The organism is Streptomyces sp. NPDC054757 (assembly GCF_053612185.1).
In genome coordinates, this window is record NZ_JBSHBW010000002.1 from 455,619 (window position 1) to 511,739 (window position 56,121).

The following is a 56,121-nucleotide window of genomic DNA, read 5'->3' on the forward strand; positions in this document are numbered from 1 at the left end:
CAAGTAACAACACCTGTTCATCGACAGCACCCCCCTGAAAGGCAGGTGAAGGCGCCGGGACGGACGGGCCTACCCCGTCCGTCCGTCCCGGCGCCGCACGGCTGTGGCTGCGTACATCATCCGACGCGTATTCGCCGCGGTGTTGCTGCTGCTGGTGGTCAGCGCAGTCACCTTCGCGATCTTCTTCCTCGTTCCCCGCCTCGGCGGGCAGACGACCGACTCCATGGCCGCCCAGTACGTGGGCAAGAGCCCCGACCCGGCGACGATCGCCGCGGTCAAGAAGAACCTGGGGCTGGACCAGCCCCTCTACGAGCAGTACTGGCACTTCATCAAGGGCATCGTCGTCGGCGCGAACTACCACTTCGGGCCCGACCCCGCGGTGTGCCACGCGCCGTGCTTCGGCTACTCCTTCAAGACCCACTCGGCGGTCTGGCCCGAGATCCAGCAGCGTGTCCCCGTGACGCTGTCGCTCGCGGTCGGCGCGGCGGTCATCTGGGTCGTCAGCGGTGTCGCGACCGGTGTGGTCTCCGCCCTCAAGCGGGGCTCGCTCATCGACCGACTCGCGATGGGCGTGGCCCTGGCCGGCGTCTCGCTGCCGATGTTCTTCACCGGTCTGGTCTCGCTCGCCCTGTTCAGCTTCCACTGGACGATCTGGAATGTGCACTTCGTGCCCTTCACGGACAATCCGGCGGAGTGGGCCTGGAACCTGATCCTCCCCTGGTGCACCCTCGCCTTCCTGTACTCGGCGCTCTACGCCCGGCTCACCCGGGCCGGGATGCTGGAGACCATGGGCGAGGACTACATCAGAACCGCGCGGGCCAAGGGCCTGCGCGAGCGGAACGTGGTCGTCAAGCACGGCCTGCGCGCCGCGCTCACCCCGCTCATCACCATCTTCGGCATGGACTTCGCGCTGCTCATCGGCGGCGCGGTCATCACCGAGACGGTCTTCGACTTCCAGGGGATGGGGGCCTACGCCATCCAGGGAGTGACCCGCAGCGACCTCCCGGTCGTCATGGGTGTGACGCTGGTGGCCGCTTTCTTCATCGTTGTCTGCAACCTGCTGGTGGACCTTGTGTACGCCGCGATCGACCCCCGGGTGAGGCTCTCATGAGCGACGTGCACAAGAAGGGTTCCGGCGAGCCCGCCAAGAGCGGCAAGGACGACGCCCCGTCCCAGGACGCGAAGAGCTTCCTCTCGGTCCGGGACCTGCGGATCCACTTCGACACCGACGACGGCCTGGTGAAGTCCGTGGACGGTGTCAGCTTCGACCTGAAGGCCGGTCAGACGCTCGGTATCGTCGGTGAGTCAGGCTCCGGCAAGTCCGTGACCTCGCTGGGGATCATGGGGCTGCACAGCTCGGAGCGGGCCCGGATCTCCGGTGAGATCTGGCTCGACGGCGAGGAGCTGATCGGCGCGGGGCCCGAGCGGGTCCGCGAACTCCGCGGTCAGAAGATGTCCATGATCTTCCAGGACCCGCTGTCGGCGCTGCACCCGTACTACAGCATCGGCGCGCAGATCGTGGAGGCGTACCGCGTCCACCACAAGGTCGACAAGAAGACCGCGCGTACCCGTGCGGTCGAGATGCTCGACCGGGTCGGCATCCCCGAGCCGCAGCGCCGTTTCGAGGACTACCCGCACCAGTTCTCCGGCGGTATGCGCCAGCGCGCGATGATCGCGATGTCCCTGGTCAACAACCCCGAACTGCTCATCGCCGACGAGCCGACGACCGCCCTCGACGTCACCGTCCAGGCGCAGATCCTCGATCTCATCCGGGATCTGCAGAAGGAGTTCGGCTCGGCGGTCGTCATCATCACCCACGACCTCGGCGTCGTCGCCGAGATCGCGGACGAGCTCCTGGTGATGTACGCGGGCCGTTGCATCGAGCGCGGCACGGCCGAGAAGGTCTTCTACGAGCCCCAGCACCCCTACACCTGGGGGCTGCTGGGCTCCATGCCGCGCATCGACCGTGAGCAGACCGAACGTCTGGTGCCCGTCAAGGGCTCCCCGCCCAGCCTGATCAACGTGCCGTCCGGCTGCGCCTTCCACCCGCGCTGCCCCTACGCCGACGTGCCCAAGGACAACATCACCCGCATCGAGCGCCCTGAGCTGCGGGAGAGCACGGACGGGCACTTCTCCGCGTGCCATATGACGAAGGCCCAGCGGGAAAAGATCTGGACCGAAGAGATTGCGCCGAAGCTGTGACTGATCAGAAGAAGAAGGCTCCGCAGGCTCCCGAGGCTCCGAAGGTTCCGCAGCAGACGTCCAAGGACTCCGCCGCCGCGCCCGCCAAGGACGCCGGGGCGGAGCCGCTGCTCAAGGTCACCGACCTGGTCAAGCACTTCCCGATCACCAAGGGCGTGCTCAAGCGCAAGGTGGGCGCGGTCCAGGCCGTGGACGGGCTGTCGTTCGACGTGTTCCCGGGGGAGACCCTGGGTGTCGTCGGCGAGTCGGGCTGCGGCAAGTCGACCATGGGCCGGCTGATCACCCGGCTGCTCGAACCGACCGGCGGAAAGGTCGAGTTCGAGGGCAAGGACATCACGCATCTGTCCGCGGGGCAGATGCGGCCGATGCGCCGCGACGTCCAGATGATCTTCCAGGACCCGTACGGCTCACTGAACCCCCGGCACACCATCGGCGGGATCGTCGGAACCCCCTTCAGGCTCCAGGGCGTCGAGCCCGAGGGCGGCGTGAAGAAGGAGGTCCAGGGGCTGCTGGAGCTGGTGGGACTCAGCCCCGAGCACTACAACCGGTACCCGCACGAGTTCTCCGGCGGCCAGCGCCAGCGCATCGGCATCGCCCGCGCGCTCGCACTGCGGCCCAAGCTCGTCGTCGCCGACGAGCCGGTCTCGGCGCTCGACGTGTCGATCCAGGCGCAGGTGGTGAACCTGCTGGACGACCTCCAGAGCGAGCTCGGTCTGACCTACGTGATCATCGCGCACGACCTGTCGGTCATCCGCCATGTCTCGGACCGGATCGCGGTGATGTACCTCGGGAAGATCGTCGAACTGGCGGACCGCAAGTCGCTGTACGAGTCGCCGATGCACCCGTACACCAAGGCGCTGCTCTCGGCGGTGCCGGTGCCCGACCCGCGGCGCAAGGGGACCAGGAGCGACCGGATCCGGCTGGAGGGCGACGTCCCCTCGCCGATCTCGCCGCCGGCCGGCTGCCGGTTCCACACCCGGTGCTGGAAGGCGACGGAGATCTGCGGAACACAGGAACCGCCGCTGCTGACGCTGGGGACCGGACACCAGGTGGCCTGCCACCACCCGGAGAACGCGCCCGACCAGGCGCCGGGCGAGGAACGGCTGCCGCAGGCGAGGGAGGCCGCCGAACTGGTCTCGGTCGCGAAGCCGGAGCCGGCCGCTGACGCGGTCGCGAAGCCCGAGCCGGCCGGTGACGCGGTCGCGAAGGACACGGAGACGGAGCCCGGGGCCAAGGCCGAGCCCAAGGCCGGGACCGAGGCCGCCACCGGCACCGAGTCCGGGACCGACGCAGGGGCGGAGCCGGAGGCCAAGACCGGCACCGGCACCGGCGCAGAGGCCGGGCCGGACGCCGCCGCGGAGTCCGGCGAGAAGTAGGCGCCGCGCGGTTGTCGCGCCGGGCACGCCCATGACAAGTTGGTAAAGTCATGTACATGCCTAAACGGGAGAGTGCAGAGTCAGCGTGTCCGTAACAACGGCGCACGCACGAAGGGCAGACTCTTGGCGCTCTCCCGTTCGGCACGTCTGGCCGCCCTCGCCACCGCGACGGCCGCCCTCTGTGTCATCGCTGCCGCTCCGGCACCCTCACCCGGTTCGGCCGGCATCGGTGACCCCTACTTCCCGCAGCTGGGCAACGGCGGCTTCGACGCCCTGCACTACGGCCTCGACATCGCGTACAACCCGGACTCCGGCCGGCTCGACGGCCGTACGACGGTCACCGCGCGGGCTACGCAGAACCTTTCCTCCTTCGACCTGGACCTCCAGAAACTGACGGTCGCATCGGTCGAGGTGAACGGCGCGCACGCACGCTTCACCCGCTCCGGGGACGAGATACGCATCACCCCGGCAGGCCCGCTGCGCAAGGGCCGCACCTTCACCGTACGGGTCGTCTACGGCGGTGTTCCGCAGGCGCTCAGCGGCCCGATCGTCTTCGGCTCCGACTACGGCTGGATGAAGACCAAGGACGGCGTCTTCGTCGCCTGCGAGCCCAACGCGGCCTCCACCTGGTTCCCTTCGAGCGACCACCCCTCCGACAAGGCCGCCTTCGACATCACCATCAAGGCGCCCAAGGGGCTGACCGGGGTCTCCAACGGGCGGCTGCTCTCCACCCGTACCCAGGGCGCGTCCACCGTCTCGCACTGGCGCGAGTCCCGGCAGATGGCCACCTATCTCGCCACCGCCTCGATCGGCAGGTTCGACGTCAGGACCGGCCGTACACCCGCCGGAACACCGATCTACGTGGCCATCGACCCGGTGCTCGCCCACAGCAACGCCGTTGATGTGTACGCCGTGACGGCCGAGGCCACCGACTACTGGTCGAAGGTCTTCGGGCCGTATCCGTTCGAGGAGACCGGCGCGGTCGTCGACGACATGCCGCAGGCGGGCTTCTCGCTGGAGACCCAGTCCAAGCCGAGCTACTCCGCCGTACGCAACGAGTCGACGATCGTGCACGAGCTGGCCCACCAGTGGTTCGGCGACTCCGTCTCGGTGAAGCAGTGGAAGGACATCTGGCTCAACGAGGGCTTCGCCACGTACGCCCAGTGGCTCTGGGACGAACACCAGGGCAAGCGCTCGGCGCACGACGCCTTCCTCGCCGAGTACGACGCGACCCCCGCGAACTCCGGCTTCTGGCACTCGGAGGTCGCCGATCCACAGCGCGACACGATGTTCGGATCGGCCGTCTACGACCGGGGGGCCATGACGCTCCAGGCGCTGCGCGAACGGATCGGGGACAGGGCGTTCTTCCGGCTGCTGCCCGCCTGGACGAAGGCGCACCGGTACGGCAACGCCGACACCGGGCAGTTCACCGCGCTCGCCGAGAAGATCTCCGGGCAGCGGCTCGGCGCCTTCTTCGACGCGTGGCTGCGCACTCCTGCCAAACCGGAGCTGTAGGGCGGAGCGTTGCACGGCGGCGGTGCGGCGGGGGTAGAACTGTCGGGTGCTCCATGACCTGTTCAACACCTCCGTCCAGCACGTGCTGGACCTCATCGGGATCTTCGTCTTCGCGATCTCCGGTGCGCTGCTCGCTGTCCGGAAGAACTTCGACGTCTTCGGGATCGCGGTGTTCGCCGAGGTCACGGCGTTGGGTGGCGGGCTGTTCCGGGACATCGTGATCGGGGCGGTGCCGCCCGCCGCCTTCACCGATCTCGGCTACTTCGTGACCCCGCTGATCGCCGCCGGCCTGGTCTTCTTCCTTCACCCCGAGGTCGAACGGATCCAGGCCGGAGTGAACGTCTTCGACGCGGCCGGGCTCGGTCTCTTCTGTGTGACCGGCACCACCAAGGCGTACGACTACGGGCTCGGTCTCACTGCCTCCGCCGTGATGGGTCTCGCCACCGCGGTGGGCGGCGGTGTGCTCCGCGATGTCCTGGCCAACGAGACGCCCTCGCTGGTGCGCTGGGACCGCGATCTGTACGCCGTACCGGCCGTGGTGGGGGCGACGATGGTGGCGCTCTTCATCCAGTTCGACGTGCTGACCACCACCACGGGCTGTATCGCGGCGCTCACCTGCTTCACGGTGCGGCTGCTCGCGCTGCGCTTCCACTGGCGGGCCTCACGGGCCTGGAACAGACGTTCGGCGGCCGTCTCTACCGACGAGTAACCTTGCGGTGTACGGTGCTGCTCATGGCACAGGTATCCATCGGGAACAGTGAGTTCGACCGCGACACCGCAGTCACCCGTCGTGAAGAAGGCGTCTACGAGGCGGAGCTCTCCGCGGGCTGGACCATCATCCAGGCGGTCAACGGCGGCTATCTGCTGGCCCTGATCGGCCGCGCGCTGGGCGACGCGCTCCCGCACCCCGACCCGTTCTCGGTCTCCGCGCACTATGTGACCGCCTCCCGTCCGGGCCCCGCGGTGATCAGGGTCAAGACCGTCCGCAGCGGCCGCACGCTCTCCACGGGGCAGGCGTCGCTCTTCCAGTACGCGGAGGACGGCACCGAGGTCGAACGGATCCGGGTGCTCGCCTCGTACGGCGACCTGGACGCGCTCTCCGACGAGGTACGCACCACGGCGAAGCCGCCGTCCATCCCGCCCATCGAGCAGTGCCTGGGCTCCGAAGACGGTCCGGCGCCCATTCCCGGCTCATCCGCGATCACGGACCGCCTGAGGGTGAAGCTGGACCCGGCCACCTGCGGCTGGGCGGTGGGCGCGCCGTCCGGCAAGGGGGAGATGCGTGCGTGGTTCGGCCTCGCCGACGGGCGCGACGCGGATCCGCTCTCGCTGCTGCTGACGGTGGACGCGCTGCCGCCGACCGCCTTCGAGCTCGGCCTCAAGGGCTGGGTGCCCACGGTCGAACTGACGACCCACATCCGGTGCCGCCCCGCGCCGGGCCCGCTCCGGGTGTCGATCGTCACGCGCAACCTCGCCGGGGGCTTCCTGGAGGAGGACGCCGAGGTCTGGGACAGCGCGGACCGGCTGGTCGCCCAGTCCCGGCAGCTGGCGCTGGCGCCGCGGGGGTAGCGGGACGGCGGGGACGGGGGCGGGATGGTGGCCGCGGCTCGGCCGGTCCGGTTCCTCGGCTCCCGCCCCTCCCGGCTCCCGGTTCCTCGGCTCCTGCCCCACTCGGCCCCGTCCCCGCGGTCGGGGCAGTGCCTCGGTCGGGCCAGTGCCTCAGTCGAGCCAGTGCTGCCGCCCCAGGCTGACCAGCCGCATCTGACGCCGGGCCATGTCCCGGGCCCGCTCCGACGCCTCGGGCCCCTCCTCCGCCGCCTCCAGCAGGACCGAAGCGGTCATCACCATGTGATCCACATAGACGGCCGCCAGCATCAGCAGGTCGTCGTCGCTCCACAGCGCGGACCGCGGTTCGTCCGCGAACGCCGCCGCCACCTCCCGTGTGAACAGCCGCAGTTGCGCCGCTATCGCCGCGCGCACCGGCTGGACGCCGCCATGCCGTTCGCGGGCGATGAACCGGACGTGCGCCGGATGCGTGCGGACCAGCGCGGCGATCAGGCCGACCGTAGTGTCGATACGCGCCTCGCTGTCGCCGGTCTCCGCGAGTGTCGCGGCGATCAGCCCGTGCAGTGAGCCCAGGGCCTCCTCGACGAGCGCGACCCCGAGGTCGGCGGTGTCCCGGAAGTGCCGGTAGAAGGCGGTCGGCGCGACACCCACCGCGCGGGTCACCTCACGCAGCCCGAGGCTGGACAGGCTCTGCTCCTCCAGCAGGCCCAGCGCCGCGTCCAGGAGGGCCTGGCGGGTCTTCTGCTTCTGGACCTGGCGGAGGCCCACGGTGTGACTCATGCCATTCAGTAAACAACCGTTCTCCGCCGAAGGGAAGCGTAGACTCAGTAGTCAGTGAACAGTCGTACTCACAATTGTTCACTCAACCGAGCCGTGCGTGCGCCGGACAGGGCGCACCGAAAGGACAGTGATGATTGCCCTCGTCGCGCTTCTCCTCGTCTTCGGAGTCGTGCTGGGTGCCGTGGCCCACTTCCCGCTCTCCGTGTCCCTGGTCGCCGCGGCCGTCATCGGCGCCTGGCTGGCCGTGTTCGCCGTGCGCGAGCGTCTCGGCCGCCGGCGCTTCACCGGGCGCCTCGGCAAGTAAGCGCCCGGCAAGCAACCCGGCCCACACCACGTAAAGGGAGCTGCATCATGGAACTCACCGCTTCGGCCCGGACCCGGACCGGCACCCGCGACGCCGACGGCATGGCCGTCGCCGCGTTCGTGCTCGGCCTGCTGGGTCTGCTTGTGCTGAACATCGTTCTCGGCCCCACGGCCATCGTGCTGGCCGGCCTCGCGCTGTGGCGCGGCACGGCCCGCCGCGGCCGTGCCCTGCTCGGCCTCGCGCTCGGCGTGGCCGACCTGGTGGTGCTGGCCACCGTCTTCACCTCCAGCGGCGCCGTCATCTGGAACTTCGGCGGCTGACGTCCGGAACTCCGGTGGCTGACGTCCGGAACTCCGGCGGCCGACGGCCAACGACCGGAACCCGGCGGCCGGGCTGCCGTGCGCCGCTCACCGGGGGAGTGCGGCGGGGAGACCTCTCCGGTGCTCGTAGAATCGTGCGCACCATGGCATACCTCGACCACGCTGCGACCACTCCCATGCTTCCGGAGGCGGTCGAGGCGATGACCGCCCAGCTCACCGTCGTCGGCAACGCCTCGTCGCTGCACGCCGCCGGGCGGCGGGCCCGGCGTACCGTCGAGGAAGCCCGGGAGGCCCTCGCGGAATCACTCGGCGCGCGCCCCAGCGAGGTGGTCTTCACCGCGGGCGGCACCGAGGCCGACAACCTCGCAGTCAAGGGCCTCTTCTGGGCCCGCCGCGACGCCGAACCGCGCAGGAACCGGGTGCTGGTCAGCCCGGTCGAGCACCACGCCGTCCTGGACGCCGTCGACTGGCTGGGCGAGCACGAGGGCGCGACGGTCGAATACCTCCCGGTCGACGGCTACGGCCGGGTCCACCCCGAGTCCCTGCGCGCGGCGATCGAACGGGACCCGTCCGATGTCGCGCTCGCCACCGTGATGTGGGCCAACAACGAGATCGGCACCGTCATGCCGGTCCGTGAACTGGCCGACGTCGCAGCCGAGTTCGGTATCCCGCTGCACGCCGACGCGGTACAGGCGTACGGCCAGCTCCCGCTGGATTTCGCGGCGTCGGGCCTGGCCGCGATGACCGTGTCGGGCCACAAGGTCGGCGGCCCCTACGGCGTCGGAGCCCTGCTGCTCGGCCGTGAGTACACCCCCGTGCCCGTTCTGCACGGCGGGGGACAGGAGCGCCATGTGCGCTCCGGGACGCTCGACGTGCCGGCCATAGCCTCTTTCGCCGTGGCGGGAACACTGGCCGCGGAGCGCCGCGAGACCTTCGCCCGGGAGGTCGGCGCACTGCGCGACGGACTGATCGACGCGGTACGGTCCACGGTCCCCACGGCCATCCTGGGCGGCGACCCGGTGAACCGCCTCCCCGCCAACGCCCACTTCACCTTCCCGGGCTGCGAGGGCGACTCCCTGCTGCTCCTGCTGGACGCCCAGGACATCGCCTGCTCCACCGGATCCGCCTGCACGGCGGGGGTGGCACAGCCCAGCCATGTCCTTCTGGCCACGGGCACAGACCCGGACCTGGCCCGCGGCACACTCCGGTTCTCACTGGGACACACCTCTACCGCGGCGGACGTCGCCGCGGTGGCGGAGGCGATCGGCCCGGCGGTGGAACGGGCCAGGTCGGCCGGGCTGAGCTGAGGCGGGCTCCTCCGAGATGCGCAGGGCGGGCCGCTCCGGCCAGGGGCGCGCCGGGGTCAGCTGAGGCGGGCTCCTGCGGCCAGGGGTGCCGGGGTGGCCCGGGGTGCTGGTCCAGTGCAGGGGCGCGGTTACGGTTTGTGCTGCTCCCGAGCCTCGCGCACCAGCCGTACGTACCAGGCCCAGTCCCAGTAGGGCCCCGGGTCCGTGTGGTCGGCGCCCGGCACCTCCACATGCCCGATGATGTGCCTCCGGTCCACGGGTATCCCGTACCGCGAGCAGATGTCCGCGGTCAGCCGGGCGGACGACCGGTACATGGCGTCCGTGAACGACGAGGCCCGGTCCACGAACCCCTCGTGCTCTATCCCGATGCTGCGTTCGTTGTAGGCGCGGTTTCCCGCATGGAACGCCACATCCAGCTCCCGGACCGTCTGCGCCACCTTCCCGTCCCTGCGGAGCACGTAGTGAGCGGCGGCCGCGTGGGCCGGATCCGCGAAGACCCGGAGTGCCATCGCATAACTGCCCTGGACGGTATGGATGACAACCCGGTCGACTGCATAGTCATGAGGCCGGTCGGCGACCCGGTAATTCGCCGGGGAGGCCGCCGCCCACTGCGCTCCCGCGAAATCGACCGCAGGGCTCTCGCCGGGCCTTCCGCCGCCGGAGAGCCGGTCCCAGACGTGCGACAGCTCGCCCCTGCCCAGCGCCGTGGCACCCGCCGCTGCGCCCAGCCCGCCGACCAGCAGGGCCCGGCGGCCCATGCGCCGGTCCCTGTCGCCACCCGTACGTTCCATGTGTGCCTCAACGCATCCGTGCGAGCGCGGGATTCCCCCGTGCCCGTACCCTGGTACGGCTATGACTCAGACACCCCAGAGCCCCCGCCCCCGACCCCTCCGGGTACTGGCCGCGATGTCCGGCGGTGTGGACTCCGCCGTTGCCGCCGCCCGCGCCGCCGAGGCCGGGCACGACGTGACCGGTGTGCACCTGGCGCTCTCCGCCAATCCACAGTCGTTCCGTACCGGCGCGCGTGGCTGCTGCACCATCGAGGACTCCCGCGACGCCCGTCGCGCGGCCGACGTCATCGGTATCCCCTTCTATATCTGGGACCTGGCCGAGCGATTCCGTGAGGACGTCGTGGACGACTTCGTCGCGGAGTACGAGGCGGGCCGCACCCCCAACCCGTGTCTGCGCTGCAACGAGAAGATCAAGTTCGCCGCGCTGCTCGACAAGGCCCTCGCGCTCGGCTTCGACGCGGTCTGCACCGGCCACTACGCCACGGTCGTCCGCAACGAGGACGGCTCACGCGAGATGCACCGGGCATCCGACATGGCCAAGGACCAGTCGTACGTCCTCGGGGTGCTGGACGAGCGCCAGCTCGCGCACGCCATGTTCCCGCTCGGTGACACGCTGACCACCAAGGACGAGATCAGGGCCGAGGCAGAGCGCCGTGGGCTGGCCGTCGCCAAGAAGCCGGACAGCCACGACATCTGCTTCATCGCGGACGGCGACACCCAGGGCTTCCTCGCCGCACGGCTCGGCACCGCCGAGGGCGACATCGTGGACGAGGCGGGCACGAAGGTCGGCAGCCACGAAGGTGCCTTCGGCTTCACCATCGGCCAGCGCAAGGGCCTGCGCATCGGCCACCCCGCCCCGGACGGCAAGCCGCGCTACGTTCTCGACATCTCCCCGGTCGACAACACGGTCACGGTGGGCCCGGCCGAGGCCCTGGACGTCACCGCGCTCACCGCGATCAAGCCCCGCTGGTGCGGAGACGCCCCGGTCGGCGCCGGTACGTACACCGCCCAGCTGCGGGCGCACGGCGGCGAGACGCCGGTCACGGCCGAGCTGGTGGAGGGCGGCACCCTCCATGTCACGTTCGACGAGCCGGTACGGGGCGTTGCGCCCGGCCAGGCGATCGTGCTCTACGACGGCACACGCGTCGTGGGCTCGGCGACGATCGCCACGACCGACCGCTCATCCCGGCAGGCGCCGCTTCGAGAGGCCGAGACCGCCGCGCCCTGAGGCCACCGGCACCGCCGGATCCAACGGGCCCCGGGCTGACCGACACCGTCAGCCACGCCCCGGGGCCGCCGGAGCCTCAGATCTCCTCGCCTCAGACCGCCTCGCTCGGTACCGCCTCGGTGTCGTAGAAGCAGAAGTGGTCCTTGATCCGGGCGACTTGGGGCAGCGGCTCCGGGTACGCCCAGACGAGGTCGGCTGCTCCGGGCAGCGACCAGTAGGACGCGTCTCCCTTGAAGGGGCAGTGGGTGTGGGTGTCCGAGGGGGTCAGCAGCTCGGTGCGGACATCCTCCGGCGGGAGGTAGTAACGCACCGGAAGCCCTGTCTCGTGCAGCAGCAGGGGGCGGCTGCTCTCCGCCAGGACACGGCCCTCGCGGACCACCCGTACATGATCGGTACCTTGCTCAACGGTGATGCGATGTCCAGTCGTCATATGTGATTCAGCGCATCCGACCCGGAACTTCTTCCCCGCGGGCTGCCTCTACCGTGGACGCATGAACATCTGTGTCTTCCTCTCCGCCGCCGATCTCGACGAGCGCTACACCCGCCCCGCCCGTGAATTCGCCGAGCTGCTCGGCAGGGGCGGCCACACCCTGGTCTGGGGCGGCTCGGAGAGCGGTCTGATGAAGGTGGTGGCCGACGGCGTACAGGAGACCGGCGGACGGCTCGTCGGGGTGTCGGTGGACTTCCTCGCGGCCAGGGCCCGTACCAACGCCGACGAGATGGTGATCGCATCCGATCTGGCCGAGCGTAAGGCGCTGCTGCTCGCCAAGGCCGACGCGGTGGTGATCATGGTGGGAGGAACCGGCACGCTGGACGAGGCCACCGAGATCCTGGAGCTGAAGAAGCACGGAAAGACCACGAAGCCGGTGGTCCTGCTCAACGCAGACGGCTTCTACGACGGACTGAAGCAGCAGTTCCAGCGGATGGAGGACGAGGGGTTCCTTCCCATTCCCCTCACTGACCTGGTCTTCTTCGCTGAGGACGGGGTAGCCGCGCTGGCCTACCTGGAGGAGTCGCAGGGCGTCCAGTAGTGCGACGATGGGGTCCATGGCTACACATGTGATCACTGGTGCCGGTTCCGGCATTGGCGCTGCTGTCGCGCGCCGTCTCCATGAGCGCGGCGACCACCTCGTCGTCGTGGCGCGTGACGCGGGGCGCGCCAAGGAGCTCGCCGGACGCTTCCCGGGCGCGTCGACCCTCGTCGCCGACCTGGCGAACCCCGACCGCATCTCCTGGGCGCTCGACAAGCAGACGATGCCCGGACAGGTCGACTCGCTGCTGCATATCGCGGGCATCGTCGATCTCTCTCCCGTCGCCGAGCTGCGTCCTCCGACCTGGCACCAGCAGCTGAACACCAACCTCATCGCTCCGGCCGAGCTGACCCGGCTGATGCTCCCGCAGTTGCGGACCGTCCAGGGCCAGGTCCTCTTCGTCAATTCCGGCGCGGGCCTCAACGCCCATGCGGAGTGGGCTGCTTACGCCGCCGCCAAACACGGTCTGAAGGCCCTGGCCGACGCCCTGCGCCAGGAGGAACGCGCCAACGGCGTCCGGGTCACATCCGTCTACCCCGGCCGTACGGCGAGCCCCATGCAGGCGAAGATCCACTCGCAGGAGGGCAAGGAGTACCGTGCGGAAGGCCTGATCGACCCGGAGTCGGTCGCCACCACCATCCTGACGGCCCTGGACCTCCCGCGTGACGCGGAGATCAACGATGTGACGGTGCGGGCAGGACGCTGACAGCGCTGACAGCGGGGAGCGTCCCGCCCGCCAGCCGGACAGACCCTAGCCGGACGGACCACCAGCCGGACGGACCACCAGCCGTGCACCGGCGCAGCGGTGCACGGCAGTGGACCCCGGGTCCGTGGCCCCTCGGTGGCGGGACCCGGCTACCTGTCGGAGGCCGCGTCCCGGTCCGCCCGTGCGGCTGCGGAGTCGGCGGCGTCCAGCTTCTTCTCCATCTCCGCCGCGCTCTCGCCGCTTCGGTGGGACGGAGTCGCCGTGGGCGCTTTCGTCCCACCGGAGCCGTGCCCCGCGCAACCCGCAGTGAGGGCGGTGAGCAGTGCGAGGGCCGACGCGGCGGAGGACATCGCGAAGCGCCGCCGCCCGGAGCGCCCGGATGCTGTCATCAACTGCTCGCCGTGTTACTGCCGGACGCGCTGGGGCTCGCGCCCTCACTCTTCTTCTGGGCGTTCTTCCTTCCGTTGTCGTTGGCCGCGCACCACGTCTTGACGTCCTTCAGGTCGTCCTGCCGCTGCTTCACCGCCGTGAGCAGCGCCTTCCGCGTGGTGAGACGGTGGCCGAGGTAGGTCGAGATGGCGGAGTCGTCCCTGGCCTTCGCGTTTTGGACCCGCTTCTCCAGGCGCTGCACGGATCCGACGACGTTCGCGCCCCCGTCCAGGCGCTTCAGCGCCCGGGCCAGCCGTTTGTCGACCTTGGGCAGACGCTTGCAGATCTGCCGGGCGCCGTCGCCCTTCGGAGTGTGGGCCGCCGGCGCGGCGGCGAGGGCGGTTGTGGTGGAGCCGGCCAGCAGGGCGGCCGCGGCCAGGCCGACCACGGCGGCCCGCCTGCGGTGTGCGGTGACGGGGAGCATGAAAGCCTCCTGATGTCGGTTGCTGCCGCCACGGTCGCGACGGCCGACGGCGACGCTAGAGACGTTCTTTGGGAAAATCCTGTGGGGGCGCGGTCGGTGGCGGCGGTGGCGGTGTCTGCCGCCACGGCGGCACCCGCGAATCGGATGGTGCGGATGGCGGGGGCGGCGTTGGGAGCAGGGGCGTCGCCGGCGGTCCGGATGATGCCGGTGGCGCGGGTGGTGCGTGAGGTATCGGCAGCCCGGACACTGCCGGTGGCGCGGTCGGCCGTTCCGCCGTGGCTGCCAGCCAGTTGTGCCGTTCCTGCCTCGGCGGCGCGTCCGTGCCCGCGGGAAGGCGCACGGTGATGCGGCAGCCCGGCCCGTCCGGCCGCTCTCCGGCCCACACCGTGCCCCGGTGCAGGGCCGCCTGCTGGGCGACGAGCGTCAGCCCGAGACCGCTGCCCGTACTGCCGGGTCCGCGACTGAACCGCGTGAATACCACCTGGCGTTCCTCCAGCGGGATGCCCGGCCCGCGGTCGTCCACGACGAGGACCAGCCCGTCGGCGTCCCGGTCGAGTACGACGTCGATCTCGGCCGGGCGGTCGGGGCCGCGGCCGTGGGCCAGCGCGTTGGCCAGCAGATTGTCCAGCATCAGACGCAGACCCGGCTCCCAGCCCTGGAAGCCGGGGACCGTCTCGGCCTCCAGGCGTATGACAGCGTCCGGGGCGCGCCTGCGGGCCTCGGCGACGGCCGCCCCGGCGATCTCCGCGACGTCCGTGTCGAGGAAGGCGTCGGCCTCCACGAGATCGGCGCGGCCCAGCGCCCGCAGTTCGTCCAGCAGGCGACGCAACCGCGCGTGCTCCGCGTGCAGTTCGTCCACGATGTCCGCCCGGTCCGCGTCCGGCAGGTCCCGGTGTGCCTGGAGGATGTCGAGGTTGGTGCCCATGGACATCAGCGGGGTGCGCATCTCGTGCGATGCCGCGGAGGAGAACGAGCGCGCCGTGTCCAGGGCTTGGGTGGTACGCACCGCCTGCTCGTCGTAGCGGGCGAGCACGGTGCGCACGGTCGCGGCCAGATCGTCCACTTCCCGGGTGCCGGTCGGCCGGTGGTGGAACCTGGCGGTGCTGGTACGGGGGTCGAGCCCGTTGGTGGCCCGCTGGAGACGCCGCAGCGGCCGGGTGGCTCCGGTGGCGAGCGCCCAGCCCACCGCGCCGCCGAGCGGCGCTGCGAGGATCGCCGCCATCGCCACACGCCTCCGTACAAGGCTCAGTTGGGTACGTGCCGCCGTGTCCGGCGAGAAGACCCACAGGGTGCCGGAGACCCCGGCCCTGCCGGTGGCGACAGGCCGGGAAAGCGCCCGCCACTGCCGCCCCTGACCGCGCACGGTGACGGGTCTGTGCGCCCCCTGGGGCAGTTGCACGCCGGGGCCGGGCTGCGGCCCGCCCGAGAACGTGCCCTCGGGGCCCGTGACCCGGACCCCCACGTCGAGCGCGGCGGCGTAGAGCCGGCGCGCCCGTGCCTGCTCCACAGGATCGGGGCGGTCCGCCGCCGCGGCCTTCAGCACGGTCCGCACCTCGGGGACCACGGCGGCGGCCCGGTCTCGCAGGTGCTGGTCCTGTTCGTGGTGGAGGTCACGCGAGACGAACTGGAGCAGCAGCCAGCCCGAGGCGATGACGAGCAGCGGAAGGGTGAGGCCGACGGCGAGGGCGAGCCGGGTGGAGAGCCTCATGAGCCGCCACCCTGTTCCCGCAGGACGAACCCGACCCCGCGCACGGTGTGGAGCAGCCGGGGAAGCCCGTCCGCCTCCAGCTTGCGCCGCAGATAGCTGACGAAGGTGTCGACGGCGTCGCTGCGCACCTCGGCGTCGTACCCCCAGACGCGTTCCAGCAACTGGTCGCGGGTGAGGACGAGACCGGCATTGCGTGCGAGGCACTCCAGGAGTTCGAACTCGCGCCGGGTCAGGTCCAGAGCCCGGCCGTCCCGCAGCGCGGTGCGCGCGGCGGGGTCGAGGACGAGGTCCGCCACGTGCACCGTGCCGAGGCCCGTCGGCGGCCTGCGGCGCAGCAGGGCGTGCAGGCGCAGCACCAGTTCCTGGAGAGCGAACGGCTTGACCAGGTAGTCGTCCCCGCCCGCCTGGAGACCGGCGATCCGGTCGGCCGTCTCGTCCAGTGCGGAGAGCATCAGGACCGGCAGGTCGGCGCCCTCGGCACGGAGCGCGGCGCAGACCTCCGTACCGGAGAGCCCGGGCATGGAGACGTCGAGTACGAGGACATCGGGCGGGGCAGCGCGTACCGCGGCGAGTGCCGCCTCTCCGTCTGCCGCGGTCCGGGTACGAAAACCGTTCAGGCGCAGCCCTCGGTCGAGGGATCTGCGGGTGGCCGCGTCGTCGTCCACGACCAGCACGTTCCCGGAACTGCCGTACGGGTCCATGTGCTCTCCTTCCTCTTCTTCGTCTACCCGGCCGCTGAACCTGGGCTTACCGGCTGCCCTCGTCTGTGCCACGGCACCTCCACTGCCGGAGCGGCCGCCGACGACTCCGGCGATGATCAGCCAGACGGAACCTCCTGGTCGGCCAGGGTGACCTGGTTTTCGGGGGAGACCAGGAAGCCGGCCCAGCCCACCCTGACCACGCCGTACTGCGCGCCGATGACAGCCATCCTGCTCCCGGCGAGGTCCTCCGCACTCGTGTAGAGGGAAGCGGGCAGCTCGGCCCGGTGCAGCTCACGGCCGGTCCGCGCGTCCCGTACGAGCAACTGTGCCGAACCCGGAGCCTTCTGCTGCTTCGCCTCCAGCGGGGGCCGGTACTGGGGTATGTACGTCCGGCCGTCGCTGGTCCGGGGAAACCCCAGTGCATACCCCTTCTTCGCCTTCACGGTCCACAGCACCTTGCTGCTGCTGTCGTCGCTCACCCGCCGTGCGGTGAAAGTGGTGTCGTCGTCGGAGCCGAGGATGACCATCCCGTCACTGACGCTGCGCAGATACAGGTGGTGCGAGAGGAAGGCCGAATGCACCCGGGGCTGTGACCCCGACACGTCCACCGTGACCAGGGAGCCGACTGGCGTGAGGGTGACCAGGGTGTGGTCCCCGAGCCGTCCGTAGTCGAGATACGGGTCCCGGAGGTGCCAGCGCGACCGGCCGTTGGCCGGATCGAGTCCGTACAGCCCGTCCTCCGACCCGGAGCAGTGTCTGGCGTCGAACGCCTCGGTATCCGCCAGGTCCACCGGGGGCCGGTAGTCCCACCGTTCGCATCCCCTGGGCGGGGCGAGGGACCAGAGCTTCTTCCCGTTCCGTGCCGACAGGCCGGTCAGCCGGTCCTGCTGGTTGATGACCACGGTGCCCCCGGCCCGCCAGACGCGGTCCTGGGAGTCCTCCCTGACCTTCCCAGCCACCTTCGTGTGCCAACCGGGCTTCCCGCTGCGCAGATCCACTGAGACCGCGAGTCCGTCGTCGTACCAGAGGACCACCGCGCCGCCCCCGACGACCGACTCCGATATCAGCGCGGCCTTCTCGCGCCCGTACTGCCAGTAGGTCCGGCCCGTACGGACGTTGTCCGCCGTGATGCCGTCGTTCCGCTCGTGCAGAGCCAGCCCGTCGACGACCACCGGCGAAGCGTCTCCACCACTCGGCAGCACCCGGCCGGGCCGCTCGGGTGCGGCGGTGCCCAGTGCGGTGGGGAAGGCGCCATGTGTGCCACTGATCTGCTCGTGGTAACGGGTGAGATACGTGTACGTCTGCCATCCGCCGATCGCGAGGGCCAGTACGGTCACCACGGTCGTCAGCCTGATCCATCTGCCACGAATCCAGCCGCCCGCGGCGCGTGCCGACTGGGCCGGTGTGCGCCGTATCCGCGGAACGGCGTACCGGTCGTGCGCCGGTGGCCCCGAAGCGGCCTCCTTATTATCGTCGCCGGAATTCCACGTCCAGCCGTCCAGCCGTTCCTTCATCGGTCTCCCCCTTGACGCCCGTCCGCTGATGCCTGTCTGCCGAACCCGCCCGCGACGGTACTCACCGATACATACACCGCCCGGCCCGGCCCGGTTCCGCCCGGGACCTCTCGTACGCTTCGGGGGTGAGTGAGAAGAGCGAGTTCAGCTGGGGTCCTGCCACCGCGATCGGGTCCATGCCCGGCGGGGACGCGCGGGAGAGCGTGAAAACCGTCGTCGGGACCTTCGAGGACTTCCCCTGTCTGCCGGAGCTGCCGGCGCGCGGGCCCGGCGCGGACATGACCGGGCGCACCCTCGGGATGCTCGTCGACATGTACGCGCACGTGGAGCCCAGCGGCTGGCGGGTGAGCGACCGGCCGGGCCGCGACACCAGGCGGGCACGCTCCTGGCTCGGCGAGGACCTCGACGCGCTGGAGGAGTTCACCCAGGGGTACGAGGGGCTGCTCAAGGTCCAGGCGGTCGGTCCCTGGACGCTGGCCGCGGGGCTCGAACTGCGGGGCGGAGAGGCCGCACTCGGGGACCCGGGGGCCTGCCGGGACATCGCCGCGTCGCTCGCCGAGGGGCTGCGCGCCCACCTGGCCGAGGTGCGGCGCCGGGTGCCAGGTGCCCGGGTGGTGCTCCAGCTCGACGAACCGTCACTGGTCCCCGTACTGCGTGGCCGGATCAGGACGGCCAGCGGATACCGGACACACCGGGCCGTCGACAGGCAGCTGGCCGAGAGCGCGCTGCGGGACGTGATGGCGGTCGCCGACGGAGCCGCGATCGTGCACACCTGCGCGCCGGAGGTGCCGTTCGCCCTGCTGCGGCGGGCCGGCGCCTCCGGTATCTCGTTCGATTTCAGCCTCCTCACCGAGCGTGATGAGGAGGCGGTCGGGGAGGCTGTGGAGGGCGGCACACAGCTCTTCGCCGGTGTGGTGCCGGGCACTGACACCGCATTGTCGGACCCTGCCGGTAGCGTCATGGGTGTCAGGAAGCTGTGGCGCAGGCTGGGGCTGAATCCGGGGACTCTCGCCGAGTCGCTGGTGCTCACTCCGGCGTGCGGGCTCGCGGGCGCTTCACCCGGGTACGCCCGCACGGCACTCGCCCACTGCGCCCGCGCGGCGAGATCACTCGCCGACAACCCTGAGTAGCGGGATCGGTTTCATCAACGGGAGGACGAGACGGTGGCTGTCGAACAGCAAGGTGCGGTGCCGGCGGAGGCACGGGAGCACCACGCCCAGCTGGCCGAGCAGATCGAGGAGCACCGCTTCCGGTACTACGTGAGGGACCAGCCCGTCGTCAGCGACGCCGAGTTCGACACGCAGCTGCGTGCGCTGGAGGCCCTGGAGGAGCAGTACCCGGAGCTGCGCACCCCGGACTCACCGACGCAGAAGGTCGCCGGGGCGTACGAGACGGAGTTCACCTCCGTGCAGCACCGCGACCGGATGCAGTCCCTGGACAACGCCTTCGACGAGGAGGAACTCGCCGCCTGGGCGGAGCGGGTGGCGCGCGAAGTCGGCTCGCCCGGCTACCACTTCCTGTGCGAGCTCAAGGTGGACGGCCTCGCGGTCAACCTCACGTACGAGCACGGCAGGCTGGTCCGGGCCGCCACCCGCGGTGACGGGCGCACCGGCGAGGACATCACGCCCAACGTCCTGACGATCGAGGACATCCCGCACCGGCTGCGCGGCGAGCGGGTCCCGGAGTTGGTGGAGATCCGGGGCGAGGTGTACTTCCCGATGGAAGCCTTCGAGGGGCTCAACGCCCGGCTGGTGGAGGCCGGTGACAAGCCCTTCGCCAACCCGCGCAACGCGGCGGCCGGTTCGCTGCGCCAGAAGGACCCGAAGGTCACCGCGACCCGCCCGCTGCACATGGTCGTCCACGGTATCGGCGCCAGGGAGGGCTTCGACATCGACTGCCTGTCCCATGCGTACGAGCTGCTGCACGAGTGGGGCCTGCCGACCGCCAAGCACAACAAGGTGGTGGACGACCTCGCGGGCGCCCGCGACTTCATCGCGTACTTCGGCGAGAACCGGCACTCCGTGGAGCACGAGATCGACGGCGTGGTCATCAAGCTGGACGAGATCCCGCTCCAGGGGCGGCTCGGCTCCACCTCACGGGCACCGCGCTGGGCCATCGCCTGGAAGTACGCGCCGGAGGAGGTCAACACCAAGCTGGTCAACATCCGTGTGGGCGTGGGGCGTACGGGCAGGGTCACGCCGTACGCACAGGTCGAGCCGGTCACTGTGGCGGGTTCCGAGGTCGAGTTCGCGACCCTCCACAACCAGGACGTGGTGAAGGCCAAGGGTGTGCTCATCGGCGACACCGTGGTGCTGCGCAAGGCCGGTGACGTCATCCCCGAGATCCTCGGCCCGGTCGTGGACCTGCGGGACGGCAGTGAGCGGGAGTTCGTGATGCCCGCCGAGTGCCCCGAGTGCGGTACGGCGCTGCGGGCGATGAAGGAGGCCGATATCGACCTCCGCTGCCCCAACGCCCGTTCCTGCCCCGCCCAGCTGCGTGAGCGGCTCTTCTACCTCGCGGGCCGCAAGTCCCTGGACATCGAGAACTTCGGCTATGTCGCCGCCGCCGCGCTCACCCAGCCGCTGGAACCGCCCGAGCCGCCGCTCAGGGACGAGGGCGACCTCTTCGACCTCACCATCGAGCAGTTGCTGCCCATCAAGGCGTACGTCCTCGACCAGGACAGCGGTCTCCCCAAGAGGGACCCGAAGACAGGTGAGGAGAAGATCGCCACGGTCTTCGCCAACCAGCAGGGCGAGCCCAGGAAGAACGCGCTCGCGATGCTGGAGAACATCGCGGCAGCCAAGGAGCGACCGCTCGCGCGGGTGATCACCGGCCTGTCGATCCGTCATGTGGGCCCGGTGGCGGCGGAGGCGCTGGCACGTGAGTTCCGTTCCGTCGAGCGGATCGAGCAGGCCACGGAGGAGGAGCTGGCCGCCGTGGAGGGCGTCGGGCCGACCATCGCCGCCTCGCTCAAGCAGTGGTTCGAGGAGGACTGGCACCGCGAGATCCTCCGCAAGTGGCGGGCCGCGGGCGTCCGTATGGAGGACGAGGCCGGTGCGGACGAGGGGCCCCGACCGCTGGACGGGCTGACGGTGGTCGTCACCGGGACCCTGAAGCACCACACACGGGATGGCGCGAAAGAGGCTCTCCAGAGCCTCGGGGCGAAGGTCACCGGTTCCGTTTCCAAGAAGACCGCGTTCGTGGTGGTCGGCGAGAGCCCCGGTTCGAAATACGACAAAGCGGTGCAGCTGAAGGTCCCCGTACTGGACGAGGAGGGCTTCGCTGTGCTGCTCGAACAAGGCCCTGACGCGGCCAGGGAGGCCGCGGTGGCGGCGGAGGAGTAACGGAGGAGGGGCGAGGGCGGTGGGGCCAACCTCACCCGTTCGGCCCATAGCAGATGGTTCGGGACGGTCAGGTCGCATTCGGGCAAGACCTGCAGAGCGCTGCCCGTCGGAGCCTTCCGCGGCCTACTGTTGACTGAGTGCGCCCGTCGCCCTCGGCTGCAATGGGTCTGCCCTGCTCTTCTGGAGATTCTTCCTCTGGAGTTTCTTCCCGAGTCCGGGACAAGATATGAGCCGTGACGGCATGACAGCGGGCCATCACGTGCAGGGGCACCGCCGGCTGTGAGAGGGACGGGCATGAAACCGACCGAGAGCGCCGATCCCGGGTCGCGGGTGCGCGGTTTCGCGCAGCTCGCCCACTCCGTGGCGAGGCTGCCCGCTTTCCCGTTCGTCGTGGGACTGGCCGCACTGGTCCTGGTGACGGGACTGTTACAGGCCGTCAGTGACGACCGCGCACTGTTTCCCGACGGCACGGCGGGCTGGGCGCTGGCCGTCCTGACCGGCATCATCGTGGGCCACCTGGTCGCGCTCGGCCGCGACCGGTGGTGGGGCGGCACCGGTTCCGGCGCCGCCCTCACCCTTGCCGTCCTGTTGCTGTACGGCTGGCTGCCCGCGGCACTGGTCAGTCTGGCCGTCGTCGTCCTCGTCGGGGCCGCCCGCAGCAACCGCTGGCGGCAGGGGCTGCTGCACGGAGCATCCGACATCCTGGGCATCGGCGCCGCTGCCCTCGTCCTCGCCGCGTTCGGCGAGACCCCCACGGTCGAACACCCCTGGCAGCCACTCGGCTGGGGGATCGGCTCCGCGGTGGAGATCGTACTGGCGGCCGTCGCCTATATGGCCGTGGTCCGAACGCTGCTCTGGTCCGCGGTGCCGCCGCCCAGCCGCAGCCTGCCCACGGTCACCCGTACGGCGCTCGTCAGGCAAGGCCTCGTCGGTGTCGCGCTGCTCGGAATCGCTCCGCTGATCTGTGTGGTCGCGGTCTCCCTGCCGCTGCTGCTGCCGCTCTTCGCGGTGCCGCTGATCGCCCTGGACTCCACGCTGTGGATCGCCAGGGCCCGCGCCGAGGAGCAGCTGCGCGACCCGCTGACCGGACTGCCCAACCGCCAGTGGCTGCTGGAGCGAACCTGGGCCGCGCTGGCGGAGGCGGAGAACGGCGGATACCGGTCGTCACTGGTGCTGATCGACCTCGACCGGTTCCGCTCGGTCAATGACACGCTCGGGCATCTCGCGGGCGACCGGCTGCTGTTGCAGATAGCGGAACGGCTGCGGTTCGCCCTGCCGCGCGGCGCGGAGGTCGCCCGTCTCGGCGGAGACGAGTTCGCCGTGCTGCTCCCGGCTGCCGACTCGGCGACGAGCGTGATGCGTATCGCACGGCATCTGGTGGCCGAGCTGAGCTCACCGCTCGACCTCGACGGACTGACGCTGGTACTGGAGGCGAGCGCCGGCGTCTCGGTCTTCCCCGACCACGCGCTCGACGCCGAGGGGCTGCTCCAACGTGCCGACGTGGCGATGTACCAGGCCAAGCGGGACCGCACGGGTGTCGAGGTGTACGAGTCGAAGCGGGACTCCAACACCCCCGACCGGCTCGGGCTGCTCGGCGATCTGCGGCGCGCCCTCGATGCGGGCGATGTGGAGCTGCACTACCAGCCGAAGGTCCGGTTCGACGGCCAGGTGGCCGGTCTTGAGGCACTGGTCCGCTGGGTCCACCCGGAGCGTGGCAGGGTCCCCCCGGACGAGTTCATCGCCATCGCCGAGTCGTCGGGGCTGATGCCGCATCTCACCGAGTACGTCCTGGAGACGGCACTGGCCCAGGTCGCCAAGTGGCGCCAGCAGGGGCTGAAGGTCCCGGTGGCGGTCAATGTCTCGCCGCGCGATGTGCACACCCCCGGTTTCGCCGGGGCGGTGGCCGCGCGGCTGGCCAGACACGGGGTGCCGCCGGGCGCTCTGCAACTGGAGATAACCGAGCATGTCCTGCTGGAGGATCCGCAGCGGGCCGCGGACACATTGGCCGGGCTGACCGCCCACGGCGTGAAGATGTCCCTGGACGACTTCGGCACCGGATACTCGTCCCTGGTCCATCTGCGGCGGCTCCCGGTGAGCGAGCTGAAGATCGACCGGTCGTTCGTGGCCCGGCTCCCGGTGGACAACGAGGACGCCGAAATCGTTCGCTGCACGGTCGACCTGGCCCACTCGCTCGGCCTGATCGTCGTGGCCGAGGGCGTCGAGGACGACGAGACCTGGGAGCGGCTCCGCGACCTGGGCTGTGATGCGGTACAGGGCTGGCTGGTGGCGGCCGCGATGCCTCCGCACGAGGCCACCGCGTGGCTGCTGGCCCGGGGTTCCCGGGGATGGCAGCGGCCTGCGGAGCTCGCCGCCGCTGCGGCCGCGGAGAAGGAGAAGCTGTTGTCGGGCCAGGTGGCACTGCACAGCCGGCCGGGACCGCGGCAGGACCCGCGCCCGTAGCCGCCCCGCAGCCGTACTCTCGGCGTCGGGCCGGCAACAGGGCGCCGCGGACCACGACCACGGACCACGGACCACGAGCAGGGCATCAGGCCGGCAACAGGGCCCCGCGGACCATGAGCAGACCGTGCAGAGGGCAGCTGCGCTTCTGGCCCGGCTCCGCCCCCGCGACAACCCTCGGTCTCCTGCCCTTACGGCCGCCATCGCAAGCCGCCGCACGCGGCCCAGGGCACGCCACCGGGCGGCCCTGTGGTGTCCGGCCGACGGTCTTTCAGGAGGGGCAGAACCGTCTCCGGGGCGTCCTCGGCGAAACCGTTTAGTGGCCACGGGCCCCGGCCCCATAGGATTGGGCCAAAATCCACACACTCACCCCTGAGGATCGCTGCATGCCTGGCATCACGCGCGAGGAGGTCGCCCACCTCGCACGGCTGGCACGTCTGGAGCTGAAGGACGAAGAGCTCGACCACTTCGCCGGACAGCTCGACGACATTCTCGGCGCGGTCGCCCGCGTCTCCGAGGTCGCCGACCAAGACGTACCGCCGACCTCCCACCCGCTGCCGCTGACGAATGTCATGCGCGCGGACGAGGTCCGTCCGTCGCTCACCCCGGAGCAGGCCCTCTCCGGTGCACCGGCCCAGGAGCAGCGGCGTTTCAAGGTGCCGCAGATCCTGGGGGAGGACTAACCCATGACGGACATCAACATCATCAAGCTCACCGCCGCCGAGATCGCCGAGAAGATCGCTTCCGGTGAGCTCACGGCCGTCGAGGTCACCGAGGCGCATCTCGCCCGCATCGCGGCCGTCGACGAGAAGGTCAACGCCTTCCTGCACATCGACCGCGAGGGGGCGCTCGCGCAGGCCCGCGCGGTCGACGCCAAGCGGGCGAACGGTGAGAAGCTCGGACCGCTGGCCGGCGTGCCCCTGGCGCTGAAGGACATCTTCACCACCGAGGGCGTCCCGACCACCGTCGGCTCCAAGATCCTCGAAGGCTGGCTCCCGCCGTACGACGCGACCGTCACGAAGCGTCTCAAGGCCGCCGACGTCGTCATCCTCGGCAAGACCAACATGGACGAGTTCGCCATGGGTTCCTCGACCGAGAACAGCGCCTACGGGCCCACCGGCAACCCCTGGGACCTCACCCGTATCCCCGGCGGCTCCGGCGGCGGCTCGTCCGCCGCGCTGGCCGCCTACGAGGCCCCGCTGGCCATCGGTACGGACACCGGCGGCTCCATCCGCCAGCCCGCGGCCGTCACCGGCACCGTGGGCGTCAAGCCGACCTACGGCGGGGTCTCCCGCTACGGCATGGTGGCGTTCTCGTCCTCCCTCGACCAGGGCGGTCCCTGCGCCCGTACGGTCCTGGACGCGGCCCTGCTGCACGAGGCCATCGCCGGACACGACCCGCTCGACTCGACCTCCATCGACGCCCCGGTCCCGCCGGTCGTCGACGCCGCACGCAACGGCTCGGTCGCCGGGCTGCGCGTCGGTGTCGTCAAGCAGTTCCGCGGAGAGGGCTACCAGGCCGGGGTCATCCAGCGTTTCGACGAGTCCGTCGAGCTCCTCAGGGGCCTCGGCGCCGACATCGTGGAACTGGACTGCCCCTCCTTCGACCTGGCGCTCTCCGCGTACTACCTGATCGCCCCCTCGGAGTGCAGCTCCAACCTGGCCCGCTTCGACGCCATGCGCTACGGCCTGCGGGTCGGCGACGACGGTACGAAGTCGGCCGAGGACGTCACCGCGCTCTCCCGTGAGGCCGGATTCGGCGACGAGGTCAAGCGCCGCATCATCCTCGGCACGTACGCCCTCAGCTCCGGCTACTACGACGCGTACTACGGCAGCGCCCAGAAGGTCCGCACCCTCATCACCCGGGACTTCGAGAAGGCATTCGGGGAGGGCGGCGTCGATGTGATCGTCTCACCGACCACGCCGACCACCGCCTTCCCGATCGGTGAGCGCGCCGACGACCCGATGGCGATGTACCTCGCCGACCTGTGCACCATTCCGACCAACCTGGCCGGCAACTCCGCCATGTCGCTGCCCTGCGGCCTGGCGCCCGAGGACGGGCTGCCGGTCGGCCTGCAGATCATCGCCCCCGCCATGAAGGACGACCGGCTGTACAAGGTCGGAGCTGCCGTCGAGGCCGCCTTCGTGGAAAGGTGGGGGCACCCGCTGCTTGAGGAGGCTCCGTCGCTGTGAGTGCTGTCAGCAAGGCCAAGGGATTCAAGAAGTCCAAGGCCGGTACGTACCTGTCCATCGGAACCACTGCCTTCGGTGCGCTGAACGTGATCAAGCAGGCCAAGAAGGCCCGCACCGAGAACGACACGCTCCGTCTGGTCGACGCCGTTGTCTCCGCCGCCGCCATCGCCACCGGCATCGCCCTGCTCGTGCGTGAGCTGAAGCGGCTCGGCGACGACGACGTCCTGCTGGGCTGAGAGGGAAAGTCTCATCGTGACCGTCACTGAACTCGCGTCGTACGAGGAAGCTCTCGCGACGTACGACCCCGTCATGGGCCTGGAGGTCCATGTCGAGCTCGGCACCAGGACCAAGATGTTCTGCGGCTGCTCCACCGAGCTGGGGGCCGAGCCCAACTCCCAGACCTGTCCCACCTGTCTGGGCCTGCCCGGCTCACTGCCGGTCGTCAACGCGATCGGCGTCGAGTCGGCCATCAAGATCGGTCTCGCGCTGAACTGCGAGATCGCCGAGTGGTGCCGCTTCGCCCGGAAGAACTACTTCTATCCGGACATGCCGAAGAACTTCCAGACCTCGCAGTACGACGAGCCGATCGCCTTCGACGGCTATCTGGACGTGCAGCTGGAGGACGGCGAGACCTTCCGGGTGCAGATCGAGCGCGCCCACATGGAGGAGGACACCGGCAAGTCGCTGCATGTCGGCGGCGCCACCGGCCGTATCCACGGCGCTTCCCACTCGCTGCTCGACTACAACCGCGCGGGCATCCCGCTCATCGAGATCGTCACCAAGCCGATCGAAGGAGCGGGCGAGCGCGCCCCCGAGGTCGCCAAGGCGTACGTCGCCGAGCTGCGCGAGCTGATCAAGGCGCTGGGCGTCTCCGAGGCCCGGATGGAGATGGGCCAGATGCGCTGCGACGTCAACCTGTCGCTGCGGCCGCACGGTGTGGAGAAGCTCGGGACGCGCTCGGAGACGAAGAACGTCAACTCGCTGCGCTCGGTCGAGCGTGCCGCGCGCTACGAGATCCAGCGCCACGCCGCGGTGCTCGGCTCCGGCGGGTCGGTCGTGCAGGAGACCCGGCACTTCCACGAGGAGGACGGCTCCACCACGGCCGGCCGCATCAAGGACAACGCCGAGGACTACCGGTACTTCCCGGAGCCCGACCTGGTCCCCGTCGCGCCCGCGCGCGACTGGGTCGACGAGCTGCGCGGCGCGCTTCCCGAGCTGCCGCGGGTACGCCGCAACAGGCTGCGTGAGGAGTGGGGCGTCTCCGAGTTCGACATGCAGTCGATCCTCAACGCCGGTGCGCTGGACCCGATTCTGGCCACCATCGACGAGGGCGCCCCGTCCGACCAGGCGCGCAAGTGGTGGATGGGCGAGCTGGCCCGGCACGCCAACGAGAGCGGCCGTGACCTGGCCGCGCTGCCCATCACGCCCGGCCAGGTCGCCCGGGTGGCCGAACTCGTCGCCGCCGGTGATCTCAACGACAAGCTGGCACGCCAGGTCATCGACGGTGTGCTCGCCGGTGAGGGCGGTCCGGACGAGGTCGTCGAGAAGCGCGGTCTCAAGGTCGTCTCCGACGACGGCGCCCTCGGCGCGGCCGTGGACGAGGCCATCGCGGGCAACGCCGCCATCGCCGACAAGATCCGCAGTGGCAAGGTGGCCGCCGCCGGTGCGCTCGTCGGCGCGGTCATGAAGGCCACGAGGGGACAGGCGGACGCGGCGCGCGTCCGTGAGCTGATTCTGGAGAAGCTCGGCGCCGAAGGCTGAACCGCCCACGCACGGTCGCACGGGGCCGCGCCCCGGACTCCGCCCGGGCGCCGGGTGAGGCGATCGCAGGCCCGGCCTGAGATCACCTCACCCGGCGCCGCGGGACACGGAGTTCCGGGGCGCGGCCCCGGCCCGCTCCCACCGCGGAGCCCGCTTCCACCACGGAGCACGTCCTGAACACCGTCCCCGCCGAGATCCTCTCCGTAGCGCTGCTCCTCGGCGTGCTCGCCTTCGCCGTCACCCGCCCCCAGGGCCGGCCGGAGGCGGCAGCCGCCGTGCCCGCGGCCGGACTCGTGGTCCTTTTGGGCGCTGTATCGCCCTCCGAGGCCTGGGAGCAGACGCGCACCCTGCTGCCCGTGGTGGCCTTCCTCGCCGCCGTGCTCGTGCTCTCCCAGCTCTGTGCCGACGACGGGCTGTTCGACGCCGCGGGCGACTGGGTGGCGCGGGTCTGCGGCGGCCGCCCGGTGGGGCTGCTCGGCGGTGTCTTCGTGGTCGCCGCCGTGGTGACCGCCGTCCTCAGCCTGGACGCCACCGTCGTCCTGCTCACGCCCGTGGTCTTCGCGACAGCCGCGCGGGTCGGGGCCCGGCCGCGCCCGCATGTCTACGCCTGCGCGCACCTCGCCAACTCCGGCTCCCTGCTGCTGCCCGTCTCCAATCTGACCAATCTGCTGGCGTTCTCCGCGAGCGGTCTGACCTTCACCCGCTTCGCCGCTCTGATGGCCTTGCCGTGGGGGGCGGCCGTGGCGGTCGAGTACGCCGTCTTCCGCCGCTTCTTCGCCACCGACCTGGCCGCCCCCGCGCACCCGCCCGAGGAGGCGGAGCGGGCCGAGATGCCGGTGTTCACCCTCGTCGTCGTCGCTCTGACGCTCGTCGGCTTCGTGGTCACCTCCTTCGCGGGCGCCGAACCTGTCTGGGCCGCGCTCGCCGGGGTGCTGGTGCTCGGTGTCCGCGCGCTGCGCCGTCGACGGACCACCGTCACGGGCCTGGTGCGCGACGCCAACCCGTTCTTCTGCCTGTTCGTGCTCGCGCTCGGGGTCGTCGTGAAGGCGGTCGTCGACAACGGACTGGGCGACGGGATCGGGCAGTTGCTGCCCGGCGGTGCCGCACTGCCCGCCCTCCTCGCGGTGGCCGGGACCGCTGCGGTCCTCTCCAACGCCATCAACAACCTGCCCGCGATCCTGGCGCTGCTGCCGGTCGTCGGCCCCGCCGGGCCCGGACCGGTCCTCGCCGCGCTGATCGGCGTGAACCTCGGGCCCAATCTGACGTACGTGGGCTCGCTCGCCACCCTGCTGTGGCGCCGCATCATGACCGAGCACGGGCAGGAACCCCGGCTCGGCACCTTCTCCCGGCTCGGCCTGCTGACCGTACCGGCGACGCTGGCCGTGTCAACGGTGGCGCTGTGGGGAGCGCTGCGGGTCATCGGCGTCTGACCGGCGGGCTCCCCGATCCGGCGGGCTCCCCGATCCGGCGGGCGCCCCGGGCCGGCGTACTCTCCCGGCCGGAGGACTCTCCCGGACCGGCGGCCCCCGAGACCGGTCAGCGCAGGCCGATGTCCCCGCGCAACTGCTCCAGTTCCCGCCGGTCCCGCTTGGTCGGCCGGCCCGTGCCCCGGTCGCGCACCGGGATGTCCAGCACCGCTTCCCGGGGCGGGGGCGGCGGGCTGTTGTCCACGTAGCACTCGGCCGCGACCGGCGGACCCACCCGCTTGCGGACCAGGCGGGACACCTCGACGATCCGCTGGCGTCCCGCGTGGAACAGCCGCACCTCGTCGCCCGCCTGCACGGCGTGGGCCGGCTTGACGCGCTCGCCGTTGAGGCGGGCGTGACCGGCCCGGCAGGCGGCAGCCGCCTGCGCGCGTGTCTTGGTGAGGCGCACCGACCAGATCCAGGTGTCGAGCCGTACGGTCCCCTCTTCAGCAGCCATACCCCGACCTTACGGCGGCGCGGACCCCTGTGACTAACCCCACGAAACAGTCAATTGATCACTTTTCGATGCCAGAGTGATGCGCCGAAGGTCTGCACTCTTTACGGTTTATTCCCGTTAAAGGCTGATGAACCACCCAGGTCTGATGAACCACCCAGGTCGACCCCGAGGGAGCAGTCCGTTGGCAGCCGTCGCGCGATGGTGCATCAGGCACCGCCTGCTGGCCGTTCTCCTCTGGCTCCTCGCCCTCGGCGGTACCGCGGCGGCCGCGGGACTCGCGGGCTCCGCGTACTCCAACGACTACGAAGTGCCGGGTACGGAGTCCGGGCGGGCCACCGCCCTGCTCGACCAGGGCTTCCACGGCCTGGGCGGCGACAGCGACACCATCGTCTGGCACACCGCGCAGGGCAGTGTCCGCGCCTCGGGCGTCGAACAGCGGATGACGCAGACTCTCAACAAGATCGGCGACCTCCCGGGGATCTCCTCCGTCGGGGCGCCGCGCACCAGCGCCGACGGGCACACCGCCTATGCCGTGTTCACCTTCGGCGCGCAGTCCGACGAGATCCCCGAGCCGCAGGTCAGGGCCGTGGTCGACACGGCGAAGGCGGCCGAGGCCCACGGGCTCCAGGTCGAGCTGGGCGGCAGCGCCATAGCGCTCACCCAGACCACCGGCGTGCACCTGAGCGAGGCCATCGGGGTCGGTGTCGCCGCGCTGGTGCTCTTCCTCGCCTTCGGCGCCTTTGCCGCGAGCCTGCTGCCCATCGCCACCGCCCTGGTCGGCGTCGGTACCGCGTACGCGGGCATCGAACTGCTCGGGCACGTCATGACCGTCGCCGACTTCGCGCCGATGCTCGGGATGCTGATAGGGCTCGGCGTCGGCATCGACTACGCGCTGTTCATCGTGACCAGACACCGCAAGGCACTGCGCCGGGGGCTGCCGGTGGCCGACGCGGTGACGCACGCGGTGAGCACGACGGGCCGCGCCGTCGTCTTCGCCGGGGCGACGGTCTGTATCGCCCTGCTCGGCATGCTCGTGCTGCGGCTGGACTTCCTCAACGGTGTCGCCGTCGCGGCCTCCTTCACGGTCGTCCTGACCGTGCTCGCGTCGGTGACCCTGCTGCCCGCGCTCCTCTCGTTCATCGGAATGCGGGCGCTGAGCCGCCGTGAGCGCGCCCGGCTCGCTGAGCGCGGCCCGCAGCCCGACGTGCCGGGCGGCTTCGCCGCGCGCTGGGCGGCTTTCGTGGAGCGGCACCCCCGGGCACTCGGCGCACTCGCCGCCGCGGTGATGCTGGTCCTCGCGCTGCCCACCCTCGGGCTCCATCTGGGCACGTCCGACCAGGGCAACAGCCCGGCGGGCTCGACCACCCGGCAGGCGTACGACCTGATCGGCAAGGGGTTCGGGCCCGGAGCCAACGGCCCGCTCACCCTGGTCGCGAAGCTGGACGGCGCGGGGGACCGGGTGGCGATGGACGCGATCCCCGCCCGCCTGCGTACGACCACCGGTGTCTCATCCGTGAGCCCGGTCACCTACAACGGCAGCGGTGACACGGCCCTCGTCACGGTCGTCCCCGAATCGGCCCCGCAGTCGCAGCGGACCAGCGACCTCGTCGACCGGCTGCGCACCGACATCCTTCCCCGGGCCGAGAGCGGGACCTCGCTCGCCGTCGATGTCGGTGGTGTCACCGCGAGCTACGACGACTTCGCGAAGGTGATCGTCGGCAAACTTCCGCTCTTCGTCGGTGTGGTGATCGCGCTCGGCTGTCTGCTCCTGCTGCTGGCGTTCCGCTCCCTCGGTATTCCGGTCAAGGCCGCGGTGATGAACGTGGCAGCGGTGGCCTCCGCGTTCGGGGTCGTCATCGCCGTCTTCCAGTGGGGATGGGGGAGCGAACTGCTGGGGCTCGGCAGGGCGGGACCCATCGAGCCCTTCCTGCCGGTGATCATGGTCTCGGTGCTCTTCGGGCTCTCCATGGACTACCAGGTCTTCCTGGTCAGCCGGATGTACGAGGAGTGGCGTGAGACCGGCGACAACCGGCGTGCCGTCCGGATCGGCCTCGCCGAGACCAGCCGTGTGATCAACTCCGCGGCCGTCATCATGATCTCGGTCTTCCTCGCCTTCGTGCTCAGCGGCGACCGGGTCATCGCGATGTTCGGGATCGCCCTCGCCGCAGCTGTCGCGCTCGACGCCTTCGTCCTGCGCACACTCCTGGTCCCGGCCCTGATGCACCTGCTCGGCCGGGCCAACTGGTGGCTGCCCGGCTGGCTGGACCGGCGGCTGCCCCGGATCAGTATCGAGGCGCCCGCCCCCGGTGCCCGTGCGAGGATTCCGGCGGAGCGCACGCCCGTGGTGGAGGAGAGTCATGTTCGCGATATCGCTCGGTGACGGCGCCGAGCTGGGGCCCCTGGAGCCCTGGCAGGCAGAGGAGTACCTCGCCCATATCGACCGGGGGCGCGACTTCATCGGTCAGTACATCAAGCTGACCGACGTGGCCGTGGACCTCCCGTCGGCGCGGGCGTTCCTCCAGTCGTACGCGGACAGGCAGGCGGCGGACGGCGGCCGGATCTTCGGCATCAGGCTGGACGGCACGCTGGTGGGAGGGGTCCTTTTCCCGCACTTCGACGCCGCGACGGGCTGCTGCGAGGTCGGCTGCTGGCTGGAGCCCGCCGCGGTGGGACGCGGACTGATCACCCGCGCCGCAGGACTCCTCATCGACTGGGCGGTGGACGTGCGCGGGATGCACCGCGTCGAATGGCAGGCCGCCCGCGGGAACACCGGCTCCGTCAACGTCGCGAAGCGGCTCGGAATGGTGCACGAGGGCGTCCTGCGGCAGAACCACCTCCATCGGGGGACCCGGTACGACACCGAGGTCTGGGCCCTCCTGGCGTCCGAGTGGAAGGCGCACAGAGAGCATTAAGCCCGCTCTCAGAAAGTGCCCCTAGCGTGCGCCGTATGAACGCCACCACCAAGACCGACACGACCGACGACTCCGCCGCCAAGGTGCAGGACGCCGAGGCCGAAGAGGCCGCGGCGGAGGCGACCGCCGAGGACAACGACATCGACGCGGACGAAGCCGCGGCGGAGGCCGCAGCCGAGGAAGCGGCCCAGGAGGCCGAACTGGCGGGGAACAGCCCCGCTGCCGCCCGCCCCGGGATCGGCGCGGGCGCGGCGGCCGTCGTCGCCGCAGCGCTCGGCTTCGTCGGGCTCTCCGGCAGCTGGATGGGCAAGGTGCTCTCCGAGCGCGAGACCCTGACCGGCCAGCTGAAGCTCTCCCAGGGCGCCAGCGCCTCGCAGCAGATCCACGAGGTGTACGCCGACTCCTGGCACACCACCGCTCTCGTCAACGGCGTCTTCGCACTGCTGGCACTGATCGTCGGGGCCCTCGTACTGGCCCGTCCGTTCTTCAGCTTGCCCGTCCGCCGGCAGGCCGTCTGGGTCCGGGCCGTCTCCTGGGGCGCTGTCGGCGTCGCCGTCATCGGCCTGATCGTCGCCGTCGGCATGTACTTCGACCTGTTCGCCGCGCTCCCGTCCGCCCCCGCCACCGCGCCCGCACCAACCCAGTAAAACCGCAGGACCGGAACCTGTAAGGCATCCCCGAGGGGGCCTGGGCCGTACGTAAGCACTCACGTACCGCGCCTAAGGCCCCCTCCGCCATGAGGATCGGGCACTCGCCCGATGCGGCGAACCCCCCTGGGAGACGAGAGTCGAGGCATCGAAGGAAGCCGCGACCGGCCTCCGCCCACAGGGGAGAACATCATGATCCAGCAGGACCTCCAGAAGGCCCACGCCGCCGACCTCACCCGACGCGCCGAGGCCGGACGGCTCGCAGCCCAGGCACTCAAGGCCCGCAGGGCCGCCCGCCGTTCCGGCCGGGACGACACGGAGGGGAAGGTGAGGGCACTGCGCGACCTGTTCGCCCACGCGGCCTGATGCACGGCGCACCGCCCGGCCCGGACCGCACGTCGGCAGACGGCACCCCTCGTACGGGTGCCGCACTGTCCGACCCCTGTGCCATGCTCGGCCCTGTGGAGATCACCTCGGTCAGCCCGGTATTCGTCGGTCGCGCCGATGAGTTGGCCGCCCTCGGCGAAGCGCTCTCGCGCGCCACGGCAGGGGAGCCGCAGGCGCTGCTCATCGGAGGAGAGGCCGGGGTCGGCAAGACCAGACTCATCGAGGAGTTCACCGAGGGGGCGGGCCGCACCGGGGCCGTCGTCGCGGTCGGCGGCTGTGTCGAGATCGGCGCCGACGGCCTTCCGTACGCCCCGTTCTCCACCGCCCTGCGCGCACTGCGCCGCCGTCTCCCCGACGAGATGGCCGCGGCGATCGAGGGCCAGGAGGGCGAACTGGCCAGAATCCTGCCCGAATTGGGGGAGACCGGCAGACGGACGGACCACGAGGACGGCACGGCACGGCTCTTCGAGCTGACCTCACGGCTGCTGGAGCGGATAGCCGCCGACCGTACGGTGGTACTGGTCCTGGAGGACCTGCACTGGGCCGACGCATCGACGCGCCATCTGCTCGCCTATCTCTTCCGGACCCTCAGCAGCGGGCGCCTCGTGGTCGTCGCCACCTACCGGGCCGACGACATCCACCGCCGCCATCCACTGCGCCCGCTCCTGGCGGAACTGGACCGGCTGCGTACGGTCCGCCGGATCGACCTGGCCCGTTTCACCCGGTCCGAGGTACGCCTCCAGCTGACCGGCATCCTCGCCGCCGAGCCGGAACCGGCGCTGGCCGACGAGATCTTCGCCCGCTCCGACGGCAATGCCTTCTTCGTCGAGGAACTGGCCGTCTGCACCGGCACCGGTGCGGTGTCCGGGATCAGCGACTCACTGCGCGACCTGCTGCTGGTCCGGGTCGAAGCCCTGTCCGACCACGCCCAGCGGGTTGTCCGGTTCGCGGCCGAGGGCGGCTCGACCGTCGAGTATCCGCTGCTCGCCGCCGTGACCCGGCTGTGCGAGGACGAGCTGATCGAGGCGTTGCGGGCCGCTGTCGGGGCCGGCATCCTGATCGCCGCGCCGGACGGCGCCGGTTACCGCTTCCGCCACTCCCTGGTCCGTGAGGCCGTCAGTGACGATCTGCTGCCGGGCGAGCGTTCCCGTATCAACCGCCAGTGCGCGGAGGCGCTGGAGGCCGACCCCTCGCTCGTACGGGCCGACGCGCGCACCACCCGGCTCGCCGGCTACTGGTACTACGCACACGACGCGGCGAAGGCCCTGCCCGCCGTACTGCTGGCCTCCGCGGAGGCCCGTCAGCGCCACGCCTACGCCGAGCAACTGCGGCTCCTGGAGCGGGCGATGGAGCTGTGGGACAGTGTGCCCGCCGGTGTACGGGAGGGGCTGCGGCCGATGGACTCGGCCGACGCCTACCCGGTCTGCGGATGCGATCCCGGGACATCCGCACCCTCCGCGGTGCGCTATCTCGACCTGCTCGCCGAAGCGGTGGTCGCCGCGCGCTGCTGCGGTGAGCGCGAACGGGCCCTGAAGATCGCCAAGAAGGCCCTGCGGATCATCGACGGCGGCGCCGACGACGCTCTGCGCGCCGCCTGGTTCTGGACCGAGCGGGCCAAGCTGGAACAGAGCCTGGCCCGGGGCAACGGCTGGCGGGAGATCGCCGCCGCCCAGGAGCTGGTGCGGGGGCTGCCGCCGTCGGCCGTCCACGCCCAGGTCCTCGCCACCGCGGCGGGCTGGGCGATGCTCCATGAACCGGGACCCGACAGCTTGTCCGCGGCCGAATGCGCCGTGGACTACGCCCGGCTGGTCGGCGCCGAGGAGACCGAACTGAACGCCCGCCTCACCCTCGGCGGCCTCCTGATCGACTCCGGCGATGTCGAGACCGGGCTTGCCACCATGCGGGCGGCCCTCCGGCGGACGGCCGAACTCGGCCTGGTGTCCGAAGCCTGCCGCGCCCACACCAACCTGATGTCGCACCTGGAGGCCATCGGCCGATCCGACGAGGCCGTCGATGTGGGGACCGCCGGGGTCGCCCTCGCGGGCAAGTACGGCCTGCGGGACCAGGAGGCATGGGTCCGGAGCAACCTGACCGACTCACTCTTCGCCCTGGGCCGCTGGGGCGAGGCGTCGGCCTGCGCCCAGTGGGTGCTGAGGGGCGCGCAGAGCGCCAAGCCCCGGGGGAACGTCTGTCTGCGACTGACGGATCTGGCGCTGCTCCGCGGCGAGCGGACCGAGGCGGCCGGGCACCTCGCGTCCGCCCGGGCCCACTTCGGCACCCATGACCCGATGCCCCAGCACGCCATCCCCCTGGCCAGACTCACCCTGGGGATCCTGGCCGCCCAGGGCCGGCCGGCGGAGGCCCGCGAGGTCCTGGCCGACACCGTGGCGGCCGGATTCCCTCCCGGCACCCAGCGGTACGGCTGGCCACTGCTTCTTGCGGCCGCCACCGCCGAGGCGAACACCCGCGGCCTGCCGGCGGCCGAGCCGGGCCGCGCGCAGGCCCTGGCCCTCATCCGCGCGACAGCGATGCGGCTCGCCACCCCCGTACCGCTCTGGGCGGCCTACGCCCTCCATGTGAGCGCCGAGTTGGCCCGAGCCGACGGTCGCGACCGGCCGGAGCACTGGAGCGCCGCCGCCGAGGCCCTGGAGCCGCTGGAACGGCCTTACGAGCTGGCGCAGGTGCAGGTCCACTGGGCCGCCGCCCTGCTCGCGCATGGCTCCGCCCGGGAGCCCGACCGTGAACGCGCGGCGCGGCTGCTCCGCGGCAGTCTGGCCACGGCCGATCGGCTGGGCACCCGCCCGCTGGCCGAGGAGATCGGATTGCTCGCACAGCGGGCCAGACTCCCGCTCACCGAAGCCGCGGACGACCACCCCCGGCCCGCTGCCGCACGGAAGGGCGTGCGCAGCCCGGTCGACGACTTCGGCCTCACCAGCCGTGAGCAGGACGTCCTGCGGCTGGTCGCGGCGGGCCGCACCAACCGGCAGATAGCCGAGACGCTGTTCATCGCACCCAAGACGGCGAGCGTGCATGTCTCCCACATCCTGGCCAAGCTCGGTGTCACCGGCCGTGGGGAGGCCGCCGCACTGGTCCACCGGCTGCACCTCTTCACCGACTCCGGCGTCGATACGGCAGGCTCCACGGACGCGGCAGGTGCAGCGGGCACATCAGATGCAGTGGGCACAGCAGATACAGCGGTCCGTGTGCCGGAGAACGCCGTTCAGGACACCGCGGGGGTTGGCTGAGGGTGCGGGCCGGCTGGGTGGCCCGAGCCGCCTCAGCTGTCCGCTCCTCTCGGCCGGCTGCTGTTCTCAGCCGTCCTCCGCCCTCAGCGGGCGGGGTCGTCCGCTGACCGGCTTCGGCCACGAGAAGGGACAGCCAGCCCCTCAAGAGCGGTCCGCATGGCGCTCGGCCGACAGATCAGGAAGGCGCACCGGACAGGACGTTCACCTGGCCGCTGTCGAGTGAGTAGTAGGCGCCGACCACGGCCAGGGAGCCCTTGGCCACAAGGGGGGCCAGATCCTTGTTGGAGCGCAGACCGGCCGCGGTCAACCTGACCTGGGCGCGGGCCATGGTCTCGGTCGGGTCGGCGCCCCCTTCCCGGACTGCCTGTTCGTACGCGGGCTGCATGGCCTTGACGATCGCCTGCAGGTTGCCGGGCAGCGGTTTGCCGTCACACAGGGACGTGTACGCCGCCTTGATGGCTCCGCAGCGCTGATGCCCGAGGACCACGATGAGGGGGGTGCCACTCGTCATGGGCCCGTACTCGACGGAGCCGGTGACGACCGGGCCGACCGCTTCTCCGCCCGTGCGCATCACGTAGAGGTCGCCCAGGCCGGTGTCGAAAAGGAGCTCAGGAAGTACCCGGAGTCGATGCACGAGAGGACCGAGCCGAAAGGCTCCTGCTTCTGGGCCAGGAGCCGGCACCGGCAGGGCACTCGTGCTGGTGCAGGTCGCCGGGCCTCAGATGGGATCGGGCCCCACTCCCGGCGCTGGTGGCCAGGCCTCCAACGGGAGCTGGCCCTACGCCTGCCCCCGCCCATGCCCCTGGTGCTGGTCCTCGTGCCGGCCCTCGTCCTGGCTCTGGTCCTCGTCCTGGCTCTTGTCATTGGGCCGGATGGTCACTGTGCCCGAGTCCAGGTCTATCGGGCCGCGTCCCGGATCGCCGTCGTTGAGATCGACGCGGGACAGCTCAAGCCGCTTGTTCTCGTCCTCGGTGTGCTTACGCCCAGGTGCGAAGAGCTGCTCTATCAGGTTGAACATCCAGACCCCCTGGGGGTGAGCCCCGGCCGGGCTCCCGTGCGGTGAGCCCTCCTCAGCGTAACCCCGGCTACTTCACCTCCAGCTGAAGGATCCGGTCGTCCCCGGCCTTGGGCCTGCCCCGTGAGTCGGTGTTGCTCGTGACCAGCCACAGCCTGTCCCCGCCTGCGGAGACCACGGTGCGCAGCCGCCCGTACCTGCCCTGGAGGAAGGCCTGCGGCCGGGCCGACGGCTTGTCGCCGTCGAGCGGGATCCGCCACAGCCGCTCGCCGCGCAGGGACGCCATCCAGAGGGATCCCTCGGCGTAGGCGATACCACTCGGGGAGGCGTCCGCCGGCTTCCACTGCTCCACGGAGCCAGTGAAGGCCCCCTTTCCTGCCTTGCCCTCCACTTCCGGCCAGCCGTAGTTCTTCCCGGGACGGATCAGGTTCAGCTCGTCCCAGGTGTCCTGGCCGAACTCGTCGGCCCACAGCTGCCCGTCCGTGTCCCAGGCGAGGCCCTGCACATTGCGGTGCCCGTAGGAGTAGACGACGGAGTCGGCCCAGGGATCGCCGTGCACCGGCTGTCCGTCCGGTGTCATCCGGAGGATCTTGCCGCCCAGCGACTTCCTGTCCTGGGCCAGGCCCCGGTCGCCGGTCTCGCCGGTGCCCGCGTAGAGCATCTTGTCCGGTCCGAAGGCGATGCGTCCGCCGTTGTGAAGGGCTCCCTTCGGGATGCCCTTGAAGACCGTGTCGGGTGCTCCCAGCTGCTGCCCAGTCGGCTGCTTCGCGTCGTAGAACATACGCGCGATGCGGTTGTCGGAGGTGGTGGTGAAGTACGCGTACACCAGGTGGTCCGAGGCGTACGTGGGGGAGACCGCTATGCCCAGCAGCCCGCCCTCACCGGCAGGGGCCACCCCCGGGACCTTTCCGACGGCCGTCTTCCGGCCGGTTCCGGCATCGACCTTGATGATCGTCCCCCGGTCGCGTGAGGAGACCAGCAGGTCCCCCTCGGGGAGGACCGCGACCCCCCACGGCGAATCGAGACCCGTGGTGAGGGTCGAGACGATCTTCACCGCCCCCTTCGCCGGTGGGACGGCCCGGGACGGAGAGGGCGACGCGGAGGTGCCCGTGTGCGGCCCTGGGGCGCGGGCCGTGCCCGGTGGGCCATCGCCGCCCGCGGTCGAGCACCCGACGGCCGACAACAGCAGGACCGAGGCCAACACGGCTGTCACAGCTGGACGTTGCACGGTTCTGATCCCTTCGACGACGGCACAGCTACTGTTCATACACCGCAGGCCCGTCGCCGGTTCCCACTCCGGTCCGTACAGCTCCGAAGGCGCGACCCGTCCAGCCCCCGGGAGCGCCGTCCGTCCAGCGCCCCCGGGAGTGCCGCCCGCGCAGTCTCGACCGGTGCCCGCGCAGTCTCGACGTTGCCCGCGCAGCCGCGACGGTGCCCGTACACATACCCGTCCGGTTGCACCTGGCCGGGGCCCCGTCCGGGTGCACCGGCCACGGGCCGTCTCAGTCCCAGGAGCCGCGTGCGGGCGGCAGCTCCGCGATCTCCGCGAGATCCTCCGCCGTCGGCGCCAGTTCCGCGGCGCGGGCGTTCTCCGTGGCCCACTGCTCCTGCTTGGTCCCCGGCACCGGCACCACCTGCGGCCCCTGCCTCAGCACCCAGGCCAGCGCCACCTGGGCCGGGGTCGCCCCGAGCCGGTCCGCGATCCGCCGCAGCCCCGCCACCACGGGCTGGTTCGCCGCCATCATCTCGGCCGTGAACCGCGGATGCCTGGCCCGCACATCATCGGGCTCGAAGCCCTGCCCCGGGGTGAGGGTGCCCGTGAGGAAACCGTTCCCCAGCGGCATCGCGGCCAGGAACCCCACCCCACGCGCCTCGCACCACGGCAGCAGGGTGTCGAGAGCGTCCCGGGACCACACCGAGAGTTCGGCCTGCACGGCGCTCACCGGGAAAACCTGCTGCACCCGGTCCAGCTGCCGGACCGTCCCGTCGTGCAGGCGGGCGCCGGAGCGCCGGGAGGCGCGCGCTCCCACCGCGCAGAAACCGAGGGCCCGCACCTTTCCCGCCGCTACCAGTTCGGCCATGGCCCCCCAGGTCTCCTCGACCGGCACCTCGGGATCGGCCCTGTGCAGCTGGTAGAGGTCGATCACATCGGTCTGCAGCCGCCGCAGCGAGGCATCGCAGGCCCGGCGTATATAACCGGGTCTGCCGTTGGCCACGATGTGCTGTTCGCCCGCCAGGAGGCCACACTTGGTGGAGAGGAAGACATCGGCCCGGCGCTCCCTCAGGACCCGGCCCAGCAGCAGTTCATTGGTGAACGGGCCGTACATGTCGGCTGTGTCGAGCAGGGTCGAGCCGGCGTCGAGTGCGGCGTGCACGGCGCGCAGCGAACGGTCCCCGCGTTGCTGAGAGCTGGTGTACGCCCAGCTCATCGGCATACAGCCGAGCCCGATAGCGCCCACTTCGAGCGCTGCCGCCCCGATTGTCCTGCGCTCCACCTGGCCGCATCCTCCCTCTTCCCGTCCCCCAAACTAACCTCCGGATCATGACTGCTGATGTGTGGCTCCCCTTCCCGCCCGACGAGATCGACGGCCTGCCCGACAAGCTCCGTTACCGGTTCTGGGACGGCGGTCCGCAGTACCCCGCCGACCCCGCCGACTGCGCCTATTACGTGGTCCCCTACATGAAGGGCACGGAGGTCGCGCTGCGCCCGCTCGGCGAGATGACGCGTGTGCGCGTCGTACAGACCCTCACGGCCGGTGTCGACGACGTACGGCAGGGCCTGGGCGGCCTCCACGCCGGCGTCCGGCTCTGCAACGCGCGTGGTGTGCACGAGGCGTCCACCGCCGAACTCGCCCTCACCCTGATGCTGGCCTCGCTGCGCGGGATACCCGATTTCGTTCGCGGTCAGCAGAGTGAGGACTGGCGGTCCGGTTTCCGGCCCGCGCTCGCCGACGGGACGGTACTGATCGTGGGGTACGGGTCGATCGGCGCCGCGATCGAGGACCGGCTCGTTCCCTTCGAGTGTGCGCGGGTGGTGCGCGTCGCGCGCTCCTCTCGCACTACGGAGCGCGGTCAAGTGCACGCATTCAACGAACTGTCGGAGCTGCTGCCGGGCGCGGACGTCGTCGTCCTCTCCACGCCGCTCACCGAACAGACCAGGGGGCTGGTGGACGCGGACTTCCTGGCGGGCATGAAGGACGGCGCGCTGCTGGTGAACGTCGCGCGCGGCCCCGTCGTCGACACCGAGGCGCTCCTCGCCGAGCTGGAGACGGAACGGCTGCGCGCGGCCCTCGACGTCACGGACCCCGAACCGCTGCCCGCCGGACACCCGTTGTGGCACGCGCCCGGCTGCCTCATCAGCCCCCACGCGGGCGGTGCCACCTCGGCGTTCACCCCCCGCGCCAAGCGGCTGCTGGCCTCGCAGCTGACCCGGTTCGCGGCGGGTCAGCAGCCGGAGAATGTCGTAATGACGACCGAATAGGCGCGTTCTGCAGGCGTTCGGATGCGCAGTGTGTCCACAACTCTCCTACTCGTAACGGAGCGTAGAGACGCTATGTCCCTGAGTGACGGTACTGGTGTATCGTCCGGTTGGGGGCTCCGCCGGGCAAGGTCACGGTGCGGGGGAGCGTACAGATTCCGAGGGGGCGACGGGCGATGCACGGCCAATGGACGAACCAGCTGACGCGGTGGGGCCATCGACGGCGTCCCCGGCGGACCACCCTGTGCAGAACGGGCCCATGCGGTGCGATGCCGCCGTTGGTGCCTCCGGGGGAGGAGCGGTGAGTGCGCCGGGGGCGCTGCTTGCCCGGCGGCCGGCCTCCGGCGGTCCGGCGGGCCTGCTCTCCCAGTTGCTCCTCGCCCTGGTGTGCGGAGGATATGCCGTCGGCTCCGCGTTCGACTGGGGCTCCACACAACTGGCCCTCGTGATGGGTGACTTCGGCCTCAGCTTCGCCGCAGCCCTGGCAGCGGTCTCCTGCTTCCTCTACGCGCGTACCCGGGAGATCAGGTTCCGGCCCGCCTGGCTGCTCTTCTCGGTCTCCTCCGCGATGGCCGCGCTGGGGAACGGGGTCTGGGGCTGGTACGAGGTCATCCTGCAGGTGCCGGTGCCCAGTCCGTCCCTCGCCGACCTCTTCTTCCTCTGCTTCGCGCCGCCTGCCATCGTGGGGCTGCTGGTGCTCGCCAAGCGCCCCGTCACCCGGGCCGGTTGGGTCTGCCTGGTGCTGGACGCCTGGCTCATCGGCGGCTCACTGCTGACGCTCTCCTGGAGCCTCGCGCTCGCGCACACCACGCGGCTGGAGGGCAAGCACGAGAGCGTGGCCCACGCGGCCCTCTCGCTCGCCTACCCGCTCCTGGACATCGTCCTGGTGTCCATGGTGCTCGCCCTGCACTTCCGCAGGTCCAACGCCAACCGATCCGCGATCAACACCGCCATCGCCGGGCTCGCGCTGACCGTCCTCTCCGATGCCCTGTTCACCTCGCCCCTGTTGCGCGCGAGTTACCACTCGGGCCAGTTGCTCGACGCCGGCTGGTTCGCGGGGTCGCTGCTCCTCGCGTACGCCCCGTGGGCGGCGCGGCGGGGAGCCAGCGGCTTCACCGGGACGGACCCGGTGCCCGTGGAGCGGGGAATCCGCCACGCGGGCCATCTGAGCCGCCCGATCGCCGGATCGCTCGCCGCCCTCACGCCGTATCTCGCCGCGGCGGTCTGCACCCTCGGCATCCTCGACAACGTGATCGACGGCCGCAGAGTGGACCGGGTGGTCGTCTTCACCGGCTGTACGGTCGTGCTCGCCCTGGTCGTACGACAGGGCATCATGCTCGTCGACAACATCGCGCTCACCCATGAGCTGGCCCAGAAGGAGAACCACTTCCGCTCCCTGGTGCAGGGGTCGAGCGATGTCATCATGATCGCCGCGCCCACCGGCATCCTGCGGTACGTCAGCCCCGCCGCCTCAGGCGTCTACGGGCGGGACGCCGAGGAGCTCATCGGCTCGGAGCTCGCCTCGCTCATCCACTCCGAGGATCTGGGGCGCGTCGTCCACGAGGTGCGGCGGTTTCTGGCCGCATCGCCCGCCACCGAGCCCACCACCCGGATCGAATGCCGCTTCCGGTCGGGCACCGGCGACTGGCTCAATGTCGAGTCCACGGTCAACCGCCACCAGGGCGGCCTGATCTTCAACAGCAGGGACGTGACCGAACGAGTCAGGCTCCAGGCGCAGTTGCAGCACAACGCCGAGCACGATCCGCTCACCGATCTGCCCAACCGTGCGCTCTTCACCGACCGGGTCCGCAAGGCGCTCGTCGGGCGCAGGGCGACGGACCACGGCACGGCGGTGCTCTTCATCGACCTGGACGGATTCAAGGCGGTGAACGACACCATCGGTCACCAGGCCGGGGACGAGCTGCTGATCCAGGCGGCCCGCCGCCTCCAGGAATCGGTCCGGGCCGCGGACACGGCGGCCCGGCTCGGCGGCGACGAGTTCGCGGCGCTGATCATCGGCAACGGCGGCCGGGACCAGCCCGCCCGCGAGTGCCAGGTCCACGAGATCGCCGACCGGCTGCGGCTGCGGCTCTCCGAGCCGTACCGGATCGAGGGCAGCGAGGTGCGGGTCGCGGCCTCCATCGGTGTCGCCTTCGCGGAGCCGGGCATCACCCCGACCGACCTGATGCGCAACGCCGACCTCGCCATGTACCGGGCGAAGGCCGGCGGCAAGAACCGCGTCGAGCTCTACGCACCGCAGATGCAGGCCGAGGTCGTCCGCAGGACCGAACTGACCGCCCGCCTCCGCTCCGCGCTGCACGACGGCGAATTCGCCCTGCTGCACCAGCCGGTGGTGAATCTCACCACCGGCCGGATCGCCGCCGTCGCCGCCCAGGCGCGCTGGCGGTCGACCCAGGGCATCCTCTTCACCCCGGCGGAGTTCCTCCAGGTCCAGGAGACCGGGGACATGGCCGAGGGCGCCCGCACCGGTGAGCTGGGCCGCTGGCTGCTGGAGGAGGCCGTCGAACAGGCCGCCGACCGTGGGGTCGCCGGGCACCAGGTGCCGGTGGCCGTGCGCCTCTCCGCCCGCAGGCTGCTGGACAGGTCCATGCCCCTCGGGTCCATCGAGGCGCTCCTCACCCGGCACGCGCTGCCCTCCGGCGCCCTGGTCATCGAGATCGCCGACAGCGATCCGCGGATCCCCTTCGAGGAGCTGGAGCGCCGTCTGATGGTCCTGCGCAGACATGGTGTGCGCATCGCCCTGGACGGGTTCGGCCGGGGCTACGCCGCGATAAACGCCCTTCGGCGGCTCCCCGTCGACGTACTCAAACTGGACCGCGGGCTGGTCGATGGGGTCGTGGAGTCGGCGCGGCTGCACAAGATCACCAGTGGGCTGCTGCGCATCGCCTGCGACCTGGGCATGCAGTCCGTCGCGGACGGGGTCGACTTACCCGAACAGGTGAGCGCGCTGCGCTCGATGGGGTGTACGCACGGGCAGGGCATGGCGTTCTCCGGGCCGCTCGACGAGTACCGGCTGCGCCGCTCCCTGAGCCGTTCGCGCTTCCCCCTGCCGGGCGGCACGGCCAGGCCGGTCCTGCTCGGAACACGGGGGACGCGGTCCTTCGCTGGTTCAAATAATGAGACGCCCGTCCCACCCACTTGACAGTAAGCAGGGGCCGGGAGGAAGGTCAGTGCCATGACCACCCGAATTCTCGTACTTGGAAAGCGCGTCGGCTGAAGCAGAGCTCCTCACCAGCTCCGCTCAACGCACCCGACGCGCTCCCCTCGCTTGCCTCACGGCACGGGGGGTTTTTTGTTGCACCAGCACCATCCGAACACCGTGAAAATCCCCGCAAAAACCCTCAGCTTCGAGAAGAGAATGCCGATGACCGAGCAGGCCACCGGGGCCCACCACCCGCAGCCGCGGGCCCGTAACGGCGGACCGTCGTCCGCCACCGTCGAGCACGTCACGGGCGCGCAGTCCCTCATCCGTTCTCTTGAGGAAGTCGGCGCCGATACGGTATTCGGCATCCCCGGTGGTGCGATCCTCCCGGCGTACGACCCGATGATGGACTCCACCCGGGTGCGCCACATCCTGGTCAGGCACGAGCAGGGCGCGGGCCACGCGGCCACCGGTTACGCACAGGCCACCGGCAAGGTCGGGGTGTGCATGGCCACGTCGGGTCCGGGCGCCACCAACCTGGTCACGCCGATCGCCGACGCGCACATGGACTCGGTCCCGCTGGTCGCGATCACCGGGCAGGTGGCTGCCGCCTCGATCGGTACGGACGCCTTCCAGGAGGCGGACATCTGCGGCATCACAATGCCGATCACCAAGCACAACTGGCTGGTCACCGACGCGGCCGACATCCCGCGAGTGATCGCCGAGGCGTTCCACGTCGCCGCGACCGGACGCCCGGGCCCGGTGCTGGTGGACATCGCCAAGGACGCCCTGCAGGCGCAGACGACGTTCTCCTGGCCGCCGCAGCAGGAGCTGCCCGGCTACCGGCCGGTCACCAAGCCGCACGCCAAGCAGATCCGTGAGGCCGCCCGGCTGATCGCGCAGTCGAAGCGCCCGGTGCTGTACGTCGGCGGCGGTGTCATCAAGGCGCACGCCACCGCGGAGCTCAAGGTGCTCGCCGAGCTGACCGGGGCACCGGTCTCCACCACGCTGATGGCGCTCGGCGCGTTCCCCGACAGCCACCCGCAGCATGTGGGCATGCCCGGGATGCACGGTGCGGTGACCGCGGTGACCGCACTGCAGAAGTCAGACCTGCTGATCGCGCTCGGCACCCGCTTCGACGACCGGGTCACCGGCAAGCTCGACAGCTTCGCGCCGGACGCCAAGGTCATCCACGCGGACGTCGACCCCGCCGAGATCGGCAAGAACCGCCTGGTGGACGTCCCGATCGTCGGGGATGCCCGGGAGGTCATCGCCGACCTGGTGCAGGCCGTCCAGGCCGAGCACACCGAGGGCACCATGGGCGCCGCCGCCCAGAAGCGGTACGCGGACTGGTGGACGGACCTGAACCGCTGGCGCGACACCTACCCGCTCGGCTACGACCTGCCCGAGGACGGCAGCCTCTCGCCGCAGCAGGTCATCGAGCGTATCGGCCGTGCCGCCGACGCGGACACGATCTTCGCGGCGGGCGTCGGCCAGCACCAGATGTGGGCCTCGCACTTCATCCAGTACGAGCAGCCCGCCACCTGGCTGAACTCCGGCGGCGCCGGAACGATGGGCTACGCGGTCCCGGCCGCGATGGGCGCCAAGGCCGGCATGCCGGACCGGATGGTCTGGGCGATCGACGGTGACGGCTGCTTCCAGATGACCAATCAGGAACTGACCACCTGCGCGCTCAACAACATCCCGATCAAGGTCGCCATCATCAACAACGGCGCCCTCGGCATGGTCCGCCAGTGGCAGACCCTCTTCTACAACCAGCGCTACTCCAACACGGTGCTGCACTCCGGCCCCGGCGCCGACGGCGTCGCGGCGGACGGCAAGGGGAGCGGCGGCACCCGCATCCCGGACTTCGTGAAGCTCTCCGAGGCCATGGGCTGTGTGGCGCTGCGCTGCGAGCGCCCCGAGGACCTGGACAAGGTCATCGCCGAGGCGAACGCCATCAACGACCGCCCGGTCGTGGTCGACTTCATCGTCCACGAGGACGCGATGGTCTGGCCCATGGTGGCCGCCGGTACCTCCAACGACGAGGTCATGGCCGCCCGCGGTGTCCGCCCCGACTTCGGCGACAGCGAAGAGAACTGAGACAGAGAGAGACCGACGACATGTCCACCAAGCACACGCTCTCCGTCCTGGTCGAGAACACACCGGGCATCCTCGCCCGGATCGCCGCCCTGTTCTCCCGCCGCGGCTTCAACATCGACTCGCTCGCCGTGGGCGTCACCGAACACCCCGACATCTCCCGCATCACCATTGTGGTGAGTGTCGAAGACCTGCCGCTGGAGCAGGTGACGAAGCAGCTCAACAAGCTGGTCAACGTCCTGAAGATCGTCGAACTCGAGCCCGGCGCTGCGATCCAGCGCGAGCTCGTCCTGGTGAAGGTCCGCGCCGACAACGAGACCCGCTCCCAGATCACCGAGATCGTCCAGCTGTTCCGCGCCAAGACCGTGGACGTCTCACCGGAGGCCGTGACCATCGAGGCCACCGGAGGGACCGACAAGCTGGACGCGATGCTGAAGATGCTGGAGCAGTACGGCATCAAGGAGCTCGTCCAGTCCGGGTCGATCGCCATAGGCCGCGGCGCGCGCTCCATCACCGACCGCAGCCTGCGGGCGCTCGAACGCAGCGCCTGAGCGGCCCCCGGGTGCCCGCCGAGCCGTTGGGCACCCGGCGGCCCCAGCCGTGCGCGCGGCGCCCGGCCGCTCGCATGGCGAGACCCGAAAACCTTCCCTCACCCGCCCGCCGTACGGTGGGCCGTAACACCTGCACACCAAGGAGATATCCCAGTGGCCGAGCTTTTCTACGACGACGATGCCGACCTGTCGATCATCCAGGGCCGCAAGGTCGCAGTCATCGGATACGGCAGCCAGGGCCACGCCCACGCGCTGTCGCTGCGTGACTCGGGTGTCGACGTCCGTGTCGGTCTGCACGAGGGCTCCAAGTCCAAGGCCAAGGCCGAGGAGCAGGGCCTGCGCGTGGTGACCCCCGCCGAGGCGTCCGCCGAGGCCGACGTCATCATGATCCTCGTCCCGGACCCGATCCAGGCCCAGGTCTACGAGGAGTCCATCAAGGACAACCTGAAGGACGGCGACGCGCTGTTCTTCGGCCACGGTCTGAACATCCGCTTCGACTTCATCAAGCCGCCGGCCAACGTCGACGTCTGCATGGTCGCCCCGAAGGGCCCGGGTCACCTGGTCCGCCGTCAGTACGAGGAGGGCCGCGGCGTTCCGTGCATCGTGGCCGTCGAGCAGGACGCGTCGGGCAAGGGCCTGGAACTGGCGCTCTCCTACGCGAAGGGCATCGGCGGCACCCGCGCCGGCGTCATCAAGACGACCTTCACCGAGGAGACCGAGACCGACCTCTTCGGCGAGCAGGCCGTGCTCTGCGGCGGCACCGCCGCTCTGGTCAAGGCGGGCTTCGAGACCCTCACCGAGGCCGGCTACCAGCCGGAGATCGCGTACTTCGAGTGCCTCCACGAGCTCAAGCTGATCGTGGACCTCATGTACGAGGGCGGCCTGGAGAAGATGCGCTGGTCGATCTCCGAGACCGCCGAGTGGGGCGACTACGTCAGCGGCCCGCGCATCATCACGGACCAGACCAAGGCCGAGATGAAGAAGATCCTCGGTGAGATCCAGGACGGTACGTTCGCCAAGAACTGGATGGACGAGTACCACGGCGGTCTGAAGAAGTACAACGAGTACAAGAAGGCCGACGCGGACCACCTGCTGGAGACCACGGGCAAGGAGCTCCGCAAGCTCATGAGCTGGGTCGACAACGACGACGCATAAGCCATGAGGACAGGGGGCCTTCCGGTGCGGAACGGCCCCCTGTCCACCGCGGCCAACCACGTACGGGTGATCCTTCCGTACTGGCGGAATAAGTGGGCCGCAACGCCACTACACTGCTCAGAACATACGCGTCAGGCCCACAGCGTCGTGCGTCTTCCACGCGCCCAGCCCCTCCGCCTGCGGCCGTCGGGACGGCCCTCCGCAACGGACTTGTGAGGACTACGTGAGCTCGAAACCTGTCGTACTCATCGCTGAAGAGCTGTCGCCCGCCACGGTGGACGCGCTGGGACCCGACTTCGAGGTCCGGCACTGCAACGGCGCCGACCGCGCGGAGCTGCTGCCCGCCATCGCCGATGTGGACGCGATCCTGGTGCGCTCGGCGACCAAGGTCGACGCCGAGGCCGTCGCCGCGGCCAAGAAGCTGAAGATCGTCGCCCGTGCCGGTGTCGGCCTGGACAACGTCGACGTCTCGGCCGCCACCAAGGCCGGCGTCATGGTCGTGAACGCACCGACCTCCAACATCGTCACCGCCGCCGAGCTCGCCTGCGGTCTGCTGGTCGCCACCGCGCGCAACATCCCGCAGGCCAACAGCGCGCTCAAGAACGGCGAGTGGAAGCGTTCGAAGTACACCGGTGTCGAGCTGAGCGAGAAGACCCTCGGCGTCGTCGGCCTCGGCCGGATCGGTGTCCTGGTCGCGCAGCGCATGTCGGCCTTCGGCATGAAGATCGTCGCCTACGACCCCTATGTACAGCCCGCGCGCGCAGCCCAGATGGGCGTCAAGCTCCTCTCGCTCGACGAACTCCTCGAAGTCGCGGACTTCATCACCGTTCACCTCCCCAAGACCCCCGAGACGATCGGCCTGATCGGCGACGAGGCGCTGCACAAGGTGCAGCCGCACGTCCGGATCGTCAACGCCGCGCGGGGCGGGATCGTCGACGAGGAGGCGCTCGCCTCCGCGCTCAAGGAGGGCCGCGTCGCCGGTGCCGGTCTGGATGTGTACGCGAAGGAGCCCTGCACGGACTCCCCGCTCTTCCAGTTCGACCAGGTGGTCTGCACCCCGCACCTCGGTGCCTCCACGGACGAGGCGCAGGAGAAGGCGGGTGTCGCGGTCGCCAAGTCCGTACGGCTCGCGCTCGCCGGGGAGTTGGTCCCGGACGCGGTCAACGTCCAGGGCGGCGTGATCGCCGAGGACGTCCGCCCGGGGCTGCCGCTCGCCGAGAAGCTCGGCCGGATCTTCACCGCGCTGGCGGGCGAGGTCGCGGCCCGGCTCGATGTCGAGGTGTACGGCGAGATCACCCAGCACGACGTCAAGGTGCTCGAACTCTCCGCGCTCAAGGGCGTGTTCGAGGATGTCGTGGACGAGACCGTGAGCTATGTCAACGCTCCGCTCTTCGCGCAGGAGCGCGGTGTCGAGGTCCGCCTGACGACCAGCTCCGAGTCGCCCGACCACCGCAATGTCGTCACCGTCCGCGGAACCCTCGCGGACGGCGAGGAGGTCTCGGTCTCCGGCACGCTGGCCGGTCCGAAGAACCTCCAGAAGATCGTCTCCGTCGGTGCGTACGACGTGGATGTCGCGCTCTCCGACCACATGGTCGTGCTGCGCTACGCGGACCGTCCCGGAGTGGTGGGCGCCGTCGGCAAGATCCTCGGTGAGGCCGGGCTGAACATCGCCGGTATGCAGGTCTCGCGGGCCGCGGTGGGCGGCGAGGCGCTGGTCGTCCTGACCGTCGACGACACCGTACCGCCGGCCGTGCTCGCCGAGATCTCCGACGAGATCGGCGCCGCCTCGGCCCGTTCGGTCGACCTGACCGACTGATCTCCGCTCGTCACCGCCGTACCCGGCTCATAGACGCATGTCTTACACAGGCGTCTATGAGCCGGGTACGCTGCTGTCATGGGACATCGTGAGGATCTGCTCGAAGGCGCCAAGCGCTGCCTCCTCGAAAAGGGGTACGCGCGGACGACGGCCCGCGACATCGTCGCCGCCTCCGGTACGAATCTGGCCTCCATCGGCTACCACTACGGTTCCAAGGAGGCCCTGCTCAACCTGGCCTTCCTCAAGGTGACCGAGGAGTGGGGCGACGCGGTCGGCGAGGACTCCGGGGTCGACCCCTCGGCCATCACCGATCCGTACGAGCGCTTCGAGGCGGTGTGGGGCAAGGTCATCGGTTCCTACGAGGACAGCCGGGCACTCTGGCAGCTCCAGCTCGAAGTGATCTCGCGGGTCGAGGACGATCCCGAGCTGCGCAAGGCCATCGCCGGGCCGCAGCAGGAGGGCCGCACCGGACTCGCGCAGAACTTCCAGGGCATCGACGAGGAGGCCGAGCCGGAGAAGGCCCGGACGGCCGGTCTCGTCTACCAGGCGCTGCTCGCCGGGGTGATGATGCAGTGGCTGGTGGATCCGGCGACGGCCCCCTCCGCGCGGGACCTCGTGGACGGACTGCGGGCGATCACCGGAGACGACCGGACCGGCTGACTCGACTGCCCGGACCGGATACCGCGACTCGGCCGTCCGGGGCCGACCACGCGACTCGGTCATCCGGGCCGGACGGCGTGCAGCGGACGGAACGGGCGGCGGGGACCGGCCCGTGGATGGACCGGTCCCCGCCGCCCGTTCGGCCGGTGTGGGGGCGTCAGCCGGCGGTGGGGGCTCCGGCCACCCGGCGTTCGCCGCCGTTCAGCTCCTGCCAGTACCGGTAGACATCGACCGCGCCGTCGTGCGACTCGTGGCGCATGGGCAGCCGGCGCTCGGTGTAGTCCTTGGCGAACTCGCCGTAGAAGGTGTCGAGTTCGAAGTACTTGCGGTCGTCGACATAGTGCGGCTCGTAGGCATCGCGGGTGGTGAGGAAGACCACCTCGTCGGGGGAGCAGTAGTACAGCGCCCCGAGGCACATCGGGCAGGGGTGGGCGAGGACGTAGATGGTGGCGCCCGCCAGGTGCTCCGTGCCCAGTTTCACGCATGCCTCACGGATGGCGAGGACCTCGGCGTGGGCCGTCGGGTCGTTGGTCTGGGCGACCTTGTTGGGGCTCTCGGCGAGGACGGCGCCGTCCTTGACGATGACGGTCGCGAACGGCCGGCCGCCGTCGGCGACGTTCTGCCGGGCGAGGTCGATGGTGCGCTGGGCGAAGTCCATGAGGATTCCTCCGGGATGTGAACGCGGGTGTGTGCGGGGGTGGCGGACGGGGACCGGATCCCGCTGCTCAGAAGGGCTTGGTGGGCAGGTACTTGCCGTCCAGGGTGATGATGGCGCGCTCGCCGCCCTCCGGGTCGGCGACCTTCCGCACGTCGAGCTTGAAGTTGATCGCGCTGATGATGCCGTCGCCGAACTGTTCGTGGACCAGCGCCTTGAGCGTGGTGCCGTAGACCTGCAGCATTTCGTAGAAGCGGTAGATCGTCGGGTCGGTCGGGATGCCGCCGGGGATCGAGCCCCGGGCCGGAATGGTCTGGAGCAGCGTCACCGCGTCGTCGTCCAGACCGAGCAGCCCGGCGACGGACTGCGCCGCCTCGGCGGGCAGGGCGTGCTGGCCGAGTACGGCGGCGGTGGTGAAGGCCGGGGACAGCCCTGCCGCGTCGGCGATCTGCTGCCAGGTCAGGTCCTTGCGGATCTTGGCCTCGACGGCGGCGACGGCCAGGTCCTGACGGGCGGTGGGGTCCAGCTGGGCATGGGTCATGAGCTTGGTACCTCTCGGTGTTCTGTGTGCCGCTTCCCGGGAGCCCGGCTGCGGCGGGTCATGAGCGGGTGGACGGCGAATCCGGGCGCGTGCCACGGCGGCCGGGTGCCAGGGGTGTACGGGGTCAGGCGGCCAGGGCGGTGCCGCGGCCGGTCACGGGGTCGAGCTCTTCGACGGTGCCGGTGGCGATGGAGTAGACCCAGCCGTGCAGGGCGACCGTGCCGGTGGCGAGGGCGCGGGCCACCGGGGGGTGGGCGGCCAGGTTCGCCAGTTGCGCGAGCACGTTCCGCCGGATCAGCGTGTCCACGGCTTCCGCTCCCGCTCCCGGGCGGGGCGTGGCCGTGGTGGGGCCGGCCGCGGGGGAGAGGTCCGCCTGCCGCAGCCAGTCGGCGACCGCCGGAGCGCCGGTCAGGTCGTGGCCCTCGGCCAGGGCGGTCATCGCGCCGCAGGCGGAGTGCCCGCAGACCACGATGTCGGAGACGCCCAGCACCGCGACGGCGTACTCGATGCTCGCCGCGATCCCGTCGGCGGCGCCGGACCCGTGGGCGGGAACGAGGTTGCCCGCCGTGCGGATCACGAACAGCTCGCCCGGTTCGCTGGCGCAGATCAGCTCCGGCACGACGCGGGCGTCGGAGCAGCCGATGAACAGTGCCGTCGGGCGGTGATGGCCCGCCAAGTGGGCGAAGAGCTCCGCCCTGGGGGGAAAGATGTCCCGCTTGAAGCGCCGTACTCCTTCGGCGAGGCCGCCCATGGCCACTCCTTTCGATGGACGCCGGGCCCCGTGGGCCGGTCGGAATCCAGCGTGCACGACCTGTGGCTATAGCGTCCAAGACGTACTGGCCATCATTTCTATCGATGACATCTATAACGGCGTCTACAGTGGGAGACATGGCCCTGGAACTGCGTCATCTCCGCTATCTGCTCGCCGTGGCCGAGCACGGCAGCTTCACCCGCGCCGCCGAGGACCTGCGGATCTCACAGCCGACCCTCTCCCAGCAGATCAAGCAGCTGGAGCGCGGTGTGGGGGTGCAGCTGCTGGACCGTACCGGCCGCGCCGTCTGTCTCACCGACGCGGGCGAGGCGTACGCGCACTACGCACGCCGGGCGCTGCGAGACCTGGCGGCCGGTGAACGGGCCGTCGCCGATGTCCAGGACCTCTCCCGGGGCAGCCTTCGGCTCGCGGTGACCCCGACCTTCACCGCGTATCTGGTCGGGCCCCTGGTCGCCGAAGTGCACACCCGCCATCCCGGTATCGCCCTGGACGTAAAGGAGATGACGCAGGATCACATCGAGTCCGCCCTGCTCGCCGACGCACTCGACCTGGGAATCGCCTTCGACGGCCCGCATCTGCCCGGTATCGCCGCGACTCCCCTCTTCACCGAGACCCTCAGCCTGGTCACCGGCAGTCCCGGTACGGAAGGTGGCGGGCCGCTGCCCGTCGGGGCCCTCGCCGAGCGCCATCTGGCCCTGCTCAGCGACGACTTCGCCACCCGCGGCCACATCGACGCCTACTTCGCCGGGCAGCGGGTCAGCCCCCGCATCATGGTGGAGGCCAACTCCATCCAGGCGCTCACCGAGATCGTCCGGCGCACCGCGCTGGCCACCGTCCTGCCCGACGCCATCACCCATGACCACCCGCACCTCCACCCCGTCCCGCTGGAACCGCCCCTTCCGCGGCGCACCGTGGCGCTCCTCCGGCGCGAGAGCGGATACCGGAGCGCCGCCTCCCGCGCCTTCACGGACGTCGTCCGGCACCTCCTGAGGGCCCGCGGCTACATGCCCGCCTGACTGAGCCCGTACGGCGGGAGAGGCGGGAGCCGTTTCTGCCGGAGCCGCGGCAGGGAGCGCGGCTTCGCGAGCCGCCTGCCCCGGGCAGACGGCGGGCTCCGCGCGAGATGAGCGCTGCCGGCTACAGCTGGTAGTCGATGGCCTCGGTGCCCAGCACGTTCAGCAGGGCCAGTGCTTCGGCGTCAGGTGATCCCAGCGGTGCGCTGTAGAGCACCAGGCGCTGGTCGCGGTCGGAGAGAGCGAGGTTGTCGCAGTCCACGGTGATCTCGCCGACGACGGGATGGCGGAATGTCTTGGTGAGTGTCGGGGCGGCCTTCACCTCGTGCCGCTCCCACAGCCGGGCGAAGTCCGGGCTGCCCGCGCGGAGTTCGCCGACCAGGCCGGTCACATCGGGGTCGGCCGGGTAGCGGGCCGCGGTGGCGCGCAGCTCCAGCACGACGTTGTGCCGGAACTCGGAGACGTCGGACACCCCGTACAGAGTGCGGCCGGTCCGCCGCGTCCCGAGGAACGCAAGGCGGGCAAGGTTGCGCTCCTCGGGGGGAACGGCCGCGAAATCCTCCATGAGAGCGGCGGCGAGGCGGTTCCAGGCGAGCACCTCGAACGTCGCGGACACGACCAGGCCCGCCGTCTGCGGCAGTCGCTCCAGGAGTGCGAGGATGCTCGGCCGGACATCACGCTGGTGCCTCCGGTTACGAATCCGCGCGGTACCCGCGAGGACGTGGAGGTGGTCGGTCTCGGGGTCCGTGAGCCGCAGCGCACTCGCGATCCCGGCGAGAACCTCGCCGGACGGCCGGGGTGCGCGGCCCTGCTCCAGACGGATGTAGTACTCCGTGGAGATGTGCGCGAGGACCGCGGTCTCCTCCCGCCGGAGCCCGGGGGTTCGCCTGCGCGGTCCTGAGGGGAGACCGACGTCCTGCGGCGTGAGCCGCTCGCGGCGGCTGCGGAGGAACGCGCCCAGTTCCTGCTTGTCCATGCCCCCAGTGTGCACGGGGTACGGCGGCCCTTCCTGGTACAGCCTGTGCCTGTATCCGGTCCGGCCGCCGCTCCAAGACTGTTGGCATGACGAACACCGACATGACGAACACCAAGGACTTCACATCTGCCGGCCTGCTCACCGGCAAGGTCGTCTTCATCACCGGGGCCAGCCGCGGCATCGGCGCCGCGGCGGCCAGGCTCTTCGCCCGCGAAGGGGCGGCCGTGGTTCTCGCGGCCCGTGGGACGAGCGCCCTCGACGGGATCGTCACCGGCATTCGCGCTGACGGCGGCGTCGCCCATGCCGTCCCCATGGACCTCGCCGACCGCGTGAGTATCCGCGCGGCCGTCGACCGGGTCGGGGAACTGCACGGGAAGCTGGACGGGGCCTTCAACAACGGTGCGGCGATCCAGCAGCCCGGCCCGCTCGACACCACCAGCGACGAGGACATCGACGAGCAGTTCGCCGTGAACTTCCGCGCGCACTGGACGGCCATGAACGCGCAGGCGGCCCTCATGCGGAGTGGGGGCGGTGGCGCCATCGTCAACACATCGAGCATCGGCAGCCGTCGCGCGAACCCGGCCCTGCCGGCGTACGGCGCGATGAAGCGGGCGCTCAACAGCCTCACCGAGACCGCCGCGGTGAGCTGGGCCCGCGACGGTATCCGCGTCAACGGCATCACCCCGGGCGGCACCGACACCGAGATGATCGACGCGTGGGAGGCGGCAACCCCCGGCATCAGGGCCCAGGTGACCAAGTCGGTCCCGCTGGGGCGGATGGCGGAGCCGCGCGAGGTCGCGGAGGCCGCCGCGTGGCTGCTCAGCGACCGCGCCGCCATGGTGACCGGGGCGGTGCTTCCGGTGGACGGCGGGGCCGGTGCCTGACAGCACGGCGCTCATGATCACCTGGAAGCGCTCGCGAATCCCGGAACTTGCGTCCGTTACAGCCGGCTGCCGGAACCCGCGGCAGCTACAGCCGGCTCCCCTTCAGCGCCATGTGCAGCAGCAGCCGGTCCTCGCCCTCGTCCAGGTCGAGGCCGGTCAGCTGCTCGATGCGGGTGAGGCGGTAGTAGAGGGTCTGACGGTGGATGCCGAGCGCCGACGCGGTACGTCCGGCCTGGCCCGCGCAGTCCAGGAACACCTCGGCGGTGTGCGCCAGTTCGGTATGGGACGGCGCGGTGAGGTCCCGTACCACCGGGTCCTGTGCCAGCCCCCGGGGGAGCGCCGTCAGCAGGCGGTACGGGCCGATCGACGCCCACTCGGCGACCGGGCCGAACCGTGGCTCGGCCGCCGCGGCGCGGGCGGCCGCCGCCGACTCCCGCCAGGAAACCGACAGCTCGCCCAGACCGTGCCGGGCCGGTGCCACCCCGGCGGTCGCCCCGGCGCCCGCCAGCTCCGCGAGCCGGGACGCCGCGCTCAGGGCCGGCGCGAGGGTGCCCGCGCTGCGCACCCTGATC

At 70.7% G+C, this 56,121-nt stretch carries 53 protein-coding genes (2 of these 53 running past the window's edge); 35 read left to right on the forward strand and 18 right to left on the reverse strand.

What is annotated here, in order from left to right; all coding sequences use genetic code 11:
* The 7 genes from ACWGKJ_RS04790 to ACWGKJ_RS04820 form a co-directional block, all read left to right on the forward strand.
* Positions 1-7: the 3' portion of an ABC transporter substrate-binding protein gene (locus ACWGKJ_RS04790; RefSeq protein WP_385017631.1), read on the forward strand. It extends 1,739 nt beyond the left edge of the window; 7 of the gene's 1,746 nt are visible here — the last part of the coding sequence; its start codon lies beyond the left edge, outside the window; the stop codon is at positions 5-7.
* Positions 8-103: 96 nt separating this feature from the next.
* A complete protein-coding gene (locus ACWGKJ_RS04795) occupies positions 104-1,111 on the forward strand; it encodes an ABC transporter permease (RefSeq protein ID WP_385017634.1) in 1,008 nt (335 codons plus the stop codon).
* On the forward strand, positions 1,108-2,202 hold the full coding sequence (locus ACWGKJ_RS04800; RefSeq protein WP_385017637.1) for an ABC transporter ATP-binding protein: 1,095 nt from the start codon (positions 1,108-1,110) through the stop codon (positions 2,200-2,202). Before ACWGKJ_RS04795 ends, ACWGKJ_RS04800 begins: the two co-directional genes overlap by 4 nt.
* On the forward strand, positions 2,199-3,578 hold the full coding sequence (locus tag ACWGKJ_RS04805) for an ABC transporter ATP-binding protein (RefSeq protein WP_385017640.1): 1,380 nt from the start codon (positions 2,199-2,201) through the stop codon (positions 3,576-3,578). Before ACWGKJ_RS04800 ends, ACWGKJ_RS04805 begins: the two co-directional genes overlap by 4 nt.
* 123 nt (positions 3,579-3,701) lie before the next feature.
* On the forward strand, positions 3,702-5,093 hold the full coding sequence (locus ACWGKJ_RS04810; RefSeq protein WP_385017643.1) for a M1 family metallopeptidase: 1,392 nt from the start codon (positions 3,702-3,704) through the stop codon (positions 5,091-5,093).
* A gap of 46 nt (positions 5,094-5,139) precedes the next feature.
* Positions 5,140-5,802 carry a trimeric intracellular cation channel family protein gene (locus ACWGKJ_RS04815; RefSeq protein WP_385017646.1) on the forward strand — a complete coding sequence of 221 codons (663 nt, stop codon included), beginning with the start codon at positions 5,140-5,142 and terminating at the stop codon, positions 5,800-5,802.
* A gap of 23 nt (positions 5,803-5,825) precedes the next feature.
* Positions 5,826-6,662, forward strand: coding sequence for a thioesterase family protein (locus ACWGKJ_RS04820; protein WP_385017649.1), 837 nt, complete (start codon positions 5,826-5,828; stop codon positions 6,660-6,662).
* A 150-nt stretch (positions 6,663-6,812) separates the two neighbouring features.
* On the opposite strand, the gene ACWGKJ_RS04825 is transcribed toward ACWGKJ_RS04820, so the two are convergent.
* Entirely contained in the window at positions 6,813-7,439 is a 627-nt protein-coding gene (locus ACWGKJ_RS04825; protein WP_385017652.1) for a TetR family transcriptional regulator, read from the reverse strand.
* A 130-nt stretch (positions 7,440-7,569) separates the two neighbouring features.
* On the opposite strand from ACWGKJ_RS04825, the gene ACWGKJ_RS04830 reads away from it, so the two are divergent.
* The 3 genes from ACWGKJ_RS04830 (at position 7,570) to ACWGKJ_RS04840 (ending at position 9,370) form a co-directional block, all read left to right on the forward strand.
* Positions 7,570-7,743, forward strand: coding sequence for a hypothetical protein (locus ACWGKJ_RS04830; protein WP_385017655.1), 174 nt, complete (start codon positions 7,570-7,572; stop codon positions 7,741-7,743).
* Positions 7,744-7,790: 47 nt separating this feature from the next.
* The gene (locus ACWGKJ_RS04835; protein WP_385017658.1) at positions 7,791-8,063 is read left to right on the forward strand and encodes a DUF4190 domain-containing protein; all 273 of its coding nucleotides are present in this window, start codon (positions 7,791-7,793) and stop codon (positions 8,061-8,063) included.
* A 143-nt stretch (positions 8,064-8,206) separates the two neighbouring features.
* Positions 8,207-9,370 (forward strand): cysteine desulfurase family protein, encoded by a 1,164-nt coding sequence (locus ACWGKJ_RS04840; RefSeq protein ID WP_385017661.1) that lies wholly within the window; start codon positions 8,207-8,209, stop codon positions 9,368-9,370.
* 128 nt (positions 9,371-9,498) lie between these two features.
* Here the strand turns inward: ACWGKJ_RS04840 and ACWGKJ_RS04845 are convergent, their stop codons facing one another.
* Positions 9,499-10,161 carry an N-acetylmuramoyl-L-alanine amidase gene (locus tag ACWGKJ_RS04845; protein ID WP_385017664.1) on the reverse strand — a complete coding sequence of 221 codons (663 nt, stop codon included), beginning with the start codon at positions 10,159-10,161 and terminating at the stop codon, positions 9,499-9,501.
* Positions 10,162-10,222: 61 nt separating this feature from the next.
* On the opposite strand from ACWGKJ_RS04845, the gene mnmA reads away from it, so the two are divergent.
* A complete protein-coding gene (mnmA, locus tag ACWGKJ_RS04850; RefSeq protein ID WP_385017667.1) occupies positions 10,223-11,389 on the forward strand; it encodes a tRNA 2-thiouridine(34) synthase MnmA in 1,167 nt (388 codons plus the stop codon).
* A gap of 91 nt (positions 11,390-11,480) precedes the next feature.
* Here mnmA and ACWGKJ_RS04855 read toward each other — a convergent pair whose 3' ends face one another.
* The gene (locus ACWGKJ_RS04855; RefSeq protein WP_385017670.1) at positions 11,481-11,819 is read right to left on the reverse strand and encodes a DUF427 domain-containing protein; all 339 of its coding nucleotides are present in this window, start codon (positions 11,817-11,819) and stop codon (positions 11,481-11,483) included.
* A 61-nt stretch (positions 11,820-11,880) separates the two neighbouring features.
* On the opposite strand from ACWGKJ_RS04855, the gene ACWGKJ_RS04860 reads away from it, so the two are divergent.
* Together ACWGKJ_RS04860 and ACWGKJ_RS04865 are read left to right on the forward strand one after the other, a co-directional pair.
* Positions 11,881-12,420, forward strand: coding sequence for an LOG family protein (locus ACWGKJ_RS04860; RefSeq protein WP_385017673.1), 540 nt, complete (start codon positions 11,881-11,883; stop codon positions 12,418-12,420).
* A 7-nt stretch (positions 12,421-12,427) separates the two neighbouring features.
* Positions 12,428-13,126: an SDR family oxidoreductase gene (locus ACWGKJ_RS04865; RefSeq protein WP_385017675.1), complete on the forward strand. Its 699-nt coding sequence runs from the start codon at positions 12,428-12,430 to the stop codon at positions 13,124-13,126.
* Between the two features lie 149 nt (positions 13,127-13,275).
* Here ACWGKJ_RS04865 and ACWGKJ_RS04870 read toward each other — a convergent pair whose 3' ends face one another.
* The 5 genes from ACWGKJ_RS04870 to ACWGKJ_RS04890 form a co-directional block, all read right to left on the reverse strand.
* The gene (locus ACWGKJ_RS04870; RefSeq protein ID WP_385017678.1) at positions 13,276-13,515 is read right to left on the reverse strand and encodes a hypothetical protein; all 240 of its coding nucleotides are present in this window, start codon (positions 13,513-13,515) and stop codon (positions 13,276-13,278) included.
* Positions 13,515-13,979: a hypothetical protein gene (locus tag ACWGKJ_RS04875; RefSeq protein WP_385017681.1), complete on the reverse strand. Its 465-nt coding sequence runs from the start codon at positions 13,977-13,979 to the stop codon at positions 13,515-13,517. Before ACWGKJ_RS04875 ends, ACWGKJ_RS04870 begins: the two co-directional genes overlap by 1 nt.
* 55 nt (positions 13,980-14,034) lie before the next feature.
* On the reverse strand, positions 14,035-15,687 hold the full coding sequence (locus ACWGKJ_RS04880) for a sensor histidine kinase (RefSeq protein WP_385017684.1): 1,653 nt from the start codon (positions 15,685-15,687) through the stop codon (positions 14,035-14,037).
* Entirely contained in the window at positions 15,684-16,388 is a 705-nt protein-coding gene (locus tag ACWGKJ_RS04885; RefSeq protein ID WP_385017687.1) for a response regulator transcription factor, read from the reverse strand. Before ACWGKJ_RS04885 ends, ACWGKJ_RS04880 begins: the two co-directional genes overlap by 4 nt.
* A 116-nt stretch (positions 16,389-16,504) precedes the next feature.
* Positions 16,505-17,902 carry an outer membrane protein assembly factor BamB family protein gene (locus tag ACWGKJ_RS04890; RefSeq protein ID WP_385017689.1) on the reverse strand — a complete coding sequence of 466 codons (1,398 nt, stop codon included), beginning with the start codon at positions 17,900-17,902 and terminating at the stop codon, positions 16,505-16,507.
* A gap of 125 nt (positions 17,903-18,027) precedes the next feature.
* Here ACWGKJ_RS04890 and ACWGKJ_RS04895 point away from each other — a divergent pair, with 125 nt between their 5' ends.
* The 8 genes from ACWGKJ_RS04895 to ACWGKJ_RS04930 all read left to right on the forward strand — a co-directional run bounded on the left by ACWGKJ_RS04895 (position 18,028) and on the right by ACWGKJ_RS04930 (position 29,086).
* Positions 18,028-19,032: a methionine synthase gene (locus ACWGKJ_RS04895; protein ID WP_385017692.1), complete on the forward strand. Its 1,005-nt coding sequence runs from the start codon at positions 18,028-18,030 to the stop codon at positions 19,030-19,032.
* Positions 19,033-19,065: 33 nt separating this feature from the next.
* Positions 19,066-21,246 carry an NAD-dependent DNA ligase LigA gene (ligA, locus tag ACWGKJ_RS04900; protein WP_385017695.1) on the forward strand — a complete coding sequence of 727 codons (2,181 nt, stop codon included), beginning with the start codon at positions 19,066-19,068 and terminating at the stop codon, positions 21,244-21,246.
* A 294-nt stretch (positions 21,247-21,540) separates the two neighbouring features.
* Positions 21,541-23,706, forward strand: a complete 2,166-nt coding sequence (locus tag ACWGKJ_RS04905) for a putative bifunctional diguanylate cyclase/phosphodiesterase (RefSeq protein WP_385017698.1) — start codon at positions 21,541-21,543, stop codon at positions 23,704-23,706.
* Positions 23,707-24,089: 383 nt separating this feature from the next.
* Positions 24,090-24,386: an Asp-tRNA(Asn)/Glu-tRNA(Gln) amidotransferase subunit GatC gene (gene gatC / locus ACWGKJ_RS04910; protein WP_266852761.1), complete on the forward strand. Its 297-nt coding sequence runs from the start codon at positions 24,090-24,092 to the stop codon at positions 24,384-24,386.
* Between the two features lie 3 nt (positions 24,387-24,389).
* The gene (gatA, locus tag ACWGKJ_RS04915) at positions 24,390-25,895 is read left to right on the forward strand and encodes an Asp-tRNA(Asn)/Glu-tRNA(Gln) amidotransferase subunit GatA (protein ID WP_385017702.1); all 1,506 of its coding nucleotides are present in this window, start codon (positions 24,390-24,392) and stop codon (positions 25,893-25,895) included.
* Positions 25,892-26,131: a hypothetical protein gene (locus ACWGKJ_RS04920; RefSeq protein ID WP_385017705.1), complete on the forward strand. Its 240-nt coding sequence runs from the start codon at positions 25,892-25,894 to the stop codon at positions 26,129-26,131. The genes gatA and ACWGKJ_RS04920 overlap by 4 nt, the downstream gene beginning before the upstream one ends.
* Positions 26,132-26,147: 16 nt before the next feature.
* On the forward strand, positions 26,148-27,656 hold the full coding sequence (gene gatB / locus ACWGKJ_RS04925; protein ID WP_385017708.1) for an Asp-tRNA(Asn)/Glu-tRNA(Gln) amidotransferase subunit GatB: 1,509 nt from the start codon (positions 26,148-26,150) through the stop codon (positions 27,654-27,656).
* A 173-nt stretch (positions 27,657-27,829) separates the two neighbouring features.
* Positions 27,830-29,086 (forward strand): SLC13 family permease, encoded by a 1,257-nt coding sequence (locus tag ACWGKJ_RS04930; RefSeq protein ID WP_385017839.1) that lies wholly within the window; start codon positions 27,830-27,832, stop codon positions 29,084-29,086.
* A 106-nt stretch (positions 29,087-29,192) separates the two neighbouring features.
* On the opposite strand, the gene ACWGKJ_RS04935 is transcribed toward ACWGKJ_RS04930, so the two are convergent.
* Positions 29,193-29,579, reverse strand: a complete 387-nt coding sequence (locus tag ACWGKJ_RS04935) for an RNA-binding S4 domain-containing protein (protein WP_385017711.1) — start codon at positions 29,577-29,579, stop codon at positions 29,193-29,195.
* 181 nt (positions 29,580-29,760) lie between these two features.
* On the opposite strand from ACWGKJ_RS04935, the gene ACWGKJ_RS04940 reads away from it, so the two are divergent.
* From ACWGKJ_RS04940 to ACWGKJ_RS04960, 5 genes are all read left to right on the forward strand, one after another.
* Positions 29,761-31,959, forward strand: a complete 2,199-nt coding sequence (locus tag ACWGKJ_RS04940) for an MMPL family transporter (protein ID WP_385017714.1) — start codon at positions 29,761-29,763, stop codon at positions 31,957-31,959.
* Positions 31,937-32,491 (forward strand): GNAT family N-acetyltransferase, encoded by a 555-nt coding sequence (locus ACWGKJ_RS04945; protein ID WP_385017717.1) that lies wholly within the window; start codon positions 31,937-31,939, stop codon positions 32,489-32,491. Before ACWGKJ_RS04940 ends, ACWGKJ_RS04945 begins: the two co-directional genes overlap by 23 nt.
* A gap of 35 nt (positions 32,492-32,526) precedes the next feature.
* A complete protein-coding gene (locus ACWGKJ_RS04950) occupies positions 32,527-33,138 on the forward strand; it encodes a hypothetical protein (protein ID WP_385017720.1) in 612 nt (203 codons plus the stop codon).
* A gap of 192 nt (positions 33,139-33,330) precedes the next feature.
* Positions 33,331-33,504, forward strand: coding sequence for a hypothetical protein (locus ACWGKJ_RS04955; protein ID WP_385017722.1), 174 nt, complete (start codon positions 33,331-33,333; stop codon positions 33,502-33,504).
* An 83-nt stretch (positions 33,505-33,587) separates the two neighbouring features.
* On the forward strand, positions 33,588-36,770 hold the full coding sequence (locus ACWGKJ_RS04960) for a helix-turn-helix transcriptional regulator (protein ID WP_385017725.1): 3,183 nt from the start codon (positions 33,588-33,590) through the stop codon (positions 36,768-36,770).
* Positions 36,771-36,945: 175 nt separating this feature from the next.
* Here ACWGKJ_RS04960 and ACWGKJ_RS04965 read toward each other — a convergent pair whose 3' ends face one another.
* The 4 genes from ACWGKJ_RS04965 to ACWGKJ_RS04980 all read right to left on the reverse strand — a co-directional run bounded on the left by ACWGKJ_RS04965 (position 36,946) and on the right by ACWGKJ_RS04980 (position 40,280).
* Positions 36,946-37,404: a carbonic anhydrase gene (locus ACWGKJ_RS04965; RefSeq protein WP_385017727.1), complete on the reverse strand. Its 459-nt coding sequence runs from the start codon at positions 37,402-37,404 to the stop codon at positions 36,946-36,948.
* Positions 37,405-37,548: 144 nt separating this feature from the next.
* Positions 37,549-37,788, reverse strand: coding sequence for a DUF6191 domain-containing protein (locus ACWGKJ_RS04970; protein WP_385017730.1), 240 nt, complete (start codon positions 37,786-37,788; stop codon positions 37,549-37,551).
* A gap of 67 nt (positions 37,789-37,855) precedes the next feature.
* Positions 37,856-39,052, reverse strand: coding sequence for a PQQ-dependent sugar dehydrogenase (locus tag ACWGKJ_RS04975; protein WP_385017733.1), 1,197 nt, complete (start codon positions 39,050-39,052; stop codon positions 37,856-37,858).
* A gap of 235 nt (positions 39,053-39,287) precedes the next feature.
* The gene (locus ACWGKJ_RS04980) at positions 39,288-40,280 is read right to left on the reverse strand and encodes an aldo/keto reductase (protein WP_385017736.1); all 993 of its coding nucleotides are present in this window, start codon (positions 40,278-40,280) and stop codon (positions 39,288-39,290) included.
* Positions 40,281-40,327: 47 nt separating this feature from the next.
* On the opposite strand from ACWGKJ_RS04980, the gene ACWGKJ_RS04985 reads away from it, so the two are divergent.
* The 7 genes from ACWGKJ_RS04985 (at position 40,328) to ACWGKJ_RS05015 (ending at position 50,708) form a co-directional block, all read left to right on the forward strand.
* Positions 40,328-41,266 (forward strand): 2-hydroxyacid dehydrogenase, encoded by a 939-nt coding sequence (locus ACWGKJ_RS04985; RefSeq protein WP_385017739.1) that lies wholly within the window; start codon positions 40,328-40,330, stop codon positions 41,264-41,266.
* 298 nt (positions 41,267-41,564) lie between these two features.
* Positions 41,565-44,426 carry a putative bifunctional diguanylate cyclase/phosphodiesterase gene (locus ACWGKJ_RS04990; protein ID WP_385017742.1) on the forward strand — a complete coding sequence of 954 codons (2,862 nt, stop codon included), beginning with the start codon at positions 41,565-41,567 and terminating at the stop codon, positions 44,424-44,426.
* A 216-nt stretch (positions 44,427-44,642) separates the two neighbouring features.
* A complete protein-coding gene (locus ACWGKJ_RS04995; RefSeq protein WP_385017842.1) occupies positions 44,643-46,529 on the forward strand; it encodes an acetolactate synthase large subunit in 1,887 nt (628 codons plus the stop codon).
* A 20-nt stretch (positions 46,530-46,549) separates the two neighbouring features.
* Entirely contained in the window at positions 46,550-47,077 is a 528-nt protein-coding gene (gene ilvN, locus ACWGKJ_RS05000) for an acetolactate synthase small subunit (protein ID WP_385017744.1), read from the forward strand.
* Between the two features lie 153 nt (positions 47,078-47,230).
* A complete protein-coding gene (ilvC, locus tag ACWGKJ_RS05005) occupies positions 47,231-48,232 on the forward strand; it encodes a ketol-acid reductoisomerase (protein ID WP_385017747.1) in 1,002 nt (333 codons plus the stop codon).
* A 223-nt stretch (positions 48,233-48,455) separates the two neighbouring features.
* The gene (gene serA / locus ACWGKJ_RS05010) at positions 48,456-50,048 is read left to right on the forward strand and encodes a phosphoglycerate dehydrogenase (protein ID WP_385017750.1); all 1,593 of its coding nucleotides are present in this window, start codon (positions 48,456-48,458) and stop codon (positions 50,046-50,048) included.
* 78 nt (positions 50,049-50,126) lie between these two features.
* Positions 50,127-50,708 carry a TetR/AcrR family transcriptional regulator gene (locus ACWGKJ_RS05015; RefSeq protein WP_385017753.1) on the forward strand — a complete coding sequence of 194 codons (582 nt, stop codon included), beginning with the start codon at positions 50,127-50,129 and terminating at the stop codon, positions 50,706-50,708.
* Positions 50,709-50,865: 157 nt separating this feature from the next.
* On the opposite strand, the gene ACWGKJ_RS05020 is transcribed toward ACWGKJ_RS05015, so the two are convergent.
* From ACWGKJ_RS05020 to ACWGKJ_RS05030, 3 genes are all read right to left on the reverse strand, one after another.
* Positions 50,866-51,366, reverse strand: coding sequence for a nucleoside deaminase (locus ACWGKJ_RS05020; protein WP_385017756.1), 501 nt, complete (start codon positions 51,364-51,366; stop codon positions 50,866-50,868).
* Positions 51,367-51,433: 67 nt separating this feature from the next.
* Positions 51,434-51,904: a cyanase gene (cynS, locus tag ACWGKJ_RS05025; protein WP_385017759.1), complete on the reverse strand. Its 471-nt coding sequence runs from the start codon at positions 51,902-51,904 to the stop codon at positions 51,434-51,436.
* Positions 51,905-52,028: 124 nt separating this feature from the next.
* A complete protein-coding gene (locus tag ACWGKJ_RS05030; protein ID WP_385017762.1) occupies positions 52,029-52,655 on the reverse strand; it encodes a carbonic anhydrase in 627 nt (208 codons plus the stop codon).
* A gap of 137 nt (positions 52,656-52,792) precedes the next feature.
* Here ACWGKJ_RS05030 and cynR point away from each other — a divergent pair, with 137 nt between their 5' ends.
* The gene (cynR, locus tag ACWGKJ_RS05035; RefSeq protein WP_385017765.1) at positions 52,793-53,692 is read left to right on the forward strand and encodes a transcriptional regulator CynR; all 900 of its coding nucleotides are present in this window, start codon (positions 52,793-52,795) and stop codon (positions 53,690-53,692) included.
* Positions 53,693-53,813: 121 nt separating this feature from the next.
* Here cynR and ACWGKJ_RS05040 read toward each other — a convergent pair whose 3' ends face one another.
* Positions 53,814-54,665 carry a helix-turn-helix transcriptional regulator gene (locus ACWGKJ_RS05040; RefSeq protein WP_385017768.1) on the reverse strand — a complete coding sequence of 284 codons (852 nt, stop codon included), beginning with the start codon at positions 54,663-54,665 and terminating at the stop codon, positions 53,814-53,816.
* 86 nt (positions 54,666-54,751) lie between these two features.
* Here ACWGKJ_RS05040 and ACWGKJ_RS05045 point away from each other — a divergent pair, with 86 nt between their 5' ends.
* Positions 54,752-55,549 (forward strand): SDR family NAD(P)-dependent oxidoreductase, encoded by a 798-nt coding sequence (locus ACWGKJ_RS05045; protein ID WP_385017771.1) that lies wholly within the window; start codon positions 54,752-54,754, stop codon positions 55,547-55,549.
* Positions 55,550-55,634: 85 nt separating this feature from the next.
* On the opposite strand, the gene ACWGKJ_RS05050 is transcribed toward ACWGKJ_RS05045, so the two are convergent.
* Positions 55,635-56,121, reverse strand: the 3' end of a protein-coding gene (locus tag ACWGKJ_RS05050) for a PucR family transcriptional regulator (protein WP_385017774.1). 722 nt of this gene lie beyond the right edge of the window; 487 of the gene's 1,209 nt are visible here — the last part of the coding sequence; its start codon lies beyond the right edge, outside the window; it ends in the stop codon at positions 55,635-55,637.

Excerpts from the sequence above, each read along its gene's own strand:
- ACWGKJ_RS04845 (WP_385017664.1), bottom strand. The coding sequence starts at position 10,161 with ATGGAACGTACGGGTGGCGACAGGGACCGGCGCATGGGCCGCCGGGCC.
- ACWGKJ_RS04905 (WP_385017698.1), top strand. The coding sequence starts at position 21,541 with ATGAAACCGACCGAGAGCGCCGATCCCGGGTCGCGGGTGCGCGGTTTC.
- ACWGKJ_RS04995 (WP_385017842.1), top strand. The coding sequence starts at position 44,643 with ATGCCGATGACCGAGCAGGCCACCGGGGCCCACCACCCGCAGCCGCGG.
- ACWGKJ_RS05020 (WP_385017756.1), bottom strand. The coding sequence starts at position 51,366 with ATGGACTTCGCCCAGCGCACCATCGACCTCGCCCGGCAGAACGTCGCC.
- ACWGKJ_RS04800 (WP_385017637.1), top strand. The coding sequence starts at position 1,108 with ATGAGCGACGTGCACAAGAAGGGTTCCGGCGAGCCCGCCAAGAGCGGC.
- ACWGKJ_RS04860 (WP_385017673.1), top strand. The coding sequence starts at position 11,881 with ATGAACATCTGTGTCTTCCTCTCCGCCGCCGATCTCGACGAGCGCTAC.
- ACWGKJ_RS05015 (WP_385017753.1), top strand. The coding sequence starts at position 50,127 with ATGGGACATCGTGAGGATCTGCTCGAAGGCGCCAAGCGCTGCCTCCTC.
- ACWGKJ_RS04880 (WP_385017684.1), bottom strand. The coding sequence starts at position 15,687 with ATGAGGCTCTCCACCCGGCTCGCCCTCGCCGTCGGCCTCACCCTTCCG.
- ACWGKJ_RS04935 (WP_385017711.1), bottom strand. The coding sequence starts at position 29,579 with ATGGCTGCTGAAGAGGGGACCGTACGGCTCGACACCTGGATCTGGTCG.
- ACWGKJ_RS04975 (WP_385017733.1), bottom strand. The coding sequence starts at position 39,052 with ATGAACAGTAGCTGTGCCGTCGTCGAAGGGATCAGAACCGTGCAACGT.
- ACWGKJ_RS04970 (WP_385017730.1), bottom strand. The coding sequence starts at position 37,788 with ATGTTCAACCTGATAGAGCAGCTCTTCGCACCTGGGCGTAAGCACACC.
- ACWGKJ_RS05030 (WP_385017762.1), bottom strand. The coding sequence starts at position 52,655 with ATGGGCGGCCTCGCCGAAGGAGTACGGCGCTTCAAGCGGGACATCTTT.
- ACWGKJ_RS05040 (WP_385017768.1), bottom strand. The coding sequence starts at position 54,665 with ATGGACAAGCAGGAACTGGGCGCGTTCCTCCGCAGCCGCCGCGAGCGG.
- ACWGKJ_RS04870 (WP_385017678.1), bottom strand. The coding sequence starts at position 13,515 with ATGACAGCATCCGGGCGCTCCGGGCGGCGGCGCTTCGCGATGTCCTCC.
- ACWGKJ_RS04830 (WP_385017655.1), top strand. The coding sequence starts at position 7,570 with ATGATTGCCCTCGTCGCGCTTCTCCTCGTCTTCGGAGTCGTGCTGGGT.
- cynS (WP_385017759.1), bottom strand. The coding sequence starts at position 51,904 with ATGACCCATGCCCAGCTGGACCCCACCGCCCGTCAGGACCTGGCCGTC.
- gatA (WP_385017702.1), top strand. The coding sequence starts at position 24,390 with ATGACGGACATCAACATCATCAAGCTCACCGCCGCCGAGATCGCCGAG.
- cynR (WP_385017765.1), top strand. The coding sequence starts at position 52,793 with ATGGCCCTGGAACTGCGTCATCTCCGCTATCTGCTCGCCGTGGCCGAG.
- ACWGKJ_RS05045 (WP_385017771.1), top strand. The coding sequence starts at position 54,752 with ATGACGAACACCGACATGACGAACACCAAGGACTTCACATCTGCCGGC.
- ACWGKJ_RS04865 (WP_385017675.1), top strand. The coding sequence starts at position 12,428 with ATGGGGTCCATGGCTACACATGTGATCACTGGTGCCGGTTCCGGCATT.
- ACWGKJ_RS04825 (WP_385017652.1), bottom strand. The coding sequence starts at position 7,439 with ATGAGTCACACCGTGGGCCTCCGCCAGGTCCAGAAGCAGAAGACCCGC.
- ACWGKJ_RS04835 (WP_385017658.1), top strand. The coding sequence starts at position 7,791 with ATGGAACTCACCGCTTCGGCCCGGACCCGGACCGGCACCCGCGACGCC.
- gatC (WP_266852761.1), top strand. The coding sequence starts at position 24,090 with ATGCCTGGCATCACGCGCGAGGAGGTCGCCCACCTCGCACGGCTGGCA.
- ACWGKJ_RS04890 (WP_385017689.1), bottom strand. The coding sequence starts at position 17,902 with ATGAAGGAACGGCTGGACGGCTGGACGTGGAATTCCGGCGACGATAAT.
- mnmA (WP_385017667.1), top strand. The coding sequence starts at position 10,223 with ATGACTCAGACACCCCAGAGCCCCCGCCCCCGACCCCTCCGGGTACTG.
- ACWGKJ_RS04950 (WP_385017720.1), top strand. The coding sequence starts at position 32,527 with ATGAACGCCACCACCAAGACCGACACGACCGACGACTCCGCCGCCAAG.
- ACWGKJ_RS04875 (WP_385017681.1), bottom strand. The coding sequence starts at position 13,979 with ATGCTCCCCGTCACCGCACACCGCAGGCGGGCCGCCGTGGTCGGCCTG.
- ACWGKJ_RS04820 (WP_385017649.1), top strand. The coding sequence starts at position 5,826 with ATGGCACAGGTATCCATCGGGAACAGTGAGTTCGACCGCGACACCGCA.
- ilvN (WP_385017744.1), top strand. The coding sequence starts at position 46,550 with ATGTCCACCAAGCACACGCTCTCCGTCCTGGTCGAGAACACACCGGGC.
- ACWGKJ_RS04840 (WP_385017661.1), top strand. The coding sequence starts at position 8,207 with ATGGCATACCTCGACCACGCTGCGACCACTCCCATGCTTCCGGAGGCG.
- ACWGKJ_RS04885 (WP_385017687.1), bottom strand. The coding sequence starts at position 16,388 with ATGGACCCGTACGGCAGTTCCGGGAACGTGCTGGTCGTGGACGACGAC.
- ACWGKJ_RS04960 (WP_385017725.1), top strand. The coding sequence starts at position 33,588 with ATGCTCGGCCCTGTGGAGATCACCTCGGTCAGCCCGGTATTCGTCGGT.
- ACWGKJ_RS04955 (WP_385017722.1), top strand. The coding sequence starts at position 33,331 with ATGATCCAGCAGGACCTCCAGAAGGCCCACGCCGCCGACCTCACCCGA.
- ACWGKJ_RS04945 (WP_385017717.1), top strand. The coding sequence starts at position 31,937 with ATGTTCGCGATATCGCTCGGTGACGGCGCCGAGCTGGGGCCCCTGGAG.
- ACWGKJ_RS04985 (WP_385017739.1), top strand. The coding sequence starts at position 40,328 with ATGACTGCTGATGTGTGGCTCCCCTTCCCGCCCGACGAGATCGACGGC.
- ACWGKJ_RS04855 (WP_385017670.1), bottom strand. The coding sequence starts at position 11,819 with ATGACGACTGGACATCGCATCACCGTTGAGCAAGGTACCGATCATGTA.